This is a genomic window from Ferrimonas marina (assembly GCF_900129905.1).
Classification (GTDB): domain Bacteria; phylum Pseudomonadota; class Gammaproteobacteria; order Enterobacterales; family Shewanellaceae; genus Ferrimonas; species Ferrimonas marina.
Genome location: NZ_FQXG01000002.1, coordinates 461374 through 519044 on the forward strand (window position 1 = coordinate 461374; position 57671 = coordinate 519044).

Sequence of the window (57671 nt, forward strand, 5' to 3'; positions counted from 1 at the left end):
ACCCCATTGGGCACCGACTCAATGGTGTTGTCGATCGCCTCCTCCATGTTGGGGAAGCCGGTGGGGATAAAGCTGATGATGTAGGAGCGATCCTCGCCGGCCACCCGCTCCACTCGCTCGTATTTGTCTGGGGCATCCACATCGATGTTCTTGGTGGTGACGTAGGTGAGGTCCGCTACCCGGACTGAACAACCCGTGGCCAGCAGGGCCGCCAACAGGGCGGCAGCAATTGTGCGCATCACAATGTTCCTTGGTTAATGTGCTGATGAACTCCTGGCTTTGGCGCCAGGGCTGACCTTCATGGCCAGATGCTGGTCACTTTATTCATACACCATACGCTTTAAAAGGTTTGCTTAAGCCTGCCTCACCGGCAGTTCAGCTTTTGTTCAACCTATTGGTTAGGGGCAATAAAAACGCCGTGACAAGCACGGCGTTTTGCAGTCGAAAGGGGGGTGGATTGATTCAGTCTTCCCACTCCAGCGACATATCGCCGGTGACCGTGGAGGAGCACGCCAGGAAGTAGCCCTGCTCTATCTCCTCCTCGCTCAGCCCCATGGTGGAGCTGGTCTGCAGCTTGTCCTTCTCACCCTGGCACTTGCAAGAGCCGCACACCCCGGTACGGCAGGCCGCCAGGATCGGGATACCGCCGGCTTCCAGGCTGTCCAGCACCGTCTGACCCGGTAGGATCGGCAACTCGATGCCATCCACTGCCAGGGTGTGACCGCTGCTGGTGTCAGCTGAGTCCAGCGCTGAGGTCTGGGTATGGAACGCCTCGCAGTGCACCCGCTCGGCCCCCAGGGACCGGGTCATCGCCTCAGCATCGCTCATGTAGCCTTCCGGGCCACAGATCATCACACTGCGTGCCGCCACGTCGGTCACCAACTGGGCCAGCTGTTCACCATCCAGACGCCCCTGCTCAGCGCTGAAGCGCCAGTGCAGCTGGAATTTGGGGTAACGCTGGGCCAGGAACTCCAGCTCCCGGGCAAACAATCGATGGCTGGCATCGCGGACGCTGAACAGCAGCACGACGTCCGCCTCCGGCTCCCGCTGCAGCCGATCCCGCAACATCGAGAACAGTGGCGTGATGCCACAGCCGGCGGCCATCAGCAACCAGGGGCCAGAACCAGCCTGAGTGCTGGTAAAGTGGCCCGCCGGCGGCAAAGCCTCCAGTTGATCGCCCTGCTTGAGGTGGTCGAGCAGATGGTTGGAGACCCGACCGCCGGGCACCCGCTTGATCGCCATCTGCAGGCGCGACTCGCCGGGGACCGAGCTGAGGCTGTAGGCCCGCACTGAGGTGCGCCCCCCGATGGGCACCTTCAAGGAGACAAACTGGCCCGGCTCGAACGATACCGGGGTGTCGGCCATAAAGGTAAAGCGGGTCACATCGGCGGTTTCAGCGGCGACCCCTACGCAGGTGAGTTGCATCGACACACTCCTTCCGTCATGTCAGCGGGAAAAAAAGCCCCGCAGTCTCTGCGGGGCAAGGGTGGCGTCCTAGCCGGACTCAAGCGGCGAGCATGTCTGCCAGGTCCTGCTCAACGGTGGTGATCAGGCGCAGACCAAACTGTTCATTCAGAGCAGCTACCAGGTTGTCGGTGAGGAAGGCCGGTGCAGTGGGTCCAACCCGGATGTCCTTGATCCCCAGTGCCAGCAGGGTCAGCAGAATGGCGATCGCCTTCTGCTCAAACCAGGACAGCACCAGCGACAGCGGCAGCTCGTTGACACCGCAGTCAAACGCCTCAGACAGCGCCAGGGCCAGCTGAATGGCGGAGTAGGCGTCGTTGCATTGGCCTACATCGAGGAAGCGCGGCACCCCGTTGATGTCGCCAAACTCCAGGTCGTTGAACTTAAACTTGCCGCAGGCCAGGGTCAGGATCAGGGTGTCCTTCGGCGCCTGGGCAGCGAACTGGGTGTAGTAGTTACGCTCGGCCTTATCGCCGTCGCAGCCGCCCAGCAGGAAGAAGTGCTGGATGTTGCCGGCCTTGACCTGGTCGATCACCGCCGGGGCAGCTTCCATCAGGGCGTTGCGGGCGAAGCCGGTGGTGGTGTAGTGCGGGATCTCGTCGTAGCGGAAGCCCTCGCAGGCCTGGGCGGTGGCGATCACCGCACTGAAGTCGTCGCCTTCCAGGTGGGTGACGCCGGGCCAGCCCACGATGGAGCGGGTGAACAGGCGATCGCCATAGCCTTCAATACCGCGACCCGGGTTGGGATCGATGAGACAGTTGGAGGTCATCACAATGGCACCGGGGAAGGCGGCAAACTCCTTCTGCTGGTTTTGCCAGGCGGTGCCGTAGTTGCCCACCAGGTGGGGGTACTTGTGGCCCAGCTCCGGGTAGGCGTGGGCCGGCAGCATCTCACCATGGGTATAAACGTTGATGCCGGTGCCCTGGGTCTGCTCCAGCAGGTGTTGCAGGTCAATCAGGTCGTGGCCAGACACCAGGATCGCCTTGCCCGCCACCGGCTTCATGTTGACCTTAACCGGCTTGGGATGACCAAAGCGCTGGGTCTCGCCGCTGTCCAGCAGCTCCATCACGCCAAAGTTGAGCATGCCGATATCCATGGAGAGCTTGAGCAGCTCGCCCATATCACTGGGGTCTTCCCCCAGGCGCGCCATGATGCGGTGCAGTTCGCCGTAGAGCTCATCACTTTGCTGACCCAGTACCCGGGCATGCTCCAGGTAGGCTGCCACCCCCTTGAGGCCATACAGGCACAGCAGGCGCAGACCAACGATGTCCTCACCGACTTCGGCCAGGCCACGGTTCACCAGGGTCTCCGGCGCCCGGGCCAGCATCTCGGCCTTATCCACGGTCAGGGCAAACTGGGCGGCACCCACCGGCTCCACCGGGCTCACGCCCTTCTCCTCACAGGCCTGCAGATAGGCGGCCTTGAGACGATTGCGCAGGGCCATGGCCCGCTCGGTGTAAGCCACCAGTCGGTCGGCGTCGAAGTTGACGTTGGTCAGGGTGGAGAAGAAGGCCTGGGGTAGGTAAGTATCCACTTCGCCATCGACGATGCCGTGCTGGCGGGCCAGATGGGCGTAGGCGCTCACCCCCTGCAGCAGGTAGACCAGCACATCTTGCAGATCGGAGATCTCGGCGGTCTTGCCACACATACCGGTGCTGTAGGCACAGCCCTTGGCGACGGGGGTTTGGATGGTTTGCTCACACTGCACACAAAACATGGCTCAATCCTTAAAGTTGCATTTAATGTTCATGTTTTGATGGCAGCATACGATCCTCGCCTGCCCTTTTCATGCATTTATTTTGCAACTTATGATTTCATTGATCCGGATCACAAGATAAGCCGCCAGGGTGACCAGGGATTCGCAAATGGGGTATGGAAACCGTGATGGCGCTTTGCAAACCCAATGGCATGCAGGCACAAAAAAAGCGCCCCGTAGGGCGCTTAATCATTCAGACATCGCTGCTTAGTGGCTCTTTGCCTTCGGCTTGGAGGCGCGATCCAGCAGGGTCAGGATGTTGTTGTAGGGGATACCGGAGTAGGTGGTCAGGCCCACCTCACAGGTCGCAGACACGGAGTAACCGCTGGTGCAACCCTGGTCCTTGGTTTCCTCTTTCAGGTGACGCAGAGCGTGCTCGTTCAGCTCCGGGTGGTTCATGCCCCGGTTACCGGCCATGCCACAGCAGCCAACCTTCTCAGGTACCACGACTTCGTTGGCACACAGCTCGGCGATGCCGACCAGATCACCGACGATACCCAGCTTACGACAGGTACAGGTCGGGTGAACGGCGATCTTGTCTTCGATCTTGCTGATCTCCAGCTTGTCCACCAGGTACTGCATGGCGAACTCTTCCGGACCGAGGATGTTCAGACGCTTATCGCCCTTGCGCTGTACCCGCTCCATACAGGTGGTGGTCTCCACCACGATGGGGTATTCACCGTTATTGGACACCTCCAGCAGCCACGCACACAGCTCGTCGGTCTTGGCGTCAGCCTGGTCGTTGTGACCATTGGACTCCCACGGCTGACCACAGCACAGACCCTTGGGCTTGTGACCGCTCACCATCTCCACCCCGGCTTTCTCAAACAGGGACTTCACTGCGACCGGCGCGGACGGCTGGTCCTTAGCCTTCGGCGAGTTACCGAACATGCTGTGAACACAGGCCGGGAAGTACACCACCTTGGTGTCACCCTCGGTGCGCAGCTCCGGCAGCGCCTTGGCGCGGCTCGGCATGCCTTCGCTCCACTGCGGCACCGGCATACCCAGCGGCAGTTTACGGGCAACCTTGGTCACCGCAGTCAGGCCTTTGTCGCCAATCACCGCACGGGCCACATCGGTCGCGCCCAGGGCAAAGCGTGCCACCGGCTCCAGGGTGCCGAACTTCTCGGCGGTGAACTTGGCCAGCTTCTTCTCGCCGTCGGTGGCGATCTCGGCACGTACCGCTTTCACGTACTTACCGGTGTCGATACCCATCGGACAGCCGCTCTGACACAGGCCATCACCGGCACAGGTCTCCAATGCGAAGTAGGGGTACTGCTTCTTCAGATCCGCCAGTACTTCCGGCTCCTGGCCGGTGGTTTCCAGGGTCTTCATCACCCGGGCAACGGCGGTGCGCTGACGCGGAGACAGGGTCAGACCGTGGGCCACACAGTGCTGCTCACAGAAGCCACACTCGATGCACTTGTCGACGATGTCGTGGATCTTCGGCAGCGGCTTGAAGCCTTCCGCGTGACAGTTCGGGTCGTCGTTGATGATCACGCCCGGGTTGAGGATCCCGGCCGGGTCCATCACCTGCTTGACGCGGTTCATCAGGGCGTAGATCTCGCTGCCCCACTCCTTCTCAACGAAGGAGGCCATACCGAAGCCGGTACCGTGCTCCGCCTTGAGGGAGCCGTCGTACTTCACCGCCACCAGCTCCACCATCTCCTGCATGAAGCGGTCGAAGCGATCGATCTCTTCCTGGGTGCCGAAGTTCTGGGAGAAGATAACGTGGTAGTTGCCTTCCAGCGCGTGGCCGTAGATCACCGCGTCGCTGTAGCCGTGGGCGAAGGAGAGCGCCTGCAGATCCAGGGTCGCCTGGGGCAGTACCTCGATGGGGAAGGCCACGTCCTCGATCACGCAGGAGGTGCCCGCCGGACGCATGGAACCAGCCAGCGGGAAGACCGCCTTACGGATCGCCCACATGTTGGTGATCTCAGCGGTGTCCTGGGTGAACTCCACCTCACGGTAGAGGCCGTGCTTAGCCATGATGCCGCTCATCTTGGCGATGTTGGCCTCAACCTGCTCCTGGCTCATGCCGAAGGTTTCGAACAGTACCGCGGTGACGTCCTTATGGATGTCCGCCAGGAACTCCGGGGTCTGGTACTTGGAAGCCGCAACGGCCTTCAGGGCGAAGTTGTCCAGCAGCTCAGCGGCGTTGGTCTCGTCAAAGGCGTCCTGACGCAGTTCAACGATCGCCTCACAGGCGCCCTTGAGGGAGTCGAAGTACACCATGGCGGAGGCGGAGTGGGTCGGCTTGACCACGCTCTTCATGGTTACCTCGGACAGGAAGCCCAGGGTACCCTCGGAGCCCACCATCAGGCGCAGCAGGATGTCGAACGGATCGCTGTAATCCACAAAGGAGTTCATGCCGAAGCCGGTCACGTTCTTGATGGAGTACTTGCGCTTGATGCGGGCCACCATGGCTTCGTCCGCCATGATGGTGTCACGGATCTCGGCCAGACCTTCCAGCACCTCGGGGCGCTTCATCGCAAACTGCTTACGGCTCTCTTCGCAGCCGGTATCCAGCACGGTGCCGTCGGCCAGGATGATGCGGGCAGAGTCGATCAGGCGGTAGGAGTTGTGGTGGGTACCACAGTTCATGCCGGAGGCGTTGTTAGCCACGATACCGCCGACCATGGCGGAGGTGATGGTGGCCGGGTCCGGGCCGAACTTCCAGCCCAGCGGGGCCAGGATCTGGTTGACCTTGGCGCCGATCACGCCAGGCTGCAGCTTGATGCGGGCACCGTCATCCAGCACTTCGTAGTCGGTCCAGTGCTGGCCGGCTACCATCAAAACGGAGTCGGACAGGGCCTGACCACACAGCGCGGTACCAGCGGCACGGAAGGTCACCGGGGTCTTGGCTTCGTGACACAGGGTCAGGGCGTTGGCCACTTCCGCTTCGTTCTCCGGGTGCAGTACCACCTGGGGGCGCTTCTGGTAGAAGGAGGCGTCGGTACCCCAAGCCACGCGGCGCAGGTTATCGGTGTAGACGCGGTCTTGGTGCAGGGCCAGGGACAGCTTGTCCGCCAGCACGGAAAGGTTTGCTTGCAACATAATTCAGTACTTCCTATGTCAAAACAGCAAAAGCCAGGGGCTCTCGCCCCCAGCTCAAAGTCTTACAAGTGGTGGTTTACAAACCGCCCCAGATAAAGGCGATGGTGCCTGCGACCATGGCGTAACCCAGCGCTACCGGCAGGGTCTTACGGATGATCTCAGACTCGCGGCCGGCCATGCCTACCACGGTGGCAGCCGCCACAACGTTCATCACACACATCATGTTACCGGCGTTAGCACCGATACCCTGCAGAGCCAGCGCCAGGGCGTGGTTCATGCCGATGTTGTCCGCTACGCCGTATTGCAGGCCGGAGAACATCATGTTGGAGAAGGTCGCGGAGCCGGACAGGAAGGCACCGAAGATCCCCACTACCGGCGCCATCCAGGCCCAAACGGCGCCCATGGAGTTGGCCAGCAGTTCCGCCAGCTGAGTCGGCATGGAAGCCAGGCCCAGGCTGTTTTCGCCGGAGTTGAGGAAGATCTTCACCATAGGTACGGACGCACCCAGGGAGATGATGGTCGGTACCATGGACTTGCAGGAGGTGGTGAAGCTGTTCTTAAAGGCTACCGGCTTCATCTTGAAGATGAAGAAACCCAGGATACAGACAGTCACGAAGAAGGCGCCCGGGGCGTACAGGGTTTGGAAACCCCAACCCAGGTTGGTACCCATGATGCCAGAACCGCCGATGTTGAAGCTCAGCAGGAAGGACTTCAGCGGCGCCACGGTACGGGACAGCACCAGCAGAGCGGCCATCACCAGGTAAGGGGCCCAGGCAGCCACTTGGGAGATCTCGTTCTTGGTGGCGGCAGCACCGACGGATTGCGGCTGGCCAGCAACCGGGGCTTCGGTCTTGACGTCGTCGCTCTGGGCGAAGTCATTCCAGGGCTGCGCCGGCAACAGGAAGCCTTTCTTGGCGGCCGGGATAACGATGGCCATGCCGATCAGGGCACCAATCACGGAGGGGAACTCCGGACCGGCGATGTAGTTGATGGCCCAGGCCGGGATGGTAAAGGCCAGACCTGCGAACAGAGCAAACTTCCAGATCGCCAGACCTTCAGCGAAGGACTTGTTGCGGCCGAAGAAGCCGGTCAGTACCGCCACCAGCACCAGCGGGATCAGCGAGCCGGTCACCAGGTCAATGGTGATCATGTGCAGGGCGATAAAGCGGGCGTAGTCAGCGAAGCTGCCACCGTGCTCGGCGATCTGGGCAGCGGCCATGGAGACACCGCCTTCCATCAGGCCTTGCTCCATACCGAACAGCACCGGCAGACCAATAGCACCGAAGGACACGGAGGTGGAGTCGGCGATCAGCGCTACCACAGCGGCGGCGATCGGCGGCACACCCAGCAGCACCAGCAGCGGCGCACCGATGGCGGCCGGAGTACCGAAGCCGGCAGAACCTTCAATGAAGGAGCCGAACAGCCAGCAGATGATGATCACCTGAACCCGGGCATCCGCACTGATGTTGGTGAAGCCGGCACGGATGGTGTCCATGGCGCCGGAGTTCTTCAGGGTATTCAGCAGGAAGATCGCACCAAAGATGATGCTCAGAGGGGTAATGGCAGAGTAGAAGCCTTCCACGATGGAAGCCATCAGGTAGGTGCCATCCATCTCCCAGACGAAGAGAGCGACCAGGCCGGTCAGAACAGCGGAGATGGGCATGGCACGGGAAGCTGGCATGCGCATCAGAACCAGGAACACCAGTACGGAAATAACCGGCGTCAAGGTGGCAAGAGTTTGAATAAATGTCACGGGCAGTACCTCAGGGTCATCCAAGACGTTGTCAAATATCCTAGTATGAATTTCGTTGCGCGCTCTGAATTATAGATTTGATATTAAGGCGCGCAGCCGTGGAATATTCTTTGCGAATAACAGAGACAAAACCGTGATCTACATCAATCGTGCCAACTTGTTATGGACTTTCAGCCGGTCCTGATACGCCTTGTCACACCCGGGGCAAAAGGTGGGACCACCATCACAAAACCCCTCGGTTAGCTGTCAAAGAAAAACAACTCGATCGGTTGAAAAAAGGCTGGCCCCTGAAAGAATAAATCACATAAAATCAATTACTTAAGTGACATTTGGCATACTCACTTCGAGCAATTCTTCGTCATAAATCGCTGTATCTTGCTTTAGTTCCAAAATGTGAAGTTGCGCAGGTAAAAAGCGAGGTCGGACTGAACACCTCAGAATGGCGGGATTTGCCGTAATAAAAGGGTCATTAAATTATCACTGGACCATTTTGTCCCAAGCCACCCTGCCAATTTGTCGCAAAAAGACAGGTAAATCCAGCCACTTGAACTAATTCTCATTTCCATGCGGCAATATTATGTAATTCAATTACAGAACCAGGGTCAATATGAAAGGATTTGATTAATTTAAGACTGAATCATCCACAAATATTTCCGGATATAAGCGGATAAACAATAGCCTATTAATTATCAGGTCATAAAAAAGGCACCCCGAGGGGTGCCTTTTTCAAAATTGCCATTGTTAGCCCAGCAGGAAAACCGTCATGGAGCTGGCACCGTGGGCACCGATCACCAGTGCCTGTTCGATGTCTGCGGTCTTCGACGGACCGGCGATAAACACGCCATGTTCGCCCCGGGCCATGTCGATGGCCGGCACCGCCTGATGCATGGTGGCAAAGATATCCCCCGCCTTGACCACCACCGCCAGGTGCTCGGTAATGTAGGGCGCGGCCCGGTGGCCCATGGCCCCCTGCTCGATAAACACCGCGCCATTTTCCGCTACGGCAAAATCGGCCCGGATCAGGGTGTGATCCACATTGCGCAAGGCATGGGGGCTATCATCCAGCGGGCGATTGCCGTTGAGCCCGTCCACCAGGCTCATCACCTGTTCACCGTTCTCCACCTTGGCGTCCAGGTAGGCCTGGATCGCGTCGGTGCTGGTGACGGGGATCAACTGACCGCCAACCTTCTCAACAGAGGCCGCCAGGAGTTCCGCCAGATCCCCCTCCAGTTCCGGCGCCAGGATCTCCGGCATCGGCTGGTTGGGCAGATTCAGTTCAGCCAGATTGGCCAGGATTGCTGCACGACTGGACATCAGATGTTCCCCCGGTGCTTGTTGAACCATTTTTCAAAGGAGCCGGTCTCCGGCGCCAGCGGCAGTTCCCGGTGTTCGGTCCAGGCACCGCCAAAGGGCTTCATCACCGAGCCCGGCAGGATCCGCAGGGCACCGCGGGCCATGCCCATGGAGCTGTTCAGACAACCTTCGCTGCCCATGAACTTGCCCACCAGCGGCATGTAGCGGCCCTTGCCATAGGGCAACTTGCCCTGCTTCGCATGGATCTTGCGCCAGTGATGGATGATCTGATCCAGCGGCACCTTGGTGGGGCACACCTTGGTGCAGGAGCCACACAGGGTGCAGGCCCAGGCCAGGGAGTTGGTTTCGTCGTCACCGGCGGACACGGCGATGCCGATGGGACCGGGGATCAGCGCGTTGTAGCTGTAGCCACTGGAGCGGCGGTACACCGGACAGGTGTTGAGACAGCCACCACAGCGGATGCACTTGTAGGCTTCCGCCAACAGCGGATCCTTGAACAGCTCGGTACGGCCGTTATCCACCATCACCACGTGCATCTCGCCGCCCTGTTTCGGGCCCTTGTAGATGCTGTTGTAGGTGGTGCTGGGCTGACCGGTGGCGTTACGCGCCAGGGTCCGGGTCAGCACGCCGACCGCATCCAGGTTGGGGACGATCTTATCGATGCCCATGCAGTGGATCTGCAGCTTGGGCAGGTTGGCGCCCATGTCGGCGTTGCCTTCGTTGGTGCACACCACCACCGAGCCTTCGCTGGCCACCGCCATGTTCACCCCGGTCAGGGCCGCGTCGGCGCTGAGGAAGTGATCGCGCAGGTGGTAACGAGCCTGCTTGGTCAGGTAGGTGGGGCAGGAGGCGCCCTTCTCGGAGCCGATCTTCTCGTGGAACAGCTCACCCACTTCCTCTTTCTTGAGGTGGATGGCGGGCACCACGATGTGGCTCGGCGGCTCCTGACGCAGCTGAATGATGCGCTCACCCAGGTCGGTGTCGATCACCTCGATCCCCTGCTTTTCCAGGTAGGGGTTAAGGTGACACTCCTCGGTCAGCATGGATTTGGACTTCACCAGCTTCTTAACCTGGTGCTTCTGCAGCAGGCCCAGCACGATCTCGTTGTGCTCCTTGGCATCCTTGGCCCAGTGCACCACGATGCCGTTCTTCTCACAGTTGGCTTCGAACTCTTCCAGGTACTTACCCAGGTTGGCCAGGGTGTGGTGCTTGATCTCGGAGCCGAGCTGCTTCACCCGCTCCCACTCGTCGCCGCCAATGCTGTCTGCAGCCTGGTCACGCTTGTGGCGCAGGTTCCACAACGCCTTGTCGTGCCAGTTCACCCGGTCTTCATCGCGGTTGAATTTGGCCGCCGCGCTGGCGTGGGTTTCCAGTTCTCCTAACAGTGCCATCGGTGTCTCTCCTTACAGCGCCATGTTGATCACTTCAGCAATGTGCAGGGTTTTCACCGGGTATTGCTGACGACGAATCACACCATCCAGGTGCATCATGCAGGAGGGATCAAAGCCCACCACGTAGTCGGCCCCGGTATCGGCGTGGGCCTGGGCCTTGTCTTTGCCCATCTTGCCGGACACGGCGCCCTCATCCAGGGCGAAGGTGCCGCCGAAACCGCAGCACTCATCACGGCGCGCCGGGTAGGTGATCTCAATGCCTTCGATGTGGGACAGCAGCGCCTCGACCTTGTTGTAGCTGTAGCCTTTGGTCTCTGAGGGGGTCGCCAGATCCAGCATGCGGATACCGTGACAGGACATCTGCAGGCTCACCTTGTGGGGGAACGGCTTGTTGAAGCGCTCCAGCCCCTCGACGTCATGGAGGAACTCGGTGAGCTCTTTGAGCTTGCCGATCACCGCCTGGGCTTCCGGGCTGTCGTCAAACTCATGGAAATTCTCTTTGGCCGCCACCAGGCAGGAAGCGGCGGGGCAGACGATGTAATCGCAATCGACCCCTTTAAAGGCATTGAGCAGCTTCAGGGTGGTTTTTTTGGCGTCTTCGAAGCAACCGGAGTTGGTCATGGGCTGACCACAACAGGTCTGGCCCTTAGGCAGCACTACCCGGTGACCCAGTTTCTCCAGCAACTCCACCGTGGCGATCCCCACATGGGGAACCATGTGGTTGACCAGACACGGTATGAAAAGCGCAACTTTCATATTGTTCATCCCTCTTAGGCGTAGGCCGGCACAGGATGAAGAAAGCCACCCAAGCCAACATTGACCGGGATCACGTTCGCTTCCGCCCAGAAATTGTTGTCACAGCGTTAACTTGACTCGGGTTTAGCTGGCCTTAAAGGGGCAAACCCACAAAAACCAACCAAAACTTAACAGGGGGTTAACCCCAGACTGGATTGGTCTGACCAAGAAATTGGGCTCAGATACAACTGGATACGAAAATTTCACAATATAGTGACATTCAGCAGGGGAGAGATTCGGCCGGATCCGTGACCAAGGTCACAATAGGGCAAAATCCAAAAAGAAAATTCTCCCAAAGAAAGCAAAAGCCGGAGGCCGCGCAGGGACAAAATGTCTAGGCCAGAATGCCAATGAATAACAATACCTATCACTATTGTTTCGTTTCTGTCGGTTTGGCCTTGCCTGGCTGAGGCATTTGCCGCAGGCTGAGATCGAGCAGTTTCACAACCCAGAGACTCAAAGGAAGGATTCGCTATGAAGATCGGGATGATCGCATTGCTGCTGTCACTGCTGGCTGGCTGTGCCCAGTTCAACAACAACCGGGGTGTGGAAGTGGGCTGGCAAGAGAACCTGGCCGATACCCTGGTCAAGGGCGAGAGCCATCGTCGTGATGTGCTGGCTTTGCTGGGTCCGCCGTCGCAGATGGTGGCACTGGGCGACGAGAGCGCCCTGTATTACCTGTTTGAAAAGGAGCGCGGCAACGCCCTGATCCTGGTGGTCTATAACCGGCTCGACCGCAACACCCGCTACGACCGGGCGGTGTTCTTCTTCGATGAGAACGACCTGCTCACCGACTATGCCACCGTGGTGCAGGATGAGAGCTGACCGCGCCGGGCTTCCCCTCCAGGCGGTGACGCCGAGGGTGCGACAGCTGGCCCTGATGTTGCTCGCTCTAACGCTGCTTAGCGGCTGCACTCTTAATCGCTACGAAATGGGCCAGGCATTGCCTGACACCCTGGCGACGGAGTCAGCCCAACCGCTGAGCCTCAGCCAGGTACTGAGCCAACTGGGGCCGCCACTGCGCCTGGCCAGCACTCAAAGCGGCTACGTCATGGCCTGGGAGCACTGGCGTATTCGCGAAGAGGCGGTAGGCCTTAGCCTGCGTGGCACCCCGCTGGACTTCCTTAACCTGGACTGGGGCCAGGCCAAGGTCCAGGGCAGCTTCCTGCTGCTGACCTTTGACCGTCAGCACCAACTCAGTGGCCAAAGCCTGTACCAGTGGGACAACACCGTCGGCGGCGGCCAGGCGGTGCAGCCCTTCTTCAGCTTTGTCCCCGTTGTCGACGTGGACGATCTGCTCTCCAGCCTGCCCCAGCACCAGTGGGGTGCCATGTCACTGGACCCACTGCCCACCACGCTGAACTACTACCAGCGGGTCGAAAACGGCCAGTTGGAACAGCGCGGCACCCCGAAGCGCCAGGGTCAGCGCACCCTGGAGATGCACTGAGTCCTATTCCACCGCCAGCGACGGGGTACTCCCCTCCCCTTGCTCAGCCCATAGGGTGTCGATCTGCACCTCGGCCAAGTTGGCTTCTGCCCGGTCAAAATAGGCCAGATGAAACAGCGCATCGCCTTCGTTCACCAATGGCAGGGTTTGCTGACCAATGACGATCCCCTCCCTGGGGGCCAGGATGTCACACTCCCCCTGACCCAGCGGTGCAGCGATACGGGCTAACACCTCGCCCTGGCTGACCCGCTGTCCAAGCTTGACCTGACTGCGCAGGATGCCGTTTTGCTCTGCCCGAACCCAACTGCTGCTGCGCGCCGTGGCGACCTCAGAGCGCACCCGAGTCGCTCGCCCCCGCAGCATGCCCAGATGACGCATCACCCGCAGGCACCCTCGCACCGCGGTGTTGATCGCCACCGGCTCAAACCGCAGCGCCTCGCCGCCCTCGTAGGTGATCACCGGGATCCCCTCTCCTTGCGCCAGGGCCCGCAGTGAGCCGTCCCGGGATTTGGCGTCGAGCATGACCGGCACACCAAAGGCCTCAGCCATAGCAGCGCTGGCTTCATCGTCCAGGTTGACCCGCAGCTGCGGTAGATTGGTTCGATGCACTGCGCCGGTGTGCAGATCGATGATATGGCTGCTGGTCTGCACCACCTGCTGGTAAAACTGGTGGGCCAGACGCGCGGCGATTGAGCCTTGCTCTGAGCCTGGGAAGCAGCGGTTCAGATCCCGTCGGTCCGGCAGGTAGCGACTCTTCTGGATGAAGCCGAACACGTTGACTACCGGCACCGCAATCAGGGTGCCGCGCAGTCGCGTCGCGTCTACCTGGGTCATCAGCCGACGAACCGCTTCGACCCCATTGAGCTCATCGCCATGAATGGCTGCACACACCAGCAACACCGGCCCGGCCAGGCGGCCATTGACCACCTCCACCGGGATACTCAGCGGCGCATGGGTATACAACTGCGCCACCTCCAGATCGATCAGCTGCCGACTGGCGGGCGCCACGTCGATGCCCGCCAGGGTAAAGGGAGTGTTTCGTTTAACCCTTGCCACGCGTTTTTGTCCTCTGTGGTTTTGCGTTCTTTTCGATGTACTCGATGATCATCCCCGCCACGTCCTTGCCGGTGGCGCGTTCGATCCCCTCCAGCCCCGGTGAGGAGTTCACCTCCATCACCAGCGGGCCACGTTCGGATCGCAGCAGATCCACCCCGGCCACCCGCAGGCCCATCGCCTTGGCGGCCTCCACCGCGGTCTTGCGCTCCTGCGGACTGATCCGCACCAGCGAGGCGCTGCCACCGCGGTGCAGGTTGGAGCGAAACTCCCCCTCGGCACCCTGGCGCTTCATTGCGGCGATCACCTTGTCGCCGATCACGAAGCAGCGGATGTCAGCCCCGCCCGCCTCCTTGATGAACTCCTGCACCATGATGTTGGCCTTGAGGCCAAGAAACGCCTCAATCACGCTCTCCGCCGCCTTGCGGGTCTCCGCCAGCACCACGCCAATGCCCTGGGTGCCCTCCAGCAGCTTGATCACCACCGGGGCGCCCCCAACCATGTCCAGCAAATCCTTGATGTCATCAGGCTTGCTGGCAAAGCCAGTGACCGGCATGCCGATCTGGCGGCGAGAGAGCAGCTGCAACGAACGCAGCTTGTCCCGCGAGCGGGTGATCGCCACCGATTCGTTGACCGGAAACACCCCCATCATCTCGAACTGACGCAGCACGGCGCAGCCGTAGAAGGTCACCGAGGCGCCAATGCGCGGAATGATGGCATCGAACCCCTCCAGGCTCTCCCCCTGGGTATGAATGGTGGGCTGGTCCGAGTTGATGTTCATGTAGCAGCGCAGCGCGTCGATCACCACCGCTTCATGACCCCGGGCTTCCGCCGCCTCGATCAGGCGACGGGTGGAGTAAAGCTTGCGGTTACGCGACAGGATCCCGATCTTCATCTTTCACTCCTTACCCAGTAGAAACGACGCCTCGGCGTCCACCATCAGATGGCCCTGCATCGCGGTACGGCCAATCAACATACGAAACTTCATGGTGTCGCGGTTGGTCACGGTCATCTCAATCGGCCAACGCGCACCGCCCATGGTCAGCTCGGTCAGGATCACCGGGCGCTGTTCAGCATGGCCGCCGGAATCGGTCACCTTGCGGTACTCCACAAGCGGCGCCTCACACACCAACACGGTCTGCTCGTCCCCCTGGTGGGGGTGGACATGCATCCGCAGCCAGGGCTTGTTGTCCCGCTCGAAGGGCTCGGTTTTAAAGGCGTGCAGACAGGAGGTACGTGCCCCGGTGTCCAGCTTTGCCTTGATGCGTTCGATGCCTAACTCAGGCAGCGCCACCCACTCACGCCACCCCACCCGCATACGCTCGGGGGATTGTTGCATTGCTCTGTTCCTCTTAATGACAGGCCAATGATTTGCGCGGGATTATGACAACGCGCACAACATTGCGATAACAATAGTTTTTTACCCTTTGGGTAAAAGTTTCAGATATCTCAGCCGAGCAAAAACCAGGTGCCCAGCCCCAAGAACGAGACAAACCCCACCACGTCGGTCACCGTGGTCAGGATCACCGAACCGGACAGGGCGGGATCGATCCGCACGCGGTCCAGCCAAACCGGGATCAGCACACCCGCCAGCGCCGCCACCGAGATATTGATAACGATCGCCAGGGCCATCACCACCCCGGTCATGCCACTGCCAAACCACAAGGTGGCGACCACCCCTATCACCACCGCCCAGGCCACCCCGTTGATCAACCCCACGCCCAGCTCCTTGCGGATCAGCGGCCAAAGGTTGCCTTGGGTGATCTGACCCATCGCCAATCCGCGGATCACCAGGGTCAGGGTCTGACTGCCGGCGATACCGCCCATGGAGGCAACGATGGGCATCAGCACCGCCAGTGCCACCACCTGCACCAGGGTGGCCTCGAAACGGCCAATCACCCAGGAGGCGAGCAAGGCGGTCATCAGGTTGATGCCCAGCCACACCGCACGACGCTGGGCACTGCGCTTGACCGAGGAGAACAGATCGGTCTCCTCGTCCAGTCCCACGGTGGCCATCAGGCGGGCCTCGTATTGCTCCCGGGTCAGTTCCAGCGCCAGGTTGAGGCTGATCCGTCCCTGCAGGCGCCCCTCAGGATCCACCACGGGCAAGGCGGTGAAACCACTGTGCTCTACCGCTTCGGTGGCATCGTTGATACTGCTGTGACTCAGCAAAGGGTTCACCGACTGCCACTCCTGGCTGTTAAGACGCAGATCGCCCGGGCAGGCAAGCAGTTGGGCCAGCGAAACCGCGCCGCGGTATAGGCCCTGCTTATCCACCAGGTAGGCGTGCTCACTGTAGTTAAATTGGGTGCGACCCAGTGCCCGGATGGCCTCACTGACCCGGGCATTGGCCGGCACCAGCACCAGGTCATGATTGAGATAACGGCCCAGCTCGTCCTCGCCATACTGGTTGGCTTGCTCGTACCAGTCGCGCTGACGAGAGGTCATCTGGGTCAGGGCTTCGTCCAACAGGGACTCAGGCAGATCGTCGGCCAGCTCAACCAGCGACTCCGCATCAACCCCCCGCAACAAGTGCTCCAGCTCGGGCGAAGAGAGCGTACGGAGGATGGCACCCCGGGCCTCCGCCCGCATCGCCACCAACACATCCACCTGCTGGGTGCGCTCAACCTGCTGCCAGCGCTCCAGGCGCTGGGCGATCGGCAGGGACTCCAGCAGCAGGGCCAGCTCGCCGGGCTCGATCTGCTCCTTGGCCTGCTCAAACAGGGCAAACTGGTTGTCTTGCTCGGCCTCGTTCAGCCGCTCCACCAGCTGACTGATCTCCTCCCGTGCCGATTCCAGCTCCGGTTGTTGTGCCATGGGATCGCCTCCTTGCCTGGCCTGTCCGCTCCCGCGCTTGTTTGAAGATAGTCGCCTATCGACAGCAACTTAAAGCAACTGCCCCAACATCCCCCCGGCCGCCACGACAGCAGGCCGGACTTTATCCTGTGGGCGTACGCGTTCTATTATGGAAATCCATCAGTTCGTTCGAGCCAAATCCATGGATGTAAAAGTCTTTCGAACCTTTCTGGCCGTCGCCAAACAGCGTCACTTTGGCCGCGCCGCCACCGATCTCTACATCACCCAGGCGGCGGTCAGTGCCCGCATCAAGCAGCTGGAGGGGTTCTTCGACGCCCCGCTGTTCGTGCGCGACCGCAACGCCATCAAGCTCACCTCCGCCGGCGAGCGGCTGGTGCCCTACGCCGAGGTGATGGTCAACACCTTGGAGCAGGCCAAGCTGGCCCTGGCGCTGGAGGGCAACAAGGCGGTTCAGCTCAGCATCGCCGGCACCCCCAACATCTGGGATGCCTACCTGCAACAGGGGCTGAGTCGCATCATCGAGGCCCTGCCGGAGTATGGCTTTAATGCCCAGGCCATCGGCCGTGAGCAGATCAACAACGCCCTGCTCGACCGTACCCTGGACCTGGGCCTGCTGTTTGACCCGATGAAATCCGACGATCTGGTCAGCCAGGAGGTGGCCACCCTCGACCTGATGCTGGTGGCCACCGCCCCCAGCACGGTGGCGGATGCCCTGGCCTCAGGCTACATCTACGTCGACTGGGGCACCCGCTTTGCCAGCGAGCACGGTCAGCGCCACCCGGGCACACCGGCGCCCTTCCTGCGCACCTCCACCGCCCGTATCGCCCTGGATTTGATCCTGGAGAAGGGCGGCGCCGCCTACCTGCCACTTTCACTGGTACAACCGCTGCTCGACTCGCGCCAGCTGTTCGCCGTCAGTGACGCCCAGCTGTGGCAGCGCCCGGTCTACCTCAGCTACCGCAAGGGCAGCTCCTCGGTGGATGCCATTAGTCGTATCCAAGCGCTGCTGGCCCAGACCGACCCCGCCACCGCCTTCACCCTGCAGCAGCTGGGCGACTGACGGCGCTACAGCTCAGTTGGGGGCTCCGTCAGCCAGCGCTCGGCGCTGTCCTGGGGCTGCAGCATCAGGTACACCCCGGTGACGCCAAACAGCAGGGCGAAGAACACCGGCAGCGCCATCAGCCCATTGGGGCCCCAATCGGACACCAGCGGGCCCACGACCGAGCCCAGGCTAAAGCACAGCAGCATCAACTCAGTGATGGAGACGATGCGAAACGCCGCCTGACCCTGGCAGGCCATCACCACCGTGATGGGATAAAGCGCGAAGGCCGCCATCCCCAGCATCAGCAACGACACCGCCACCCCCACCGTGGTGGTGGCCAGTGACAGCAACAGCGCCGCTACCCCACCGAGCAGGCAAAACAGCGCCAGCAGCAGGGTGTGCCGCCACTGCGCCATCAAGCTGGTGAGCAATGGCTGCACCAGCATGCCACCGAGGATCAGGCTGGCCATCCACAAGCCGGTGTAGCCCGAGCCCCCCGGACGCAGCTCCAGGTACAGGGGCATCAAGCCGTACAGCGGCCCGAGCACCATGCCGGCCACCACGCAGCCCACCACTGCCGGGCGATGCAGTCGCTTAAGCGCCTTGAAGCCCAGTTTGTGGTGCGTCGCCAATCGTGGCACCGGTGGCCGCGTCAGCAGCGGCAGCAACAAGGCTAGCAACAGCAGGGCCATCGCCGCCCCCATAGGCACCAGGCTGGCGCTATCGAGCCACTGCAGCGACGCCTGACCCACGGCGTTACCGCCGTAAAGGGCGGTCATGTACAGTGCCAACCGGCGCGGACGTTGGCGGGCGTTACCGGACAACAGCAGCCAGGACTCCACCACCACGAACACACCGGCACTGGCAAAACCCGCCAGCAGACGAGACAGCAGCCAAACCGGCTCGGATACCATGAGTGGCAACAGGCTGACTGAGGCCAGCAGCAGCGCCAGGAACAGCGCCAGGGCCTGGCGATGGCCCAGGGCCCGTACCACCGGCTCAATGTTCATCGCTCCCAGCAGCAAACCGGCAAAGTAGGCACTGGCCAGCCAGGAGGCCAGGCTGGCCGGCAGCCCCTGGGGCGCCAGTGACAGCGCCAGGGCGCTCATCAACAAGCCCGAAGCCACCGCAAACAGGGTCAGGGCCGCGACGGGCATCATCAGATTGGGTTTCGCCTGCGGCACAGCAGCTGAGTTCACGGCACACTCCAGTTAGAAAACCGCCCCCATGAGGGGGCACGATAACGGCGCGGAGTGTGCCCGCCGTACGCAAGGCCGTACAACGAAAGGTTTTTGTCGTCAGGATAAAGATCCGCCAAGCTTAAATGCAGTGGCGTAGATAAGTCGCTCAAAACTCCGGTAACATCAAATCAAGGCAAAACGCGAACAGGATGTGTGCGATGACCCTCTGGCGCAGCATGGGGCTGACTGCCCTACTCTTTTGGCTGGTCTGCTGGCCGGCGGCGGCCAACATGCCGGTGACCGAACAGCTCAAGCAGCAGCTTGAGGAGGTAAAGGGGGCTGCGGATGCCGATCCCCAGTTGGTGCAAAGCTACGAAACCCTGCTAGCCACCATCGACGCCAACGAAAAGGCCACCCAGGCCAACCAGACCCTGCGCGACTTTATGACCGCCTACAACGGCCAGATGTCGGCGCTGCAGCAGCAGCTGGACCAGGTTCCGGAGGATCCTCTGTTTGGCCCGCCCCCGTCCGAAGAACCGGACGATGTAGAGCTGGCCCTTACCGCGTTGGATTCCGCCGAGGCGGACTGGCGCCGTCAACTGAGTCGCAATAAGCAGGCGATGCAACAGGTCGAGCGGCTGCCGGAGGTGCTGCCCGGCGAGCTCAGCGATCTGTCGCGCCAACTGCGGGAGCTGACCCCTGTAGAGCCCAACGAGGCGACCCCGGTGCCCTACTGGCAGTTTTTGGCCAACACCAAGAAGCTCAACCTGGCGATCGAAGGCCGTCAGCTGCAGCTGCAAAGCTACGACAAGAAAAAGAACGCGCTGGAGCTGGAGCAGCAGCTGCTGCAAAGCCAGCTCAGTGCCGCCCAGACCCAAAGGGAAAGGTTGCAGGGGATGCTCAGCCAGACCAAGCAGACCGTGGCCCAGGACCTGTTGCGGCAAAGCAGCGCGCTGGTGGGACTGGCACCGGAGCAGGATGCCCAGGCCAAGAAGACCGCCGAGCAGCTCAAGCGCCTGGCCCGGGAGCTGTCGGAGCTGGTCAGCAGCAACGATGACCAGGCCCGGCGGCGACAGCAGCTGGAGCAGCAAACCCGGCAGCTGACCAGCGAACGGGAGTTGATCGCCAACAACATCCAGTGGCTGCAAAAAAGCACCGCCTTTGGCGCCACCCTGCGAGCCAAGCTGCGCGCCTTGCCGGAGCAGGCGCCTAACGACGACCTGGTGGGCCAGATAGCCCAGGCCCACGTGCGTCAATTTTCACTGCGCCAGTTGCCCCCCATCGTCGACCCCCGCACCCTGGTCAATGAATCCGAGGTCGAAGCCGACCCCAGTGAGCCAGCTAGCGAGCCCTCCGGCGCAGCAAATCGCATCCAGGGTGAGGCTGATAACGACTCTGTCCTGCCCTGGGACCCGGAACAGAGCGCCGCATTCTGGCAGCAGGCCGAATCGCTGCAGCAGCAGCTGGTTCAACAGCTGGACGAAGAGTACGAGCAGTTCATCATCACCCTGACCCACCTGCAAACCGTGCGCGAGCAGTATCACCTGGAGCTCACTTCCAGCCTCAGTTACCTCAAACAGCAACAGCTCTGGACCCGCAGCCACCCGCCGCTATGGCAATGGCCCGAGGGGTTCAACCGCTTCACCCTGCTGGGTATCGAGCAGCCCCTGCTCGATACCTTGGCACAGCTGCGATTGCAGCAGCCCCGCCAGTTTGCCCTGGCGTTAGTGGCGGTGCTGGCCTTCGGCTTCGCCCTGTCCCGCTCCCGTCAGCATCGCCGCGCCCTGGCGGCCCTGCCCACCATCAAGCAGAGCTTCAAGCCCTTCCGCGCCAAGCTGTTTGCCAGCCTCACCGGCGCGGTGCTGATGGCGCTGATGGTGGTGGCAATGAGCAAGCTGCTGACCGCCTTCTGGCCACAACCGGAGCCCTTAGATATCCAGGCGCTGCTGACCCTGGCGGTGGTGATCACCCTGCTGATGGCAACCCTGTTCACCCTCGGCAGCCCCGGCGGGGTACTGCGTGACCATCTGGACTGGCCCAAGGACTACTGCAACACCCTGCAGCGTCAGGCCATCGCCAGTGGCCTGCCCTCGGTGTTGCTGCTGTTGGCAATGATGCTGGGCACCCTGCTGGCGGGGGCGCATGGCTCGGAGTTGGTGCGCTGGCTGCAGTTGGCGGTTCAGGCCCTGCTGCTGGTGCTGTTTCTGCGTATGGTGGCGCCGCGCAGCCTTGAGCGGGTGCTGCCCACGGTGCTGCGTCGCCCCTGGTTCCTTAAGGGCTTGCAACTGGTGGTGCTCACCACCCAGGCGGTGGCCTTCCTGCTTACCGTACTCGGCTACTACTACGCCGGATTGAGCGTCACCCTCTACCTGAGCACCACCATGATGGTGATCGTGCTGTTCTTTATCGCCGGCCAGCTGGGTCGGGGCTGGCTGCTGGCGGAGCAACACGAGCTGCGCCAACAACGACTGCGGGAGGAGTGGCTGGAGCAGCAGGCTGCTCGCCAGAGTGAGGAGGGCTCGGCCCCGGCGGAGCCGATGCCGGAAATCGACGAGGAGCAGATAGAGCTGGACGAGGTCAACCAGCAATCCTTCGCCCTGCTCAAGGGGGCCCTGCTGATCGGCTTGGGTGCCGCGCTGCTGGGGATCTGGGGCAGCGCGGTAGAGCAGGTCCAGTGGTTCAACGATGTGGTGCTCTGGCAGGTGATAGAGCAGACCGAGAGCGGCGCTACCCTGGTCAACATCAGCCTGCGCTCGGTACTGATCGCCATCGGCTTGCTGTTGCTGACCCTGTTTGCGGTGCAGAACCTGCCGGGGATGCTGGAGCTGCTGGTGCTGCGTCGGTTGGATTTGCAGCCCGGCTCTGGCTACGCCATCACCACCATACTGCGCTACCTAGTGATCCTGACCGGGGTGATGACCGCCTTTGCCATGGTCGGCTTCCAGTGGTCCAAGCTGCAGTGGCTGGTGGCCGCGGTGGGGGTTGGCCTGGGTTTCGGTCTGCAGGAGATCTTTGCCAACTTCGTCTCCGGCCTGATCATCCTGTTCGAGCGCCCCATCCGCATTGGCGACATCGTCACCATCAATAACCTCAGTGGCACCGTCAGTCGCATCAACACCCGGGCCACCACCATCATCGACTGGGACATGAAGGAGATCGTGGTGCCCAACAAGGCCTTCATCACCGACCAGTTGATCAACTGGTCGCTGACCGATCCCATGACCAGGGTGGTGATCTCGGTGGGGGTGGCCTACGGCTCCGACATCGACAAGGCAGAAGAGCTGCTGCACGAGGTGGCCCGCGACCACCCCACGGTGCTGGACGATCCGGCACCCCAGGTGTTCTTCCTCAGCTTCGGCGCCAGCAGCCTGGACTTCGAACTGCGCCTCTACATCCCGGCGATCGAGAGCCGCAACTTCGTCATCCACGCCATCAACAAAGCGATCGACCGACGCTTCCGCGAGGCCAACATCGAGATCGCCTTCCCGCAGCTGGACCTGCACGTGCGCGAGCTGCCCAAGGCACCGCCGGAGGACAAGGGCAACGCGCCGAATGACTGAGGGGCTAGGGGCTAGGGGCTAGGTACTAGGTACTAGGTACTAGGAGCTAAGTACTAGGTACTAGGTACTAGGAGCTAGGTACTAGGAGCTAGGTACTAGGAGCTAGGTACTAGGAGCTAACAGCCAGGAGCTAGGAGCTACGAGCTAGGAGCTAGGAGCTGGGAGCTAGAGGCTAGGCCTCCACTGCCAGGGCGGCCATCGCCTCACCCAGCGCAGTGGCCAGCTCTGGGTCGGTCAACACACCGCGCTCCAGATCAAACACCTCATGGAAGCGCGGCACCGACAGCTGTGCCACCACCTTGCCGCCGAAATAGGGGGCGCTGCCGGTGGCCGCCGCCAGCACGTTGCGTCCACCGCCCTTACCCGGCGAGGTGGCCAGCATCACCATCGGCTTGTTCTGATAAACCGCCATATCGATGCGCGAGGCCCAGTCAAACAGGTTTTTAAAGGCCGCGGTGTAGGAGGCGTTGTGCTCAGCGAAGCTGATCAGCAGCGCATCGGCCTGGCCAATCTTGTCAAAGAAGCGCTGAGCCAGGGCCGGGGGCTGTCCCAGCTGGGCCTCCCGATCCACCGAGAAGATCGGCAGCTCGTAGTCGTTCAGGTCCAGCAGCTCCAGCTCGACCCCCTCCCCCAGCAAAGAGGCAGCGTGGCGCACCAAGGCCTGGTTGATGGAGTGACGGCTATTACTGGCGGCGAAGGCTAGCAGTTTCATGACGGGTTCCTTTGGTAACGGGTTGAGGCCATCTGGCGCAGGGCATCCAGCCCCTGGTAGTCAATAAACTCCACCACATTACCATCGGGATCACGAACAAAGTAGGAGGTGCCGGTGGGGTGCTGCATCGGCCCGCCGCTCAGCGGGATCCCCAGCTCCGTCAAACGCGCCAGCAGGGCTTCGCCACTGGTCACCTCCAGTGCGACATGGGTGTATCCGGTGTGCTTCTCTGCCACGTCCATCAGCAGGTTACCGCTGGGCTGATCGGCGTTGAGGATGAAGTTGATATTGATGCCACTGGGGTGTTCCACCACGGCCACCGGCTCTGGCCCCAGGGGGCCGGCGATGTACTCAAACCCCAGCCCCTGGTAGAACGCCAGGGCGGTATCCAGATCGCGGACACGCAGTCCGATGTGGTTGATGCGAGTGATCATGGGTCTTCCCTCCCGTTGAGTTGATGGCTTCAGTATCAACCGTTCCATTCAGGCCGGGTAGACTGCTATTGTGGAAATCATCGTTCCATATTTGGAACAAAACTATGCCTTCGTGAACCAAGCTGACCCAGGAGCAACAATGGATCTGAACGACGCGCTGCTGTTTGCCAAGGTGGCGGAGCTTAAGGGGATCTCCGCCGCTGCCCGCGCCCTGGGGCTGCCCAAGTCCCGGCTGAGCCGGCGCATCGCCGCTTTGGAGCAGAGCCTGCAGGTACGACTGCTGGAGCGCACCACCCGCTCGGTGGCACTGACCGACGCCGGCCGCCAGTTCTATCAACACTGCCGCCGTATCCAGGAGGAGTCGGAACTGGCCCAGGCTAGCCTGGAGCAACTCAAGGGCGAGCCCCGCGGTCGCCTCACCATCAGCGCGTCGGTGGCGCTGGGCCAGCACCTGCTGGCACCGCACCTGGGGGAGTTCATGGCCCGCTACCCAGCCATCGAGGTGGTATTGAGGTTGGACAACCGACGGGTGGATCTGGTGCAGGAGGGGATCGACCTGGCGGTGCGGGTGGGGGCACTGGAGGACTCCAGCCTGATCTGCCGTCAACTGGCCAGCGCCAAGGCCCGGTTGTACGCGGCGCCAAGTTACCTGGCCCAGCACGGCACGCCGGAGCAGCCCGAAGCGTTATCTGAGCATCGCCAACTGGTGATGACCGACGCCAGCCAGGCGGGGCAGTGGCCATTGCAGCAAGGAGCTCAGCGCCAGGTCATCGAGCTGAACCCGGTGCTGCGCTGCAACGACATCACCAGCCTGGTGACCCTGGCCCAGTCGGGAACCGGGATCGTCGCCTTGCCGGATTACCTGGTCCGCACCCAGCGCGAGGCCGGCACCCTGGTGTCGGTACTGCCCGGCTGGTCGCTGCCCTCGTTCCCGATCCACCTGCTGTTTCCCAGCCACCTGGGGCTGACCCACAAGGCCCGGCTGTGGTGCGATTTCGTCGCCGAGCGCCTGCCGGAGGATCTGAGGGGGAGTTAGAACCGCGCCAGTGCCGCCTCATCCAACTGCACCGGGTCCAGCGGCAGCCCCAGCTCGGTCATCTGCGCCTCCAGCTGGTCACAATCCCGGTTCACCTCTGACAGGGTCAGGGTGTTGTCATCCAGCTGGTACACCTGCTGCTGACTGCGGTAGTAGAACAGCAGGATCGACAACGCCTCCGGCTGCCGCTGCTCGGCCGCGGCTTTCAGCGCCGCCATCTTCGAGTAGATCTTGGCCTGGCGCTGTTTAAGGCCAAACACGTAGAACAGATCCGCCAGCTTGGGGTGGCGACGCAAGCCGTGCAGCACCGCCGAGCACAGTGCCAGGGCCAACAACACGCCAATCAGGTTAAGGTGAAAATTGCCGGTGGACTCCCCCGCTACCGTGCTGGCCTGACCAAACAGGGCGATCAAGCCGCTGCCCAGGGCCACCGACAACAGGGCCAACGCACCAACAAAGCCGACGATCACCCGGTTTACCGTGGCGCGGTAGCTCGCCTTATCCACACGCCTTAGCTGCATGCTCTCTCCTTACTGCCTGTAGTGAATGGCCTGGGTTGGCCCGGGGGCAGTCTACCTGCAACTTGCCTCTTCCCGACAGCCCCGCGCTGCGATAGAGTAGCTTTTAATCAAAAAGCACAATATATCGGTGAGTTAGGCACCGTTTGTTGGCATATAGGGGAGGCATCACACCATGGAATGGTTGGGGATCGCCACCATCCCGGCCCTGGGGCTGGCCTGGTGGGTATTGCGACGGCAGCGCGCCGCTCGCTGGCAATATCGCTCTGTCACCGCCCTGCTCTCCCCGGTTGAACGCCGCTTCGCTCGCCACCTCAAGATCGCCATCGGTCCCCATTACCGCCTCTACTGTAAAGTTCGCGCCGCCGAACTGCTCAAACCCAAAGCCCCCCAGCAAAGTCGCCAGTGGCAAGCCGCCTACCAGGCGATCAGCGAGAAGTCCCTCGATTTTGTGCTGTGCGATCCGGACAGCCTGGCCCCCAAGGCGGTGCTGACCCTGGAAGAGTTTGGCCTGCTGGATGGACCCGGTCGGGTCCGGGACCCGCTGCTGGAGCACGCCTGCCAAAGTGCCGGCATACCGCTGTTGCGCTTCCCCTTAAAAGGCACGGTATCGGTCGCCGCATTGCGCCGCGCCTTGAGCCCCTCGCTGCCCAAGCTGGCCCAGGCCAGTGAGGTGGAGCAGGAGGTGGAACGTTTCCTGGCGGCGCTCAGCCCCGGTGAGGCGAATCGACCGACGGCGGCCTCCCCGACCCGACGTCAGCCCGCGCAGCCCCCGGCACGGGAGCAGCTCTCCACCGAGATGTTGGCCCAACGCCTTGGAATGACCCCGCAACAGCTGGTGCAGCGCTTTGTTCAGCTGGGCTACCTGGTATTTGACAGCCGTGGCCAACTGCAGCTGACCGACAAGGCACAGCGGGCCGGTGCCCGCCAGATCAGCGCCTATCCCGACCCCACCGATTTCCTCTGGCAGGTGGGTCAGCAAGGCGGTGAGCGCCGGGCCCTGCACTGATCCTCGCCATCCCGATCACTTCCTACCCAACCAATTGGGATTTCAGGGAAAAAGCTTCCACAGCCGACTATCTTTAGGGTAACTTTCCCAGCTTGGTGGCCCCGTCACTCCCATGGATGGCGCTTTGTACCTCACCCTCGCACTGGCCTTGGCGCTGGTGTTATGGCTGCTGTGGCGCCGTCGCCGCGGTCGCTCGACCCTGCGCAGCCAAACGGCAGAAGAGCGCGCCTTCGACAGTACCCTCAATGCCGCCCTGGCGGGTCTGCCGGTGCCGATCCGGGCCTTTGCCCGGGTTAAGATCGCCGACGTACTGGCCCCGGGCCGGGGTGACCATCGCAGCGACTGGCTGGCGGAGTTTGCCCAGCTGCGGGATAAGCAGTTCGATTTCGTGCTCTGCGATGCCCACAGCCTGGCGATGCTGGCCGCCATCGAGCTGGTGCGTGGCGGTCGACGTAAGCGCAGCCACGACGTGGTGGTGGAGGCGGCCTGCCAACGAGCCCAGCTGGCGCTGCTGCGCTTCCCCGCCCAGCGACATTACCAACAGGATGAAGTGCGACAAGCGCTGATCGAGGCGCTGCCGCAATTGACCCAACGCAAGGAGACCCCCACCTTGAGCCCCGAACGTCAGGATGAAGCTAAAGCCGAGGCCGCACAGGCCGAAAGCAGCGTGCTGCACCTCTCCACTGAGGAGCTGGCCGCACGACTGGGGATGCGCCCCATGGCCCTGATTGAGCTGTTTGCCAAACAGGGCTACCTGGAGTGGGCCGAAGATGGTCAGATGCAGCTGACCGAGGAGGGCAAGCGCAAGGGCGCGGTGCAGTGGGACGACCCGGATGGCGGCCGTCAGTTCCAGTGGTCGGTGCGTCACCGGGGCCAGGGCTCTGGCCAAGGCTAAGCCCTTGGAAACAAAAAACCGAAGCGTTCTGCTTCGGTTTTTTGTGCTCAATCGCGCTCCACTTCGCCTTTGTAGGGTCCCCAGGCGGCGGGACCCAACTCGGCACTGGTGCGGTTCCACTGCTCGCGCAGCTGCTTAACCCGGGCCGGTTGCTGCTCGCTGCGGTTGTCCTGCTCACCGATGTCGTCCGCCAGGTTGAACAGCATCATCGGGTGACGGCCGGAGCGCATCAGCTTCCAATCCCCATCCCGCAGCGCCCAGTGGTTGTTGTAGCGCCAGAACAGCTGGTCATGGGGACTGACCTGGCTGGCCCCGGTCAGTACCGGCAGGATGTCCTTACCATCCAGGGTCCAATCGGGCAGCAGCTCACCGCCGGCCAGCAGCACCGTGGTGGGGAACAGATCCAGCGCACTGATCATTACGTCGGAGCGCTGCTTGGCGGGGATCACTCCGGGCAGGGCCGCGGCAAAAGGCACCCGCAGCGCCCCCTCGAAGGTGGTGGCCTTCTGATCCCGCAGCGGGCCGTTGTCGGCCTGGTTGCTGAGCTTGCCACCGTTGTCGCTGAACAGCACCACCATGGTCTGGTGGGCGATCCCTTGGGTTTCCAGCTCGTCGAGGATGTCGCCGATGGCGTCGTCCATGCTGGAGATCATCGCCGCCACCACCTGGCGCTCGCCAAGATGCTCAAACTCCGCCAGCTTCTGCTCGGTGGCCTCCATCGGCGCGTGGGGGGCGGTAAAGGCCACTTCCAGAAAGAAGGGGGACTCGGCATTGCGGGCGATGAAGTCCACCGCCTCCTCGCCGAAGGCATCGGTCAGGTATCGGTCCTCCCGCTCTACCAGGGTGTCATTGCGATACAGCAGCTGCTCTTCGTTGTCCCCTACCCAGTAGGTCAGGGCGCCGTTATTGAAGCCGTAGTATTCGTCAAAGCCCCGGTTCCAGGGCTGGTACTGCTCCGCCTTGCCGTCATGAAACTTGCCCACCAGGCCGGTGTGATAGCCCAGGGTCTGCAGGTGCTCCTGGATCATCAACACGTCGGTGGGGGTACCCAGGCCGCTGTTGCCCACCAGCCCCTCGTGACCGAAGCGATGCTGGTACATGCCGGTGTGGTAGCCGGCCCGGGAGGGGCCACACACCGGCGCGGAGACGTAGGCGCTGGACATGGCGATGCCGGCCTCGGCGATGCGGTCCATGTGCGGGGTGGGGATCTGGGTCGAACCGTTAAAGCCGGTGTCGCCGTAGCCCAGGTCATCGGCGACGATCCAGATGAAGTTGAGCGGGGCCGGCTCGGCCAGTGCAGGGGCCAGTACCGGAGCCAGGGTCAGGCCAGCGGCAGTCAGGGCCACGGCGCGGCCAGCGTGTTTGATCATGATGCAAGGTTCAGCGGGAAATCATGGCGCCACGCTAGCACAGGCCCCCTTGGCCGTAATCCAAGTTTGCACAGCCTTGCATTGGCTCGGCCCGTGCTGACAACTGCCTGGCTGAACCGACCCGGCTTGCCCGCTTACTGCATCGAGTGCAGGCCGATGGTGTTGCCGTCCGGATCCATGGCGATGGTGATAAAGCCGTACTCACCGATGGACATCTTCGGCCGCAGCACCTTACCGCCAGCCCCTTCGACCCGGTCCTGCTGCACCTGGCAATCCTCGCAGCCAAAGTACACCAAGGTGCTGTTGCCCCCCGGGGCCACCCCGTCCATCCGGCAGATCGCCCCCGGCGCACCCGGGGCGTTGTCCTCCCAGGGGAAGGACCACATCTCCGGCCCGTCGCCGCCGGCGGGATTCAGCTCGTTCAGGGTCACATCGAACACCGCCTGATAGAACGCCTTGGCCCGGTCCAGATCGGACACGTAGATCTCAAACCACCCCACCGGATTGTGCATGTTGCCTCCTAATGACAAAAAACCTGATGACTGAAGGTGTTGCTCCCTCAGCTTAGTCCAGCGCGCTGGGGAGCCAACGCCTGAACCAGGCTGTCGTGCAGCTGCCGCACCACCGGGGTCAGGCGGTGGCGCCCGGCACAGATAAGATAGAGCGGCGCCGGCTCCCCCTGCCAGCCCAGTTCCAGCCGCTGCAACCGACCTGCCTGCACGTCTGCCCGGATCTCCAGCTCAGACTTGTAGGCGATCCCCGCCCCCATGCAGGCCCAGCGCCGCACCACATCGCCGTCATCAGCGTAGCGATACGGTTGGATCTTCACCGTCCGCTCACTGCCAGCACGGGCAAAGCGCCAACGGTCGTGATGATAATCCCCCAGCATGAAGCAGAGGCAGCGATGGTCACTCAGTGCCTCCAGACTGTCCGGCTGCCCATGGCGTGCCAGGTACTCTGGCGAGGCGCACAGCACCCGTCGATTGTCGGTATTGACCGGCAGCGCGATCAGCTCAGAGTCCGAGGGCTGGCCGTAGCGCAACGCCACGTCCACCGGCTGGGCGTAGAGATCCGACAGCCGGTCGGTGATCTGCAGCCGCAGTGTCATCTGCGGATGGGCCCGCTGCAGAGACTCCAGCAGCGGCAGCACCTGCAAGCGGCCGAGACCGGAGGGCAGCGACAGCTGCAGTACGCCACCAAATTGAGCCTGATCGTTTTGCAGGCCTTGCGCCGCCAGAGTCAGGGTTTCCAGCCCCTGGCGACACTGGGGCAGAAAACGCTCGCCGGCCTCGGTCAGGCGCAGCTGGCGGGTGGAGCGGATCAGCAGCGACGTGCCCAGCTCCGCCTCGAGCCGCTTGAGGCCAGCACTGGCGGCGGCGGGGGTAATGCCCAGCTGACGAGCAGCAGCGGAGAGGCTGCCGAGCTGGGCGGTGAGTGAGAACAGCTGGAGATCCTGGAGTGCCTTCATCTTCAAAATTTCGTTGAAAGAGATACAAGCTGGAGAGGGTTTTTCAAAAATATATCGCAACTAAACTGTCTATCCATAGCGAATCCCGTGATTAACCCGATAGGAGCTCTCCATGAAAGCCTTTGGCCTGACCCAAGCCGGTGACGTAGACACCCTCAAAGCCCTCGACCTGCCCACGCCGCAAGCCAGCGGCACCGATCTGCTGGTGCAGGTCAAGGCGGTCTCGGTTAACCCGGTGGACACCAAGGTGCGCGGTCGTGCCGCCGCCAGCGAAGAGAACCCCTGCATACTGGGCTTTGACGCTGCGGGCGTGGTGGTGGCCGTGGGTGACCGGGTGACTGACTTCGAGGTGGGTGACGAGGTGTGGTACGCCGGCGACCTGACCCGTCCGGGCAGCAACGCCGAGTTCCAGCTGGTGGAGCAGGCCATCGTCGGCCACAAGCCGAAGTCGCTGAGCTTTGCCGAAGCCGCGGCACTGCCGCTGACCACCATCACCGCCTGGGAGCTGCTGTTCGACCGCCTGCGCCTGGACCAGACCAGCGCCTACCAGTCCCGCGACCTGCTGGTGATCGGTGCCGCCGGCGGGGTGGGCTCCATCCTGCTTCAGCTGGCCAAGCGACTGACCTCGGTACGGGTGATCGCCACCGCCTCACGACCGGAGACCCAGGCCTGGGCCCGGGAGCTGGGTGCCGATCTGGTGATCGACCATCGCAATCCGCTGTCCGAGGAGTTGGACAAGCTGGGCATCGACCAGGTCGACGACGTCATCAGCCTGACCCACACCGACAGCCACTTCGACGAGATCGTTAAGGTGATTGCGCCCCAGGGTCAGATCGCCCTGATCGACGACCCGGCTGAGCTCAACGTGATGCCGCTCAAGCGCAAGAGCGTGTCGCTGCACTGGGAGCTGATGTTCACCCGCTCCATGTTCCAGACCGCCGATCGGGTCAAGCAGCAACAGCTGCTCAACCGGGTCAGCACCCTGGTGGACGAAGGCGCGGTCAAGACCACCCTGGATCAGCACTTCGGTGCCATCACCCTGGACAACATCAAGCGTGCCCACACCCTGCTGGAGTCCAACAAGGCCAAGGGCAAGATCGTGCTGGAAGGGTTTGAGTAAGGGATAATCCTCCCTCTTCGCGCCGGGCCCCAGGGTCCGGCTTTTTTGTTGTTTTCACAAAAGGCATTTGCCTTTATTGCTCTAAATCTTGCCCCCCGGCTTGCGTATGCTGCTGGCCATGGTTTCAGGCTGTCCGCCTGCCCCGCATTCCCCTAGGAGGTCCCATGTCCCTGTTCGAGCCGATCACCCTGGCCGGTCACACCCTGACCAACCGCATCGTTATGCCGCCGATGACCCGCTCCCGTGCCAGCCAACCTGGCGACGTCGCCAATCCGCTGATGGCCGAATACTATGGCCAGCGTGCCAGCGCCGGCCTGATCGTCAGCGAGGGCACCCAGATCAGCCCGATGGGCAAAGGCTACGCCTGGACCCCGGGGATCCACAGCGAGGCACAGATCGCCGGCTGGCAGACCGTCACCGAGGCGGTACACGCTCAAGGCGGGGTGATCTTCGCCCAGCTATGGCACGTGGGCCGGGTAACCCACCCGGACAACATCGGTGGCGCCCAGCCGGTCTCCGCCTCGCCGCTCAAGGCCGAGGGGGTCAAGGTGTTTGTCGATAACGGCAGCGACGCCCCGGGCTTTGTCGATGTAGTGACCCCCCGTGCCCTGGGCACCGATGAGATCGCCGAGATCGTCGAGCAGTACGCCCAAGCGGCCCGCAACGCCATCGAGGCCGGCTTCGACGGTATCGAGCTGCATGCGGCCAACGGCTACCTGATCAACCAATTCATCGACTCCCAGGCCAACGCCCGTACCGATGCCTACGGTGGCTCACTGCAGAACCGTCTGCGCTTCCTCGATGAGGTGGTCCGTGCCATGAGTGAGGCGATCGGCGCCCACCGGGTCGGTGTGCGTCTGGCACCGCTGACCACCCTCAACGGCACCGTGGATGATCACCCGCAGCAGACCTACACCGCCGCCGCCGAGCTGCTCAACCGCATCGGCATCGCCTACCTGCACATCGCCGAGGCGGACTGGGACGATGCACCGCTGATGCCGATGGGCTTCAAGCAGGCGCTGCGGGCGGCCTTTGATGGCGTGCTGATCTACGCCGGCAAGTACGACAAGGCCCGGGCCGAGCAGGCCCTGAGCGAAGGCTGGGCCGACATGATCGGCTTTGGTCGTCCGTTCGTGGCCAACCCGGACCTGCCCCGTCGCCTGCAGCAGGGTCTGACCCTGGCTCAGCACGACCCGGAAACCCTGTTTGGTGGCGGCGCCCGAGGCCTCACCGATTACCCCAATGCCGACGCCTAAGCTGGAGAACATCATGATCTTTACCCCCTTTCAGATGGGTGCCACCGCCCTGGAAAACCGTTTCGCCATGGCGCCGATGACCCGCTCACGCACCGACCAGCCCGGCGATCGCCCCAATGCCATGATGGCCGAGTACTACGCCCAGCGGGCCAGTGCGGGCCTGATCATCACCGAGGGTGCCCCCATCTCGCCGGTGGGCCGCGGCTACTCCCTGACCCCGGGGATCTACACCCAGGCGCAGATCGACGGCTGGCGTGAGGTGACCGACGCGGTCCACGCCAAGGGCGGCAAGATTGCTATCCAGCTGTGGCACGTGGGCCGTCGCTCCCACGCCAGCATCGCCGGTGAGACCCCGGTCTCCGCCTCCGCCTGCAAACACCCGGACCAGGTGTTCGGGCCGCTGCCGGAAGGAGGCTTTGGCATGATCGAAACCGGTACGCCGCGGGCCATGACCCAGGCGGACATCGACGCCACCATCGCCGACTTTGTCCAGGCCGCTAAGAACGCCATGGCCGCCGGCTTTGATGCGGTGGAGCTGCACGGTGCCCACGGCTACCTGATCGACCAGTTCATGCGTCTGGCCAGCAACAAGCGTGACGACCGCTACGGCGGCAGCCAGGAAAACCGGATGCGCTTTATGCTGGAGGTGACTGAAGCTGTGGCCAACGCCATCGGCGCCGATCGCACCGCCATCCGCCTCTCCCCCTTCGTCACTGAGGGCTACCCGGAAGCGGATCCGGAGATCACCGAGCTGACCCTCAAGGCGATCGAGAAGCTGGCACCGCTGGGCCTGGCCTACCTGCACTTCTCCGAGAACATCTCCAACTACACCGAGATGCCGGAGAGTTACCGTGCCCAGGTCCGCGCCATCTACCCTCACCCCATCATGGTGGCGGGCAAGTACACCCTGGCCAGCGGCCAGCAGATGCTGGAGAAGGGCTACGCGGATCTGATCGCCTTTGGTCAGCCCTTTATCACCAACCCGGACTTCGTCCGTCGCTGTCGTGAGGGCCTGGCACTGACGCCGGTGGATTACGCCGCCCACGCCACCTTCTACGGTGGCGGCGCTGAGGGCTACACCGACTACCCGGAAGCGGTCTAAGTAAAACGGAGAAAGCCCGAGCAGATGCTCGGGTTTTTGGTTTTTGGTTTTTTGTTTGTGTTAACTGTCGTTCCAGCTAACTACTAAATTTCCCTTATCGTTCTTTGCTAATAGCTTTGCCGGATTGCCGGCAGCAACCAAAGGGGCGTTCCGCCCCCTTGGAACCCCCGTTGCCTCCGTTCGGTGCTTATCCTCGCTCTCACCCCTACAGGCTGCGGTCTCGGCCAGAGTCGGCATCCATGCCTCCGCTGGCCTTTCGGGCCTTCCTGGCCCTCTACCTTCCCTATCGGGGCTTCTCTCGGGCACCTCAAAGTCGGCTCAAAGCGGGTGGGCCACGATGCACAGAAGTTAAGGTCTATGACATGACTTTTGATACGACGCCCTCTCTAAACTGACAGCCCATCTAACCAAAGCTCTTGATGAATATTTGTTGCTCGTGTTTGGTTTAACGCATTGTCAGTGGCAACCGCCTGACCATACACTGGTTAACATTCAACCGACTCCATCGAGCGACCATGAGCTATCAGCACACCCAGCCTGGCCTGGCCATCCGCATGGCAATCCTCGGCGCCTTTGCCCTGGTGTTTGGCTTGAGCCTGGTCAGTACCCCCACAGTGCTGACTCTGGGCGTGCTGATCCTGCTGGCGGTGTTGCTGGTGCTGTTTCAAAGCCTGACGGTCACCATCCACCACAACCAGCTGCAGTGGCACTTTGGCCCGGGCTTCTGGCGCAAATCGCTGCCGCTGAGGGAGATAGAGCAGGTGGAAGCGATCCGTACCCGCTGGTATTGGGGATTGGGGGTGAAACGCACGCCCCATGGCTGGTATTACGGGGTATCGGGCCTGAATGCGGTGAAGGTGATCACCCAGGACGGTAAGAGTCGCCTCATCGGTACCGACCAACCCGATGCGCTGTGTGAGGCACTGGCAAAGGCACTGCCCCAGCGCGAAATCCAGCCGGAACAAGAGCAATCAGAGTAGAGGGCTGCCTCAAGATGCAAGCAAAGGAAAAATCGGAGCCTGTGATCATCTCCCCGCTGCGACGCTGGCTCCACCGGGGCTGGCGCATCCCCCTGGTGGCTGGATTGCTGGTGGCCCTGCTCACCAGCACCGGGGTCACCATCATGGAGTGGCTGGAGAACCCCGGCGGGATCTTCCACGATGCCAGCGGCACACGCTGGCGCTTTGTTTACGAGACCTATATCAGCTGGTTTATCCCCACTTGGATCACCACCAGCGGGATATGCCTGCTGCTGAGCTTAGGCCTCACCCTGCTCCATCACTACCACCTCAATAAGCCCGATCGGGACTGAGCCTGAGATAAAGGCTTAGTCGAGCACCGGGGTAAAGGGCCGGTCCAGCCCCAGATAGCTCGGGCCAAAGGCCGCCAGGCCTCGCTCGGTCACAAAGGCCGCCGGAGCGGGGAGGATCACCACCGCCACGTTCATGCCCACCCGGTGGTTGGGGTTGAGTACCGGCTCTCCCTTATCCAAGTCAATCAGACAGAGCAGCTCCGGAATGGTGGCGTGCAGCTGGCCATCGAGCCAACCGGCCAGGTTCTCGTTCTTGATGTCGATGCGGTAATCATGGCTCTGAAACTCACCGCTGCCGTCGATGCTGACCTCGCCGAGGGTGAAGCCCCCCTCGGTACGCCAGTCAAACTCCGACACCTGACCGCGAAACACCACCCGGCCCTGACCATGCTCGGCAATGGCCACGGCCACGTCCGAGCCCTCCTCTTTGGCCAGGCGCAGCGCCTTGCCCAGCGCCAGCGCCTTGGAGATGGTGCCGGGGATCAGCGCCGAGCGCAGCTGCGAGACCGGCAGGGCATGGTCGATGGCGGCGATGTCGTTGCGACTGACCATCGACAGTGCCCGCACCAGGGTCTCGGCACGCTGATCGTCCACTACCTGCTCCAGCACGAAGCACTCGCCAAACTCGTTGGCGGCGACGATGGGGGCGGCGGGCAGATCATTGAGATAGTAGGTGGAGTGGGTGATCTCCGGTACCGCCCGGCCAGCGGGATCGGCATCGATGATCATGCCGTCGTTCATCGCCGCCACGTAGAAAGAGATGGCGGTGTTGGAGCCCCCCAGTTCGCAGCAAACGGTACCGTAGAAGGGCTGGCCCAGGTACTGGCTCAAGCGGCGATAGGCGGTGTCGATGGGCGGCTCGCCACTTTGCGGCAGGCGGCGATACTGGGCTTCCTGCTCCGGCGGCATCGGCGAGATCGCGCCCAGCATATAAGGGGTGCAGATCAGCGCCTCATCCGGTGCCTCGTCCAGGCTGACCAGACGAAAGGGTTTGTTGGCGGCAAAGGCCCGGTCCAGGTACTCAAACCCCTCATCCAGTTCACCGCCACCGCCGGTGCCGAGCACGGCACAGCCGTGGAGGATGTCGATGAGATCTTGTTTATCGAGGTGTTTCATAACCCTTTACCGCCAATAGAGAAATCAACAAGGGGCCAACGCCCAGACCGCGCAACAGGGTAGCCGCACGGCCGCAAAACAAATCAGCTGTCAGTGCCCGGTTGCGCTGGCCAGACCTTGGCCAGAACCCAGTAGCACAGCACGGTAACCGCCAGCGCATCCAGCACCTCCTGACCCGAAAGCCGGGCCCAGCCCTGGTTTACCGCAACGGCCATGGCAACGCCGGCGGCCCAGGCCAGCAGTGCCGGCCCGTTCCAGCGCTTAGGCAGAGCGGCTTGGTCGTACGCCTGGCCGCCGCGCCGCCCCCAGAAATCCACTACCACGATGGCGGCCACCGGGGTAAACAGCACCGACAGGCCAAACAGGAAATCGGTAAAGCTGTCGAGTAGGTTGAGCCAGGCTGCCAGGGTACCCAGCACCCCGGCCAGGGCGGCGATACGCCACATCTTCTGCCCGGTGAATACCGCGTTGAGCCCCAGGGCACTGCTGTAGAGATTGACCGCGGTGGAGAGCCAGCTGGAGAGCACCAGGGCGATAAAGGCCAGCTTGCCCATACCCAGCAGCAGCATCACCTGCAGCACGTCGTCGCTGCCGGTACGGGCGCCGGCGTAGGCGGCGATGACGTAGACCAGGGTGCACAGGCCAAGGAAAGGCCAGAAGCTGGCCACCACGGCATCACTCCGGTCTCGGGCGAAGCGGCTGAAGTCCGGCATCAGCACCACGCTGACGATAAAGCTGCCCACCACGATGGAGATCGCCTCCGCCAGCCCCATCTCACCGCTGGGCGCAGGCAGAGCAGAGCCGCCCTGCCCCAGGCTCAGCCAGGCCATCGCCAGGGTGACCAGGATCAGCACCGGCACAAAGGCGGTGGAGAGGCGCTCAATCAAGCGGAATCCGTACAGCGCAGTGAGGGTGAACACCACGCCACCGAGTAGCTCAAACACCCAGGGGTTGGGGCTGCTGCCAAACAACGCCAGCGACCACTCGCCAGCGACATAGCTGAACAGGTTCATATTGACCCCGTACCAGCCCAGCAAGGCAGCGGCAAAAGCCAGGTTGAGCAGCACCGAGCCGTAGCGGCCAAATACACTGCGGTTGATCATGCAGGCGGTGAGTCGGTTGTCTCGCCCCACCACGCCCATCACGGCACCGAGCAGCGACAGCAGCAGGCCGCCGAGGACAAAGGCCCATAGCGCCTGGTAAAAGCCCAGCGCCCGGCCCAGTTCCAGCCCGGTGATCAAGCCCGGAACGGTGAAGGCCAGCCCGCCGTTGACCATCCCCACCCGCCAGCCATTGAGGGTGCGCGACTCCGGCACCCGAGTGGTGGCGAAATCTTCCAGCGGGCTGGGGTCATGGGGCTGCACGGCGGCGTTACAGGGTTGGCTCTTCATCATTCAAACGGGCTCAGAAGCGGTAGTTCATCTCAACGCCAAAGGTACGCGGTTGGTTGGGCAGACGCACCAGCTCGGTGACGCCATCGTCCAGCAGGAACAGATCCTCCGCGGTACGCTCGTCGGTCAGGTTGTCGACGTAGGCGGTCAGACGCCACTGGTCGGCCACCAGGCCGATATTGGCGTTAAGGAAGGTGGTGGTGTTGGAGCGGATCTCCGGGAGGAAGATATCAAAGCTGCGCGGCCCGTTGACCTGCAGATCCACCCGTGACTCCAGTTGCCAGCCGTTGTTTAGCGGCAGGCTGTGGTTTAACGCGGCGTTGAAATTGAAGTCCGACACCCACAGCTGCGGCTCCCCCACCAGTTCTGGCATCCGCTCAAACTCGTTGATCTCGGAGTCGATGATGCCACCGGTAAGCTGCAGGTTAAGCTGACGGGTCAGGTCAATGGCCAGCTCCGCTTCCAGCCCCTGCAGGGTCACGTCGTCCACCGACAGGTTCTCCAGGGTGAAGGTGTCGACGTTGAACTGGGTGATCTGGGCATTCTCCTGCTCGATGTAGAAGGCGGCGCCGTTCAAGGTCACCCGGCCATCCCAGAAATCGGTCTTGAAGCCGGCCTCGAAGCTGTCGGACACCTCCTTGTCGTAGATGCGCGACACATCCGGATGGGGCTCGTTAAAGCCGCCGGAGCGGAAGCCCTTGGAGTAACCGGTGTAGAGCAGGGTCCGGTCGGTGATCTGGTAGGCCAGGGAGACCTTGGGCTGCCACTGGCTGAAGGTATCCTCGGCGTAGGTGCCGGCCACATCCTGCGGGTCCACCGAGCTGCGCTTGTCCTCGTCATAGCGCAGCGCGCCGGTCAGTTCGAGGCGGTCGGTCAGGTCGTAGTTGAGCTGGCCGGCCAGGCCCCAGGCCTGGCTGCGGTTGTCATCGAGGATGCTGAACAGCAGCAGGTCATCGCCGAAATCGCTGCGGGTCAGGCGCTGATCGCCGATGGGGTCGTCGTAGCTGTGGGTAGCGGTGTAGCGGGTCCGGTCCTGGTAGAAGGCGGACACCGCCCAGCGCAGCGGCTGGTCGTCGTGAGAGGTGAAACGGCTCTCGAAGGTCCAGGCATCCACGTTGGCAATCCCCTCGATGGCTCCGGCGTAGTGGAAGATGAAATCCGAGGGCACGGCGGAGTAATCGGAGTCGTAGAAGCTGTCCTGCTTGGACTCGCTATAGCCGGCGATCAGTTCAAACTGGCCCAGCTCCAGGTACTGGTTGAGGCGGGCGGAGAACTCCATCACATCGCGGTTGTCCTCGTTGACCACGTTCTGCGACATCTGCAGAGAGAAGTCGTCCCAGCTGTCGGCGGTGACCCCCTGGTAGTAGGCCAGGCCACCCTCGCTGCTGCCATAGCGGCCACGCAGGTTCAGCTCGGTGTCGTCGCCCAATTCAAAGCGCAGCTGACCAAACAGGCCGTGCTCCTTGAAGTGATCGGCCATCTCGCCGGTGAAGGTGTTCTCAATCTGGCCATCGGTGCCGCGGGTGTAGCCACCGAGGCGGAAGAAGGCGTTGTCGCTGATGGCGCCGGAGGTCACACCGGTAAGGCGATAGCTGTTGGCGTGGCCGTAGCTGGCCGACAGCTGGGTTTCCGGCACGTCACTGGGCGGCTTGGTGTTGAGGATCATCGCCCCACCGATGGCGCCACGACCGTACAGCGCGCCCTGGGCACCGCGCATCACCTCGATGCGCTCGATGTCCACCAGATCCTGGTTGATGAACTCCAGGTCCGGTGCAGTCACCCCGTCGACCACCACCGCCAGCGGGGCTTCGCCCACCTGGGGGGTGATCATGCCGCGGATCTGGATCCGCGCCAGGCCCGGACGGAAGTTATCGAGCTGGCTGAAGTTGGGGGTCAGATCTGCCACGTCCCGGACATTACGGATCCGCGCCTTCTCAATCATCGCTTCGTCATACACAGAGACACTGTCCGGGATGGATTGCAGGGTCTCGACCCGGCCCCGGGCGACCACGGTGATCTTCTCAATCTCCGCCTGCTCCAGAACCTCTTCCGCCAGCACCTGGCTTGGCAGGGCGACGCCCATCAGTGATGCGGCGATGGCACAGGACAGCAGGGTGGGACGAAACAGGGCAGATTCCATGGCAAGCCTCGATTGTTGTTGGTTTTTTCAGCAGGCTCATCCGCGAGCCCCAAGTGACTAAGACCTCATTGTCGGACTTTGCAGAAAAATGATATTTTGTAGATTGCCAATTTGAAAAAAGGATATTGAAAAGAGCTAGGCATTTTGAGAAACAATTTTTTGAAGAATGCCGTACGTGATCGCGATCGCCCAATATCCAGTCATTTCGGGTGAATAAAGCAGCAACCACTGTCTGCCGCGAAAAGCTCCAGCTTTCGCATAAGCACTGCCAGAGACGCGCCGACGGATACGTACCGCCGCTAAGGCATTTTCTGGCCAACAGACCATCCATACAGAGGCCCCCTATGGCAAGCAAACCGGTCAAGGTCGACCGCATCAATCGCAAGATCCTGGCAACCCTCCACCTGGAGGCGGACCTCACCAACGTGGAACTGGCGGAGCGGGTCAATCTCTCCCCCAGTGCCTGCTTCCAGCGGGTCAAAGCGCTGAAGGAAGCCGGCTACTTTAAGCACTTTCACGCCGAGGTGGATCTGGACCAGTTGTGCGAACATATGCTGGCTTACGTGGAGTTCACCCTGGCGGACAACGGGGCCCCGGCCCGGCGCCGGTTCGAGGCCGCCATCGCAGAGATCCCGGAGATCATGGACTGCCTGCGGGTGGCCGGTGACATCGACTACATATCCTTCACCTGTTTTCCCAACGTGGACGCGCTCAATGCCTGCTGCGACCGACTGACCGACGATCCCAAGCTGGCCATCCGCTCGATCCGTACCCGTATCGTGGTGGAGCGGGCCAAGTGGTTCTTTGGCTACCCGCTGGACCAGCTCACCTGGCACGCCGACCGCACCGGCTGAGCCCATCGGCCCTCTTCGCCCACAAAAAAGCCCGCTCAAGGCGGGCTTTTTGTTTCGGCAGCTAAGTTCTTACCAGGCCCGGCTGGGCGGTGTAGCGCCCCGGCCGGTGGTTGACCCCCAGCACCCCGTTCATCAGCACGATACAGAGGGTGGAGGCCAGCAATGTCTCGGCACTGAACAGCAAGAAGGTGGCTACCAGGATAACCAGGTCCAGCCCCATCTGCAGGTAGCCAGCGCGCAGGTTAAATCGCTCCTGGCAGTACATCACCAGCACGTTGAAGCCGCCGGCGCTGGCGTTGTGGCGAAACAGCGCCAGCAACCCCAGGCCACAGAGCACGCCGCCCACCACCGCCGCCATCATCGGACTTAAGCCATCAATGGCAATACGCTGACCCAGCAGCTCAGACAGCCAGGCGATGAGGCCAACGCAGCCGAGGCTCTTCAGGGTAAAGACCCGGTTCATGCGGAACCAGGCCATCAGGTAGAAGGGGGCGCTGAGGGCAAAGAACAGCGGGCCAAACTCCAGCTCGAACACCCGACCAATCAGCAGGGCCAAACCGGCAACGCCGCCCACCAGGACACCGGCCTGCTTGAGCACCACGATGGCCACCGACACCACCAGAACACCAATGGCCAGGGAGAACAGATCCTCCAGCCAGGAATGAGAGGGACTCACACACCACCTCGCACGTCGAGTGAGTTGAAAATTCGCGCCGATTCTAGCGAGCAGCAAGGCGATCACAAGGGCGTGCAACGGTAGGATCCACCGAACCTGCCAGCCCGATCAGAAGCTGGCGCCAAAAGCCCTGCTCCGATCCAATCATCAGGCCAAAAACATCCCAGCCAACAACAGATGGCTCCGTTCTGCCCAGAGGAGTAAAAGCTCAGGCTATCAATGGATAAACGAGCGCAATGCCAGACGGCAGAGACAAAAACGCCCAGGGCAGCCAAGCCGCCCTGGGCGTGATTTATCAGCAGGAATTGCAGCTGTGGCTTACAACAGCACCAGGCTCATCAGGTAGATCAGGGTGATAGCGGTCAGACCCTGCACCAGGGTGGCCATGGTCTGGGCCTTGTAGGCCTGCTTCACGCTCATGCGGCTGAACTGGGTCACAACCCAGAAGAAGCTGTCATTGGCGTGGGACACGGTCATGGCACCGGCACCGATGGCCATCACGGTCAGCACGCGGCCCATCTCACTGGCCAGGCCGATGTCACCCAGCATGGGGGCCACCAGCGCAGAGGTTGCTACCAGCGCCACGGTGGAGGAGCCCTGGGCGGATTTCAGCGCCGCAGCCACCACGAAGGGCATCAGGATACCGATGCCCAAGGCGGACAGGGACTCACCCAGCACGGTACCGATGTCCGCCGCCTTGAGCACCGCACCGAAAGCACCACCGGCACCGGTGATCAGCAGGATCGGGGCAGCAATCACGATGCCCTGGCTGATGCGCTCACTGAACTCTTGCACCTTGTCGTCACTCTTGAGCAGACGCAGGGCCAGGAACAGGCCCACCAGCAGTGCGTTCACCGGCTGGCCCAGGAAGGCCAGTACGTCAAACAGCAGGCCGTCACCTAGCGGGGCGGAGGGGAAGTTGGCGATGGAGCCCAGGCAGATCAGCAGGATCGGCACAAAGATCGGGGCAAAGGCACTGCCAGCGCTGGGCAGCACACCGTACTCGGCCTTGAGCTTGTCAAAATCTTCCACCTGCTGCTTGAGCTGCTCGGCACCCTCACCGTCCGGCTCAACGTTGGTGAAGCGGTTGGCCCACAGCACCCCGGCCAGGGCCGCGATGGCAGCAACAAACACACCCACGAAGATCACCAGGCCCAAGGAGGACTCCAGCCCCAGGTTACCGGCAGCGGCAATGGGGCCCGGCGTCGGCGGCACAAAGGTGTGGGTGGCGTACAGGCCGGTGGCCAGGGCCACGCTCATGGCCACGCTGGAGACGCGCATGCGGTTGGCCATGGACTGCTTCAGCGAGTTGAGGATGACGTAGCCGGAATCACAGAACACCGGAATGGAGACGATGTAGCCGATGATGGACATGGTCAGGGTGGGGAAGCGTTTGCCCAGCACCCGGATTACGGTATCCGCCATGGTGATGGCAGCGCCACTCTTCTCCAGGATCACACCGATGATGGTACCCAGCACGATCACCAGCCCGATATAACCGAGGATGCCGCCAAAGCCCGAGGCGATGGTCTTGGCAATGTCGGCACTGGGCAGGCCATAGGCGAAGGCCGCGATAAAGGAGGCCAGCAACAGAGTGAGGAAGGGGTGTAGCTTGAACTTGGAGGTGGCCACCACGATAAAGGCGATCACCAGCAGTAGGATGAGTGCGAGGCTCATATCGGATCCTTGTTATCTTTTTTTGTCATTGCCTCGCTTTGGGAACGACAGCGAGGCAGCGCTGCCCTCGCCGCGCGAACTGCCACATCCGCCGGGGTCAGGCCCCCGCATTATGCGTATCCTGCTGATGAATTGTTGCGCACCAGATCACTATTCAATGACCCAGTGTGATGGCTCAGGGTATTGATTTATTGAGCCAAACTTTGGCAGGTAGCCTCACTCGACCGGCCGGATCACCCGTGCTGGGTTGCCCGCACACACCGTATTGGCCGGCAGATCCCGGGTCACCACGCTGCCCGCCCCCACCACCACGTTATCGCCGATGGTCACACCGGGGCAGACGGAGACGTTGGCACCGAGCCAGACCCGATTGCCGATGGTGATCGCCTGGGCAGACTCCTCGCCGGCAGCCCGACGCTCAGGATCTATGGGATGGGTGGCGGTGGCGATCACCACGCCGGGGGCCAGCAGCACGTCATCGCCGATGACGATGGCAGCGGGATCGAGCAAGGTGCAGCCGTGGTTGGCATAGAAGCGCTTGCCCAGCTTGAGGTTGCTGCCATAGTCACAATGAAATGGCGCCTCGATGTGGGCGTCACTTTCCTGCCCCAGCAGCTGCGCCAGCAAGGCACGGCGCTGCGACTCCTCACTGGGGCAGGTTTGATTGAAGCGATGACAGATCACCTTGGCCTGCTGGCGCTTGGCCGTCAGCTCCGCATCCCAAGGCTGGTAGTTCTGCCCGCTCACCATCTTTTGCCACTGCTCTGACATACCGACTCCTTAACCCCCGTGACGACAAGCCGCCATTATGGCGCCCAGCAGCAACAGATTGCCAAGCGACAGCTCACATCGCCAGGTATCGGCCGTCTAGCGAGCACTGCGTGAGAAAAAGTATGCAGACCAACCCCTTGGCGGCAGGCTTTAGGCCATGAGCTGGAGCCGAGTCAGGTGGTTTGAAACGGTGAGCGAAATTCATTCTTGACCCTTTGTTGAATTCCTGCCCCACCAAACATGGGCTACAGTAGGGCTATGCCAACCCCACCAAAGGAGTTGTGATGCGGCATTTTTTAAGACCCTCGCTGCTGGTTTGCCTGCTGCTTGCCCTGCCCCAAAACACCCTCGCCGATAGCTACCCCACCCCGGCTGCCATCAAAGCCGCCCGAGCCGCCGATGCCCTTGGCGAGCAACTCGAGGAGATGGGCTATGCGGTGGCGCCATTAACGCGGATGCGTTCGGGCCACCTGGTGGCAGAGGTGAAGATCAACGGCAGCGAGCCGATGCGTTTTGTCTGCGACTCCGGCTCCGGCGCCACCCTGATCACCCCACAAACCAGCCAGCGCTTGCAGTTGCAATCAGAAGACACCGGCAGCACCGCCGCCGGCGTCGGAGGCCAGGGCCTGCAGGTGGACAGCGCCGAGATCAGCAGCTTCCAGATTGGCGGTAAGGCGCTGCCGATGGAGGTGATCCTGGTGGTGGATATCTCACATGTGAACGCCCAGTTCGTGGTAGCCGGCGAACAGCCTATTGAGGGGATCATCGGCAGCGACTGGATGAAAGCACACCAGGTGCTGCTGGACGTGGCCCACGGCCGGATGTTCTTTAAACCCATCTAACCCCCCGCCCGGCACCCTGGCGTGCCGGGTCTGTCCATCTCAAGGAGCCGCCTGGCCCAGCACCTCCAATCCCTCGAACTGATCTAACTGCTGGCTATAGCTCTCCAGCTTGCGCAGGCTGGGGGGTACCGTCTCCCACACCGCGCCTTTACGGAACTTGTCCTGACCATAGGCAAACAACGCCTGCATGTAGTCCAGGCTCATGGGCGGGTGCGGCACCTGGAAATCGGTGTCGATGTGCGCCACCCGAAACTCGAACTCATTGGCCAGGGCATAGTGGTAGATAAACTCCACGTCACCGTTGCCCTGACTCATGAACAGCGACTCCATGGAGCGGGCGGCGATCTGGGTCATGGTGATGGTGGTGGCCTGATAGCTTGGCAGCATCGGACCGTTGCGGATGACGTAAACCCGGTTAGGGTTGTCCGGTGCCAACTCATGCAGATTCAACCACTGGGGCATCAGGAACACCTGGCGCAATACGCCGCCATCCACGTGCATCTCGTCGAACTGCTCGCCGCCGGAAGAGACCGACAACAACTTGGCCGGGAAGGCGCCGGGGACTGAGCTGCTGGCGATCACCAGGTCCTGTAGCAGGGTCAGTGCTTGTGGGGTGCCCACCTGGGCGATGCGGCCCAGATCCCAGATGGCCAGCCTCTGGTTGTCCAGGTTGGCGGTGCCGATCAGCAGCAATCGACCACTGGCTCGCACCGCCGCCATCCGGGTCATCACCTCCCAGTTGACCGTCTCACGCACCTCCTGCTCGAAGCGTTCGGTATCGAAAAACGATTTGGAGGAGAGGATACGGAAGGGATTGCGCAGACTGAACAGATCCTCCATCGAGGTGGTGGTGTAGTAGTCCACCATCGCCTGGTCATAGTCCTGGCCCAAGTAGGCGAAGATCCCGATGATCGCCCCGGTGGAGACCCCGGTGATGATATCAAACTGGGGTCGATCACCGCGCTCACTCCAGGCGGAGAGGATCCCGGCAGCATAGGCTCCGTTGGCGCCGCCACCGGACAGCGCCAGGTGATGCAGCGGGCGGGGCTGGCCCCGGCCATCAACAAAGTAATCCTGGCCCAGCTCGGCCATGCGCTGCTGGAGCCGCGCCTCGAATGCCGGGTCCTCCAGCTCACCATCCCAGATACGGATGTCGGTCATATCCAGTGGAAAGCCTGGCTGACCCGCCGGCAGTGGGGTGCGCTGCGGCGCCGCACAACCGCTCAGCAGCCAGGCCCACAGCAATACCCACAATAAGGGCCAGAGCTCGCCGGCCTTCGTTTTAACCCAATACACCCAATCACCCCGCAGATCGCGGCTTGCTGACACCTTAATCCTTTAACCTGCGGGCCGCAGATGACAGGGGTGTGATAATGCCGGGCGAGGCAACCTTGGGACGGAATTTGCAGCCACAGCAGCACTGAGGCAGACTCGAACAACGCACATCAAGAAGGATTTTGACCATGGCCGAGGTCGCACTCTCCTGCCAATGCGGTACCGTCCAAGGCATTGCCCTGGATATCGAGCCGAGCATTGGTACCCGGGGGCGCTGCTATTGCGCCGATTGCCAGCGCTACGCCGAGCACCTGGGGCAGCCCGAACTGACGCTGGACCCCCAAGGCGGTACTGATGTCTACCAGCTAGCTCCGGCACAGATCCGCTTTACCCAGGGCCAGGAGCAGATCCGCTGTCTACGTTTGAGCGAAAAAGGGCCCTATCGCTGGTACGCCGGCTGCTGCAACACCCCCATCGCCAATACCCTATCGTCCCGCATCCCCTTTGTTGGCCTGATCCATCGCTTCCGCGCCGATCCGCAAGCCGCCGATCAGGCGATGGGGCCAGTGCGAGTGGCGGTCCATCTCAAGGACGCCAAGAGCCGAGTACCCAAAGAGCAACTGGGTGATCTCTCCTCCAAGCGCTACATGATCAAGCTGTTGGCCCGGATGCTGAGCTGGAAGCTCAGCGGCAAGAACCGACCCAGCCCCTTCTTCGACAGCCAGGGCAAGCCACTGGTGACCCCTGAGATGCTCGACAAAGGGTGAGATTAAGCAGTGGCGGCTAACCCCCTGCCCGGTATGGCGTTATTGTCAAAATCACAAAACTGTTTTGCCCTGGCAGCCCTGCCCAACTCAGCGCTTCAAGGCTACCCTGCAGCCATTGTAAAAACGCATCACCGAGGAAGCCGTCATGCACACCGTCTTGATCACCGGGGCCAACCGTGGCCTGGGGCTGGAGTTTGTTCGCCAATACGCAGAGAAGGGCTGGCAGGTGCTGGCCTGCTGTCGTTCGCCCCAATCCGCCGAAGCCCTGAAGGCACTGGCCAACAGCCACTCCAATATTGAGCTGCTGCCGTTGGACGTGACCGATGAGGGTCAGATCCAGGCGCTGGCCGCGCAGCTGCAAGGCCGCGCCATTGACCATCTGCTGCTCAACGCCGGCGTGCTCGGTGAGCAGTGTGCGGATCTGGGCAGCATGACCCAGGCGGAGTGGCTCAAGGTGCTGAACATCAACACCGTGGCGCCGGCCTTGCTGATCCAGGCACTGCGGGACAACGTCGCCGCCAGTGAACTCAAGACTATCGCCGCCCTGTCCACCCGGGTGGCCAGCATCGACGATAACGGCTCCGGCGGCATGTACAGCTACCGCGCTTCCAAGGCAGCCCTGAACCAGATCCTGGTCAGCGCCGCACGTAACCTGGCGGAGCAAGGGGTGAAAACCGTGGCGCTGCACCCGGGCTGGGTACAGACCGACATGGGCGGCAGCAACGCCACCTTCACCCCACAAGAGAGCGTGGCGGGGATGATCTCGGTGATCAGCAACCTAGGCGAGGACGAGTCCGGCAGCTTCCGGGTGTTCGACGGCAGCACCATCCCCTGGTAAGCCGCACCCAACACAATTAAGGCCCGCGAGTGCGGGCCTTTTTGTTGCCGTTTAACTGACCTTCGCGCGATGGGCCTAGGGCTGGCACAGGCTCGGCTTGGCGACCGAGGCCAGGGGCAGCTCGGTCAGGGCGCCGCAGCTGCTGTCACGACAGGCGCGCACACCCATCCGGGCAAAGCCCTGGGTGTCGAGCGCCAGCTTGGGTTCGCTGCTTTGCTTAGCCACCGGGGCCGAGGCCAGGTCGCCATCCGCCAGCACCAGCTCGTAGTGAATCCCTGCGACAGCACCCTCCAGCCAGCCCAGCTCAACATCGATGGTGTCACACAGCCTTGGCAAATGGCTTTGCATCGCCAACAGGTATTGCTGCTGGGCCGGGGTGTCGAAGTCGGCGTGGCGGTGATAAAGCTGACTGCCGGACAGATCAAGCGGGTCGGCCGACTTCAGCGCTGCCAGCGCATTGACCACGCCGTGGCCCGCGCCTAAAGCCGCCGCCCGGGAGGGGATCCCCTGGGTGGTAGTGTCAAAAGGCCGGGCGGTCTGGTACAGCATCGCCTCGCGCTCTTCGGCGCTGAGTTCCGGGTGGACCAGCTTCAGCATCCCCAGCACCGAGGCTACATTAGGGGTCGACATGGAGGTGCCGGTGCTGAAGCCATAGCAACCTTCCGCGCCCTGGCCACAATCCGGGTCTGTGAGCAGGTCCGTGCTGACGTACGCCGTGGTGATCCCCTCCCCGGCCATGGTGACGTCCACCGCGGCGCCGTAGTTGGAGAAGCTGGAGAGATCGCCCCCGATGTGGTTGCTGCCCACCGCCACCACGCCATCGCAGTAGGAGGGGGTAGACCAATCCGCGCTCATCTCCTCGTTGCCCACCGCCGCCACCACTGAGATCCCCTGCTGCTTGGCCGCCTGGATCGCCTCATACAGGTAGCTTTCGGCCTCGCAGGAGAAGAACACGTGCGCCCCCAGGCTCATATTGATCACATCCACCGGCGCAGAGATGGGGGCCAGGTCGCTACCGGCGTATTGACCACTGACCCAGCGAATGCCGTCGGCGATGTCGATGGTGCTGCCTCCGGTAGCACCCAATACCCGCACCGGCACCAGCTCCAGCATCTGGTGGCTGAGGTTGCCCACCATGCCCAGGCCGTTATCGCTGATGGCGCCGATCTGGGAGGCCACCGCCAGGCCATGGCCGTCCACATACGGGGTGTACTTGCCCTCAAAGCTGTCGTACTGCCACTGCTTGTCGATGGCGTCGTTGGAGCGGGTCATCCGCTCCAGGTTGCCAGAGGGGCAATCGATAAGTGCCGAGCTATCCCGGCAGCGGTAGCCGTCCGCCACCATGTTGGCCTGGTCGCTGGACCACTGCATGTCCTCATGGGGCCAGGCACCGGTGTCCAGTATGGCGATCCGCACCTTACGCTCCAGGGTTCGGTGCTGCTCGGCATAGGCCCGGGCCTCGGCCATATTGGACAGGCCCCAGAACCCGGGCAGCTGCTCATCCAGGTAGTATTGCTTTGGGTAGAGCGGGTCGTTAAAGCGCTCGGTGGGCAGGGCGAAGGTACCAATGGGCGGCGTATCCCCCTTCACCTGTGGGATCGGTTCACTCACCACCGGCTTAGGTGGAGCGATGGTGCGCACCGGCTCCACATGGCGGAACTGACCGCTGTCGCTGAGCAAGGCGATCGCGCTGTCGCTCTCCCCTTCCACGCTGACCAGGGTAAAGGCGCTGTGCAGAGCACGACGATGCTCCAGCTCTAACCCCAGCTGATTGGAGAGGGTTTGCAGCTGGGCCGACTCATCCTCCGGTGCAGCGTCCCAATGGAGGATCAGCTCGGCCGCACTGACCGGCAACAGACAGGATCCCAGCATCAATGAACCCGCCAGCAGCGTCTGAATGCTCGAGCGACGACCCCGATCAGGGGACGGACAAGGATTAAAACGTTCCATGGTAGCCCTCGTTCACCAGATCCGTGATCACCTCAAGCAGCGCCCATTCGGCGTGGTATTGCCACTGGCCGTCCACCTGTTCACCGTAAAGGGCATTGCCAGCAAAGCGGCTCCTGCGGCCATCGCTTAAGGTATTGAGTTGATAGTGTGTGCCCAAAGGGGCGATGGCCAGTTCGGGCACGTGCGCCTTGGCCAGGGCGATCAGCTCGTTGGTGAGGTCCGCCGTGTCCTTGCCCTCCATCTGACCGAGATCGAGATAGGCCTGGGCGATCTGCTCCAGCCCCGCTTGGGCCTGGGCCAGGTTATGGCTGTCGGCGTAGTGGTTGCTCATCTGCCCGGTCGACTCATCGGCGGTGCTGCGCTCGCCGGCAAAGCAGGTCTGGGCGCCCCACTGTCGGGTGTAGGGCGGCAGGCCCTGCTCCAGCGCCTGCTGCACACAGGCCAGTGCTTCGGCGTGGTAGCTGTAGACCACAAAATGGGTGTCCTTAATCCGGTTGCGATGGCTGCGGGCCTCATCGCGGCTGAACTCGCCGCGCAGCTCCAGCAGGTCTATCAACCAGAACGCCAGCCGGTCGTACTCCATCCCCTGGGCCAGGCTCAGCCAGGTTTGATGCAACTGCTCCTCCAGCGCTGACTCCTGGGCCGATTGCGCCGCCTTGATCACCACCTGGTAGAAGCCGGTATACACAACGCTGGAGAGGTCCTCGGATTGGATCGCCAACTGCAACATCTCCGGCTGAGCATCGGCACTGGCGCTAAAGCGCAGCTGTCGGGCGTCATTATCAAAGGAGACCATCAAGCCGGCATCGCTGCCGATCCGCGTCTCCACCGACACCACCTTGAGCGCCGCCTCGTTAGCCGACAAGCCACTGGCGTAATCGAACACCTTCTCCTGTCCCGGGGAGAGGAAGGTGATCAGGGGCAGATCCAGGATAGGGGCGCTGCCAGTGGAAACCACGGCATGGAAGCTGAAGGGCAACTCAACCCGGCTCACCCCATCGCTGATGCCCAGGATGGCGGTGTGCTGGTCATTGATGCTGAAATCCGGCCGGATGGTGATGGTCTGGTTGGTGAGATCGAGCTCATAGGGCACCGAGGAAGGGGCACCATAGGTCTCAAAGGTCAGATCAAACTGAAGCTGTTCCTTGGGTACAGTGCCCGCCTCCAGTTCGAACTGGAACACGCCCTGGCTGCCACGGAAGATCTGAAGATGGGTCTCCCCCACCATGCGCGCTGAGAGCGTCTGGAACGGCAATACCGTCACCGCCAGCTGAGCCTGGGCCTGCAGCGCTCCGTCTGAGACGGTCACCGTGACGATCGCCTCCAGTTGCTCCGCCACCGCCTTGGCACTGATGATCAGCTCGCCCTCCTGGTGCAGCGCACTGACCACCGGGTCAGAAGAGGCCAGCGAGACGGTTAATGCATCGCCGTCTTCGTCCTCCAGGGTGATGGCCACCCGGGTGCTGTCGCCAGCCAACAGCTCGATGGCATCGGTCGCCAAGCTAACGGTTGGGGCATTGTTGCTGCCGCCAGTGGTGCCGCTGCCGTTATTGTCACCATTGCCGCCGGTTGAAGATGAGCCCCCACTGCCGCCGCAGGCACTGACACAAAGCACCAGCATCAGGGTGCTAAACCACTTCTTCATGTTCAATTCCCTGAACTGCGCTGCCGCCATGCCTGGCCGCAGCCGACTCCCTAACGGCCTGATCCGGACGTTAGAACCCTGCTGTCACCTTACCCAATCGTGCTGGCAGTTGCATTACAAGTGGTTGATAAGAATCAAGCTTACTTCGAGGAAACCCCGGTCTGTCGGGCCCAAGCAACAAAAACGGGAAGCCCAGGCTTCCCGTTTTGTCTTGAGTCAGCGAGGTTAGGTGCCCGGCATCTCGCTCCAACCGCTGTCGATGATCATGCCATCCATCTTGCGCAGCACATGGCCGCAGCTTTGACAGCGATATTCATGCTCGGAGAAGCCGCCATCCACGGTACTGGCTTCGTGATGGGCAAACTCGGTGAGGTTGTGGTGTGGCTTATCGGTCTGTTGTTTCAACTGCGCCTGACAGTCATGGCACAAGGGCGTTGTCATCATAATGTCCCCCATGGTTACCTAGTGTTGAGTATAGGGGGCAAAGGCAGACCGGGCCGGCGACAACAACCAGGGGCTTGCGCGGGATCAACCGGGTTGCACACAAGGAGCAGAAAACCGACGATGCCAACATCGATGCTGACAAATCGCCAACACCCGAACCGAGTCATCGCCCAAGCTCTGTTGCTGTGCCTGGCTCTGGCTCTGAGTCTGGATTCGGTCATTTCAGTTCAAGCTCAGAGCAACCCGCTGCGCCAGACTGACACGCCGCTGAACATCGCCCATCGCGGTGCCTCCGCCTATGCCCCGGAGCACACCGCAGCCGCCTACCGAATGGCCATTGAGATGGGCGCGCCTTTTATCGAGCCGGATCTGCAGATGACCCGGGATGGCGTTTTGATTGCGCTGCATGACCCCACGCTGGAGCGCACCACCAATGTGGCGACCCTGTTTCCCCAGCGCTACCGACGGGTGCAACGGGGCGCTAAGGCGGTTCGGCAATGGTTTGCCTACGACTTCAGCTTGGCGGAGATCAAACAGCTGGATGCGGGCAGCTGGCTGTCTGAGGCCTATGCCGGCGAGCGCATCCTCACCCTGGACGAGGTGATCGCCCTGGCTCAAGGTAAGGCGGACATCATGCCGGAGCTTAAGTATCCCGACCGTTACCTGGCGCAGGGGCTGGATATGGCCCAGGCCTTTTGGCATGTGCTGGAACGACACCGGCTAACCCGGGGTGAGCACGGCCCCCAGGTGGTGGTGCAGTCGTTTCATTTCGACACCCTGGTGCGGCTTCGCCAGCAGTTCCAGTCGTCGTTGCCGCAGGTGTTCCTGGTGTATGGCGACAGCGCCGCGCCCTGGCTCAGCGATGAAGGGCTGGCCCGGGTCGCAACCATCGCCGACGCACTGGGTCCGAGCAAGCTACTGATTGAAGCCGACCCCACCCTGGTGTCTCGCAGTCATCAGCAGGGCCTGGCGGTGATCCCCTATACCTTCGCCTCACCCCACCGTGCCACCGACGCCGCGCTCATCAGGGAGATGCAAACCGCTCTTTGCCTCTGGCAGGTGGACGGCCTGTTCACCAACAACCCGGATCTGTTCGGCCAGGTTGGCCCCTGTCGAGATGAGAGCAATGCCCCGGTGGCCACCCCATGACAAAGCGATGACAGCGCCACGGCGAGAAATGCGATTCATGACCCCAGTTCAATCCTGAGACATGGAATCAGCAAAACTGTCGCCTGGATTACAATTGCGAGCATCATGGGTTTGGTTTTCCCGATGTATGGCATAGGGTTACGCCGAGTTTGGCGCCCAGTCGTCATCTCATCTCCTCAACACGAACAATGGAAATAACAATGAAGCTGAGCGCACGCAATCAACTCAAGGGCACCATCAAGAGCATCACCCCCGGTGCCATCAACAGTGAAGTCGTGATCGAACTGGCCGAAGGCGTTGAGATCGCCTCTGTGATCACCAACGAGTCTGTTACCAACCTAGAGCTGGCCGTAGGTAAAGAAGCGTTCGCCGTGCTGAAGGCCTCCAACGTGATGGTGGGTGTGGCATAACGCCCCTCCTCTGAATCAAAAAATCCCGCGACAAGGTCGCGGGATTTTTTTGTGTCCGGTCAGCGCATTCAGTAGCGATACTGGAAGCCAAAGGAGGCAGCGGCCAAGTCGTAGCGGTCACCATCCAGGTAGGAGACGTACTCCAGCGCGATGCTAAAGCGCTCGCTGGAGGCCAGGCTGATACCACCGCCATAAGACAAACTGGTGGCGCTTTTCGAGCCGGACGGCGACGGACTTACCCGGCCACGGGTTACGCCGAACAGGGCATAGGGAGTGAACGGCGTGCGATTGGCCAGCCCGCCTTTAAGGTAGCCGCCGAAGAAGTAATCCACCTTGGCGCTTTGGCCGTCGCTGATGTCGTCCTTGATGATGGTGGTGCCCACCCGCCCTTCCAGGGCAAAGTAGTCATCGAACTGATAGCCGGAAACCAGGGTCAGGGCCTGCGGCTTGGCTGACGCCAACTCATCGTGGTCGTAGCGCATCAGGCTGTACTGGATGCCGCTGTAGCTGCGAGGTACCTCAGCTTCCACCGGTGGGCAGGGGTAGTGACCCGCGCCATACACCGGGGCCTGCACATCACCGTGAGTGGGCGCGTTAACGTGGATATGCACCTCGGCGGATGCGTGGGCGCTGACCAGCAGCAACAGGGGAAGGCAAGATTTCATCGACGATACCGGCAGGATTCAGAAGTGGCGGGATCCTACCCATCCACCGGCCCGGGTTCTGTGACTCCGCTGGCACATCAACAAGACAAAAACATCATCAAAACCGTTATTTACCATGGTTCGTCGCCCACAAAACGACGTTCCCGCCGATTCCCAATCCGCCCTCCCCGGGTTAGAGTGAAGCGATCAGGCTCGCGACCATGCAGCTGACTGAATCCCCCACGCCAACAAGGAAGGCCATGACCATCATTACTGAGACTCCCCGCCTGCTCATCCGCCGCTTCACCCTGGATGACGCCGCGGCTGTCTACCACTTCAATTCCCCGGAAGAGGTGAATCGCTATACCGGTGACGCCGGCATGTGCACCACCGTTGACCAGGCCCGTGGCATCATCACCGACATCTGGCTCAAGGAGTATCAGCAGTATGGCTACGCTCGCTGGGCGGTGGTTCTGAAGGAGACCGGCCAGATCATCGGTTTTTGCGGCTTCAAGTACGAGCCACACCTCAACGGCACCGACATCGGTTACCGCCTGCACCCGGACTTCTGGGGTAAAGGCTACGCCACCGAGGCCAACCAGGCCTGCCTGGAATACGCCCGCCGCAACATGGACTTCAAGGAGGTGTTTGGCGAGGTAGTGGCAGAGAACCACGCGTCGGCCCGGGTGCTGACCAAGTTAGGCCTCACCTATCAGCTGCAATACCAGGAGGATGGCTTCACCATCCACCGCTACGGGTTAAGTCTCAAGGACTGATGCCGTCGCGTTGCTGTTGGCACTGAACGGTGTCGACAGCAACACAGCCACAGGGCATTTGCACCGCACAGCCAGGGTCTTAACGCCCTGGCAGCATGCTGAGTGGCTTGGCTGCTCAAGTCGTGCGCAAACTCTCAACCTTGAACGCCGCTCAAGCAATCCGTGCGCTGCGCAATTATTCTACGCGCCTTCGCCTGAATGAGAGACTCGCCCGTGCACAAACCTCTGGCCCTGTTGTTGTCCCTGTCGCTGCTGGCCGCCTGCAGCTCCGAATCCGATAGCCCCGACAATCCGGATATCCCCGATGAGAAGCCTGAGCTGGAACGCACCTATGGTCCGGCAGCGAGCGCCTACTTCGACGTACTGGACCGCCAGCTCTCCTTTGCTGAGCTGTTGCACGACACCCACCTGCAACTGGCGCAGATCGGCCATATCGAGGAATCGATCTGCAGCAATGGCGGCCTCCTCTCAGCCCAATGGCACGACAACGATGGCAGTGAGGCGGTCAGCGCCGGCGACCAGTACCAGCTGCACCTGCGGGACTGCCAACTGCCCTGGTTTGCCGAGGTACTGGACGGTTCATTGCTGTTCGAGATCACTGAGGTTGAATCCCAGCAACAGGACCAGACCCTGTCGGTGCAGTTGGGACTGTCCGATATCGTGCTCAAGGACGGCGGTGAGTACCAACTGGACAACCACCTGGAACTGACCATGCGTTTGACCCCGAACCGCTACGCGCTCGAGGTGCACAACCCAGAGGCCATCACCCTGTATCACCGCTTTGAGGAGGAACAGATCCTGCAGCCCTCCACCTTCGGCAAGACCGTCGACTCAGAGCGGGCGTTCTACCAGGTCCAGGGCAGCGGTGAAGTTCAGGATCTGCTCAAGCAACAGACAGTACAGTTCCAGCAAAGTACCCCCTGGCAGGGCTACCTGATGGAGTACCCGCACCAGGGTGCGGCTGAGCTGACACCGCAAGGGCTGCCACCGGTTACCCTGGCCAGCAACTTTGTGGTGGATTCCCGCATGATCAATTTCCAGCAGGGACAGTGGGTGGAGAAAAGCCAGTGGCTCAACCGGAGTCAGGGGGTGCTGTGGCGCGTCCCCGGCGTGACCAGCCCAAACAATCCGCGGGAGTACAAGGCCAGCAACCTGCAATTCGTCGCCCAACTAAACGCCTACCTCAATGGCGCCTACCCGATCCAGGGCACCATGCAGGTACAGCTTTCTCGCCCGATCGAGCGGATCGCCACCAGTGTTAGCTTTCGGACAACCCAGAGTCCCTTTGACTACATCGATGCCCACAGCATTATAGAGGGCGGCCTGCTCTCCATTACCCCCACCCGGCCGCTGGAGCCGGGCCGGACGTACCAGTTGGAGTCCTTTGTTGCCTATGGCGAGAACGGGACGTCGCTGAGTGTCAGCACCCGCTCCAACTTTACTGTCAGCGACCAGGTGGTGCCGGTGCTCACGGCGCAAAGCGGTTTGTTCCGGGTTGACGACACCCCCTGGCTCAGCGCCAAAGGCAGCCATGCTAAGGAGGGCGAAGCGATCGACATCGAATGGTTCGAGATCAGCGATACCGGCCTGGTGTTTGAGACCCCAACGGAGCTGCACACCGGTTTCACCCCGGGACGGCCTGGCGACATCGAAATTGGCCTGAGAGTCACCAATGAGCTGGGCCAAAGCGATACCGTCACTCAAACCCTGCGGGATGCGGCCGACGACCAGCGCTTTATCTATTTCGACAGCCCGGCTGGCGAGTACATCGGCCAGGGTAAGCGCCGTTACCTCAGCAGCCGCGACGGCTACTTCACCAACAACAGCAATAGCGAGCAGTTGGATACCATCAGACTGCGCTACGACAACGACCGCAACTGGAGCCTGGATCTGCAATCCGGCGACGGCACCCCGTTGCGCGAGGGTCGCTACGAAGGGGCAACCCGTTACCCGTTTAACCGCGATGGCGAGCCGGGGGTGAACTTCAGCGGCGAGGGGCGTGGTTGCAACACCATCAACGGTGAGTTTGAGATCCACCAGTTGCAACGGGACGCGCACGGCAACCTGTTGGCACTGGCCGTGGACTACACCCAGTACTGCAGCAACGGCACCGAGCCGCTGCGAGGCAAGCTGCGATACAACACCGATTACCCCATCAACCTTAATCATCGCTAAGGGAAGCTACCCTCCCCTGCGCACAACGCCCTGACTCTGTCGGGGCGTTCTGCTATCTTTGCGCCACTTTCTTTTCCCTGGGCGGGCTCTCACCCGCCCCGGCCAGCAATCAAGGCAATCCCATGATCATCTTCACCACCAACCTGGGCGACATCACCATCGAACTGGACAGCGAGCGCGCTCCGGTCACCGCCCGCAACTTCCGCAAATACTGCGAGGATGGCTTCTTCGAAGGCACCATCTTCCACCGGGTGATCAAGGGCTTCATGATCCAAGGCGGTGGATTGACCGCCAAGATGCGGGAGAAGCCCACCCGCGCGCCCATCGCCAACGAGGCCAACAAGGGGCTGAAAAACCTCACCGGCACCATCGCCATGGCCCGCACCGACGCGCCCCACTCCGCCACCGCCCAGTTCTTTATCAACGTGGCGGACAACAACTTCCTCGACCACATCGCCACCACCAATGCCGGCTGGGGCTACGCGGTGTTTGGCAAGGTGACCGCCGGCATGGACGTGGTGAAGCAGATTGAAGGGGTGAAAACCGACACCATCGCCGGCCACGAGGATGTACCGGTGGAGCCCATCATCATCGAGAAGGTGACCATCCAGGACTGAGCCCTGACTTTGCTATGACCCGCTGGCGCGACCGGCCAGCCGGGTCATTCTGTCCTTGCGGCCACAGACCCTGAGCGACTTATTCGGCAAGGGCAAAAAAACACAGAAAACCCATCACATTTCCGCAGTTTGCGTTCGCAACGACATTTCGGCCCTGGCCATACTCCAGCACGAGAAAGGACATCCACTGGAGAAATGAAATGCGACACGCAACCAGCTTGCTGATACTGGCGATGGCCACCGCCCCGGCCCTGGCCGCCCCTCAATGCACCGAAAACTACGGCACCGGTGCCACCACGGTGACCCTGGCCACCGGCAGCCCCGGTGAACTAGGCCTGCTCAAGGCCCTGGCCGATGCCTTTAACGCGCAGCACGACACCCGCCTGTGCTGGGTCAAGGCCGGCTCCGGCAAGTCTCTGCAACTGCTTAAGGACAAGCAGGTCGATCTGGTGCTGGTGCACGCTCCAGACGCAGAGAAACGCGCCGTGGCCGAAGGCTGGGCCATCAACCGCACCCTGATTGGCTCCAACGAGTTCTATCTGGTCGGCCCAAGTACCGACCCTGCCGGCATTCGCAACGCCAAGAACGCCGCCGATGCCTACCACCTGATTGCCCAATCCGCCTCACCCTTCCTGTCTCGGGGCGACAACTC

Annotated in this window: 52 protein-coding genes (2 of these 52 only partly in view); 22 read left to right on the forward strand and 30 right to left on the reverse strand. The window is 62.0% G+C overall.

What is annotated here, in order from left to right:
• The 8 genes from BUC04_RS05740 to BUC04_RS05775 all read right to left on the reverse strand — a co-directional run.
• A protein-coding gene (locus BUC04_RS05740) for a hypothetical protein (RefSeq protein ID WP_067659147.1) crosses the window boundary here: on the reverse strand, positions 1-239 show its 5' portion. The gene continues 109 nt to the left of window position 1, outside the view; 239 of the gene's 348 nt are visible here — the first part of the coding sequence; it begins with the start codon at positions 237-239; the stop codon falls past the left edge of the window.
• A 223-nt stretch (positions 240-462) separates the two neighbouring features.
• A complete protein-coding gene (locus BUC04_RS05745; RefSeq protein WP_067659150.1) occupies positions 463-1425 on the reverse strand; it encodes a flavin reductase family protein in 963 nt (320 codons plus the stop codon).
• Positions 1426-1504: 79 nt separating this feature from the next.
• On the reverse strand, positions 1505-3181 hold the full coding sequence (hcp, locus tag BUC04_RS05750) for a hydroxylamine reductase (protein ID WP_067659153.1): 1677 nt from the start codon (positions 3179-3181) through the stop codon (positions 1505-1507).
• A gap of 246 nt (positions 3182-3427) precedes the next feature.
• Complete coding sequence (locus tag BUC04_RS05755) at positions 3428-6277, reverse strand: FAD-binding and (Fe-S)-binding domain-containing protein (protein WP_067659155.1); 2850 nt, start codon at positions 6275-6277, stop codon at positions 3428-3430.
• A gap of 76 nt (positions 6278-6353) precedes the next feature.
• A complete protein-coding gene (locus BUC04_RS05760; protein WP_073325695.1) occupies positions 6354-8030 on the reverse strand; it encodes an L-lactate permease in 1677 nt (558 codons plus the stop codon).
• A 741-nt stretch (positions 8031-8771) separates the two neighbouring features.
• The gene (locus BUC04_RS05765) at positions 8772-9344 is read right to left on the reverse strand and encodes a LutC/YkgG family protein (protein ID WP_067659161.1); all 573 of its coding nucleotides are present in this window, start codon (positions 9342-9344) and stop codon (positions 8772-8774) included.
• Entirely contained in the window at positions 9344-10735 is a 1392-nt protein-coding gene (locus BUC04_RS05770; protein WP_067659164.1) for a lactate utilization protein B, read from the reverse strand. The genes BUC04_RS05765 and BUC04_RS05770 overlap by 1 nt, the downstream gene beginning before the upstream one ends.
• Positions 10736-10747: 12 nt before the next feature.
• Positions 10748-11491: a (Fe-S)-binding protein gene (locus tag BUC04_RS05775; RefSeq protein ID WP_067659167.1), complete on the reverse strand. Its 744-nt coding sequence runs from the start codon at positions 11489-11491 to the stop codon at positions 10748-10750.
• 513 nt (positions 11492-12004) lie between these two features.
• On the opposite strand from BUC04_RS05775, the gene BUC04_RS05780 reads away from it, so the two are divergent.
• A complete protein-coding gene (locus BUC04_RS05780; RefSeq protein ID WP_067659170.1) occupies positions 12005-12355 on the forward strand; it encodes a hypothetical protein in 351 nt (116 codons plus the stop codon).
• A gap of 55 nt (positions 12356-12410) precedes the next feature.
• Positions 12411-12977, forward strand: coding sequence for a hypothetical protein (locus tag BUC04_RS05785; protein ID WP_067659391.1), 567 nt, complete (start codon positions 12411-12413; stop codon positions 12975-12977).
• A 3-nt stretch (positions 12978-12980) separates the two neighbouring features.
• Here the strand turns inward: BUC04_RS05785 and BUC04_RS05790 are convergent, their stop codons facing one another.
• The 4 genes from BUC04_RS05790 to BUC04_RS05805 all read right to left on the reverse strand — a co-directional run bounded on the left by BUC04_RS05790 (position 12981) and on the right by BUC04_RS05805 (position 16847).
• Positions 12981-14033, reverse strand: coding sequence for a succinylglutamate desuccinylase/aspartoacylase family protein (locus tag BUC04_RS05790; protein ID WP_067659173.1), 1053 nt, complete (start codon positions 14031-14033; stop codon positions 12981-12983).
• Entirely contained in the window at positions 14020-14925 is a 906-nt protein-coding gene (gene rimK, locus BUC04_RS05795; protein WP_067659176.1) for a 30S ribosomal protein S6--L-glutamate ligase, read from the reverse strand. The genes BUC04_RS05790 and rimK overlap by 14 nt, the downstream gene beginning before the upstream one ends.
• 3 nt (positions 14926-14928) lie before the next feature.
• Positions 14929-15369, reverse strand: a complete 441-nt coding sequence (locus tag BUC04_RS05800) for an ATP-dependent zinc protease family protein (protein WP_067659179.1) — start codon at positions 15367-15369, stop codon at positions 14929-14931.
• Between the two features lie 110 nt (positions 15370-15479).
• Positions 15480-16847: a magnesium transporter gene (locus BUC04_RS05805; RefSeq protein ID WP_067659182.1), complete on the reverse strand. Its 1368-nt coding sequence runs from the start codon at positions 16845-16847 to the stop codon at positions 15480-15482.
• A 181-nt stretch (positions 16848-17028) separates the two neighbouring features.
• On the opposite strand from BUC04_RS05805, the gene BUC04_RS05810 reads away from it, so the two are divergent.
• Positions 17029-17907, forward strand: coding sequence for a LysR family transcriptional regulator (locus BUC04_RS05810; protein ID WP_067659185.1), 879 nt, complete (start codon positions 17029-17031; stop codon positions 17905-17907).
• A gap of 5 nt (positions 17908-17912) precedes the next feature.
• On the opposite strand, the gene BUC04_RS05815 is transcribed toward BUC04_RS05810, so the two are convergent.
• Positions 17913-19088 (reverse strand): MFS transporter, encoded by a 1176-nt coding sequence (locus tag BUC04_RS05815; protein WP_067659188.1) that lies wholly within the window; start codon positions 19086-19088, stop codon positions 17913-17915.
• A gap of 200 nt (positions 19089-19288) precedes the next feature.
• Between BUC04_RS05815 and BUC04_RS05820 the strand changes: the two genes are divergently transcribed.
• On the forward strand, positions 19289-22630 hold the full coding sequence (locus BUC04_RS05820) for a mechanosensitive ion channel domain-containing protein (RefSeq protein WP_067659191.1): 3342 nt from the start codon (positions 19289-19291) through the stop codon (positions 22628-22630).
• Positions 22631-22802: 172 nt separating this feature from the next.
• Here BUC04_RS05820 and BUC04_RS05825 read toward each other — a convergent pair whose 3' ends face one another.
• Positions 22803-23342, reverse strand: coding sequence for an NADPH-dependent FMN reductase (locus BUC04_RS05825; protein ID WP_067659194.1), 540 nt, complete (start codon positions 23340-23342; stop codon positions 22803-22805).
• Positions 23339-23776 carry a VOC family protein gene (locus BUC04_RS05830; RefSeq protein ID WP_067659197.1) on the reverse strand — a complete coding sequence of 146 codons (438 nt, stop codon included), beginning with the start codon at positions 23774-23776 and terminating at the stop codon, positions 23339-23341. Before BUC04_RS05830 ends, BUC04_RS05825 begins: the two co-directional genes overlap by 4 nt.
• A gap of 139 nt (positions 23777-23915) precedes the next feature.
• Here BUC04_RS05830 and BUC04_RS05835 point away from each other — a divergent pair, with 139 nt between their 5' ends.
• Positions 23916-24812 (forward strand): LysR family transcriptional regulator, encoded by an 897-nt coding sequence (locus BUC04_RS05835; protein WP_067659200.1) that lies wholly within the window; start codon positions 23916-23918, stop codon positions 24810-24812.
• Here BUC04_RS05835 and BUC04_RS05840 read toward each other — a convergent pair.
• A complete protein-coding gene (locus BUC04_RS05840; RefSeq protein ID WP_067659206.1) occupies positions 24809-25333 on the reverse strand; it encodes a DUF3087 family protein in 525 nt (174 codons plus the stop codon). The two genes, BUC04_RS05835 and BUC04_RS05840, sit on opposite strands and share 4 nt — an antisense overlap.
• Before the next feature lie 172 nt (positions 25334-25505).
• On the opposite strand from BUC04_RS05840, the gene BUC04_RS05845 reads away from it, so the two are divergent.
• Positions 25506-26339, forward strand: a complete 834-nt coding sequence (locus tag BUC04_RS05845; protein WP_082766645.1) for a DUF2726 domain-containing protein — start codon at positions 25506-25508, stop codon at positions 26337-26339.
• 124 nt (positions 26340-26463) lie between these two features.
• A complete protein-coding gene (locus BUC04_RS05850; RefSeq protein ID WP_067659212.1) occupies positions 26464-27234 on the forward strand; it encodes a DUF2726 domain-containing protein in 771 nt (256 codons plus the stop codon).
• 47 nt (positions 27235-27281) lie between these two features.
• Here the strand turns inward: BUC04_RS05850 and BUC04_RS05855 are convergent, their stop codons facing one another.
• From BUC04_RS05855 to BUC04_RS05865, 3 genes are all read right to left on the reverse strand, one after another.
• Entirely contained in the window at positions 27282-28604 is a 1323-nt protein-coding gene (locus tag BUC04_RS05855) for a sulfatase-like hydrolase/transferase (protein WP_067659215.1), read from the reverse strand.
• Positions 28605-28738: 134 nt separating this feature from the next.
• Positions 28739-29116 (reverse strand): VOC family protein, encoded by a 378-nt coding sequence (locus BUC04_RS05860; protein WP_067659217.1) that lies wholly within the window; start codon positions 29114-29116, stop codon positions 28739-28741.
• Between the two features lie 47 nt (positions 29117-29163).
• Entirely contained in the window at positions 29164-30072 is a 909-nt protein-coding gene (locus BUC04_RS05865) for a LysR family transcriptional regulator (protein ID WP_067659220.1), read from the reverse strand.
• A gap of 112 nt (positions 30073-30184) precedes the next feature.
• Between BUC04_RS05865 and BUC04_RS05870 the strand changes: the two genes are divergently transcribed.
• From BUC04_RS05870 to BUC04_RS05890, 5 genes are all read left to right on the forward strand, one after another.
• On the forward strand, positions 30185-31192 hold the full coding sequence (locus BUC04_RS05870; RefSeq protein ID WP_067659223.1) for a zinc-binding alcohol dehydrogenase family protein: 1008 nt from the start codon (positions 30185-30187) through the stop codon (positions 31190-31192).
• Positions 31193-31356: 164 nt separating this feature from the next.
• The gene (locus BUC04_RS05875; protein ID WP_067659226.1) at positions 31357-32448 is read left to right on the forward strand and encodes an alkene reductase; all 1092 of its coding nucleotides are present in this window, start codon (positions 31357-31359) and stop codon (positions 32446-32448) included.
• A 13-nt stretch (positions 32449-32461) separates the two neighbouring features.
• Positions 32462-33550 carry an alkene reductase gene (locus BUC04_RS05880; RefSeq protein ID WP_067659229.1) on the forward strand — a complete coding sequence of 363 codons (1089 nt, stop codon included), beginning with the start codon at positions 32462-32464 and terminating at the stop codon, positions 33548-33550.
• Positions 33551-34065: 515 nt separating this feature from the next.
• A complete protein-coding gene (locus BUC04_RS05885) occupies positions 34066-34530 on the forward strand; it encodes a hypothetical protein (RefSeq protein ID WP_067659232.1) in 465 nt (154 codons plus the stop codon).
• A gap of 14 nt (positions 34531-34544) precedes the next feature.
• Complete coding sequence (locus tag BUC04_RS05890) at positions 34545-34862, forward strand: hypothetical protein (protein WP_143165550.1); 318 nt, start codon at positions 34545-34547, stop codon at positions 34860-34862.
• A 15-nt stretch (positions 34863-34877) separates the two neighbouring features.
• Here BUC04_RS05890 and BUC04_RS05895 read toward each other — a convergent pair whose 3' ends face one another.
• The 3 genes from BUC04_RS05895 to BUC04_RS05905 all read right to left on the reverse strand — a co-directional run bounded on the left by BUC04_RS05895 (position 34878) and on the right by BUC04_RS05905 (position 39509).
• Positions 34878-35978, reverse strand: coding sequence for a DUF917 domain-containing protein (locus BUC04_RS05895; RefSeq protein ID WP_067659238.1), 1101 nt, complete (start codon positions 35976-35978; stop codon positions 34878-34880).
• Positions 35979-36061: 83 nt separating this feature from the next.
• Complete coding sequence (locus tag BUC04_RS05900; RefSeq protein ID WP_067659241.1) at positions 36062-37372, reverse strand: cytosine permease; 1311 nt, start codon at positions 37370-37372, stop codon at positions 36062-36064.
• Positions 37373-37382: 10 nt separating this feature from the next.
• Complete coding sequence (locus BUC04_RS05905) at positions 37383-39509, reverse strand: TonB-dependent receptor (protein ID WP_067659244.1); 2127 nt, start codon at positions 39507-39509, stop codon at positions 37383-37385.
• 344 nt (positions 39510-39853) lie between these two features.
• On the opposite strand from BUC04_RS05905, the gene BUC04_RS05910 reads away from it, so the two are divergent.
• Positions 39854-40363: an Lrp/AsnC family transcriptional regulator gene (locus tag BUC04_RS05910; RefSeq protein WP_067659247.1), complete on the forward strand. Its 510-nt coding sequence runs from the start codon at positions 39854-39856 to the stop codon at positions 40361-40363.
• Positions 40364-40424: 61 nt separating this feature from the next.
• Here BUC04_RS05910 and BUC04_RS05915 read toward each other — a convergent pair whose 3' ends face one another.
• The 3 genes from BUC04_RS05915 to BUC04_RS05925 all read right to left on the reverse strand — a co-directional run bounded on the left by BUC04_RS05915 (position 40425) and on the right by BUC04_RS05925 (position 43487).
• Complete coding sequence (locus BUC04_RS05915; protein WP_067659250.1) at positions 40425-41039, reverse strand: YitT family protein; 615 nt, start codon at positions 41037-41039, stop codon at positions 40425-40427.
• A 318-nt stretch (positions 41040-41357) separates the two neighbouring features.
• A complete protein-coding gene (locus BUC04_RS05920) occupies positions 41358-42716 on the reverse strand; it encodes a GntP family permease (protein ID WP_067659253.1) in 1359 nt (452 codons plus the stop codon).
• Between the two features lie 216 nt (positions 42717-42932).
• Positions 42933-43487: a sugar O-acetyltransferase gene (locus BUC04_RS05925; RefSeq protein WP_067659256.1), complete on the reverse strand. Its 555-nt coding sequence runs from the start codon at positions 43485-43487 to the stop codon at positions 42933-42935.
• Positions 43488-43771: 284 nt separating this feature from the next.
• On the opposite strand from BUC04_RS05925, the gene BUC04_RS05930 reads away from it, so the two are divergent.
• Positions 43772-44329 carry a retropepsin-like aspartic protease gene (locus tag BUC04_RS05930; RefSeq protein WP_067659259.1) on the forward strand — a complete coding sequence of 186 codons (558 nt, stop codon included), beginning with the start codon at positions 43772-43774 and terminating at the stop codon, positions 44327-44329.
• Positions 44330-44368: 39 nt separating this feature from the next.
• Here the strand turns inward: BUC04_RS05930 and BUC04_RS05935 are convergent, their stop codons facing one another.
• Entirely contained in the window at positions 44369-45658 is a 1290-nt protein-coding gene (locus BUC04_RS05935) for a patatin-like phospholipase family protein (RefSeq protein ID WP_067659262.1), read from the reverse strand.
• 134 nt (positions 45659-45792) lie between these two features.
• Between BUC04_RS05935 and BUC04_RS05940 the strand changes: the two genes are divergently transcribed.
• A complete protein-coding gene (locus tag BUC04_RS05940) occupies positions 45793-46371 on the forward strand; it encodes a DUF6151 family protein (RefSeq protein ID WP_067659265.1) in 579 nt (192 codons plus the stop codon).
• Positions 46372-46516: 145 nt separating this feature from the next.
• Entirely contained in the window at positions 46517-47209 is a 693-nt protein-coding gene (locus BUC04_RS05945) for an SDR family oxidoreductase (RefSeq protein ID WP_067659268.1), read from the forward strand.
• 75 nt (positions 47210-47284) lie between these two features.
• Here BUC04_RS05945 and BUC04_RS05950 read toward each other — a convergent pair whose 3' ends face one another.
• The 3 genes from BUC04_RS05950 to BUC04_RS23865 all read right to left on the reverse strand — a co-directional run bounded on the left by BUC04_RS05950 (position 47285) and on the right by BUC04_RS23865 (position 51248).
• Positions 47285-49159 carry a S8 family serine peptidase gene (locus BUC04_RS05950; RefSeq protein WP_082766647.1) on the reverse strand — a complete coding sequence of 625 codons (1875 nt, stop codon included), beginning with the start codon at positions 49157-49159 and terminating at the stop codon, positions 47285-47287.
• Complete coding sequence (locus BUC04_RS05955; protein ID WP_067659275.1) at positions 49146-50804, reverse strand: Ig-like domain-containing protein; 1659 nt, start codon at positions 50802-50804, stop codon at positions 49146-49148. Before BUC04_RS05955 ends, BUC04_RS05950 begins: the two co-directional genes overlap by 14 nt.
• A 225-nt stretch (positions 50805-51029) precedes the next feature.
• Complete coding sequence (locus BUC04_RS23865) at positions 51030-51248, reverse strand: hypothetical protein (protein ID WP_159437657.1); 219 nt, start codon at positions 51246-51248, stop codon at positions 51030-51032.
• Between the two features lie 132 nt (positions 51249-51380).
• Here BUC04_RS23865 and BUC04_RS05965 point away from each other — a divergent pair, with 132 nt between their 5' ends.
• Both BUC04_RS05965 and BUC04_RS05970 read left to right on the forward strand, forming a co-directional pair.
• Positions 51381-52397, forward strand: a complete 1017-nt coding sequence (locus BUC04_RS05965; protein WP_067659281.1) for a glycerophosphodiester phosphodiesterase family protein — start codon at positions 51381-51383, stop codon at positions 52395-52397.
• A gap of 200 nt (positions 52398-52597) precedes the next feature.
• Complete coding sequence (locus tag BUC04_RS05970) at positions 52598-52807, forward strand: TOBE domain-containing protein (RefSeq protein WP_067659284.1); 210 nt, start codon at positions 52598-52600, stop codon at positions 52805-52807.
• Positions 52808-52875: 68 nt separating this feature from the next.
• Here the strand turns inward: BUC04_RS05970 and BUC04_RS05975 are convergent, their stop codons facing one another.
• Complete coding sequence (locus BUC04_RS05975) at positions 52876-53472, reverse strand: outer membrane beta-barrel protein (RefSeq protein WP_067659287.1); 597 nt, start codon at positions 53470-53472, stop codon at positions 52876-52878.
• Positions 53473-53711: 239 nt separating this feature from the next.
• On the opposite strand from BUC04_RS05975, the gene BUC04_RS05980 reads away from it, so the two are divergent.
• The 4 genes from BUC04_RS05980 to BUC04_RS05995 form a co-directional block, all read left to right on the forward strand.
• Positions 53712-54227, forward strand: coding sequence for a GNAT family N-acetyltransferase (locus BUC04_RS05980; protein WP_067659289.1), 516 nt, complete (start codon positions 53712-53714; stop codon positions 54225-54227).
• A gap of 213 nt (positions 54228-54440) precedes the next feature.
• Complete coding sequence (locus tag BUC04_RS05985; RefSeq protein WP_067659291.1) at positions 54441-56402, forward strand: hypothetical protein; 1962 nt, start codon at positions 54441-54443, stop codon at positions 56400-56402.
• A 122-nt stretch (positions 56403-56524) separates the two neighbouring features.
• Positions 56525-57019 (forward strand): peptidylprolyl isomerase, encoded by a 495-nt coding sequence (locus tag BUC04_RS05990; protein ID WP_067659294.1) that lies wholly within the window; start codon positions 56525-56527, stop codon positions 57017-57019.
• A gap of 200 nt (positions 57020-57219) precedes the next feature.
• Positions 57220-57671, forward strand: the 5' portion of a protein-coding gene (locus tag BUC04_RS05995) for an ABC transporter substrate-binding protein (RefSeq protein ID WP_067659297.1). It continues 394 nt past the right edge of the window; only the first 452 of its 846 coding nucleotides appear in the window; its start codon is at positions 57220-57222; its stop codon lies off the right edge, out of view.

Bases quoted from the DNA above. Each gene is read 5' to 3' on its own strand.
- BUC04_RS05745 (WP_067659150.1), bottom strand. From the start codon at position 1,425: ATGCAACTCACCTGCGTAGGGGTCGCCGCTGAAACCGCCGATGTGACC.
- hcp (WP_067659153.1), bottom strand. From the start codon at position 3,181: ATGTTTTGTGTGCAGTGTGAGCAAACCATCCAAACCCCCGTCGCCAAG.
- BUC04_RS05755 (WP_067659155.1), bottom strand. From the start codon at position 6,277: ATGTTGCAAGCAAACCTTTCCGTGCTGGCGGACAAGCTGTCCCTGGCC.
- BUC04_RS05765 (WP_067659161.1), bottom strand. From the start codon at position 9,344: ATGTCCAGTCGTGCAGCAATCCTGGCCAATCTGGCTGAACTGAATCTG.
- BUC04_RS05770 (WP_067659164.1), bottom strand. From the start codon at position 10,735: ATGGCACTGTTAGGAGAACTGGAAACCCACGCCAGCGCGGCGGCCAAA.
- BUC04_RS05775 (WP_067659167.1), bottom strand. From the start codon at position 11,491: ATGAAAGTTGCGCTTTTCATACCGTGTCTGGTCAACCACATGGTTCCC.
- BUC04_RS05780 (WP_067659170.1), top strand. From the start codon at position 12,005: ATGAAGATCGGGATGATCGCATTGCTGCTGTCACTGCTGGCTGGCTGT.
- BUC04_RS05785 (WP_067659391.1), top strand. From the start codon at position 12,411: ATGTTGCTCGCTCTAACGCTGCTTAGCGGCTGCACTCTTAATCGCTAC.
- rimK (WP_067659176.1), bottom strand. From the start codon at position 14,925: ATGAAGATCGGGATCCTGTCGCGTAACCGCAAGCTTTACTCCACCCGT.
- BUC04_RS05800 (WP_067659179.1), bottom strand. From the start codon at position 15,369: ATGCAACAATCCCCCGAGCGTATGCGGGTGGGGTGGCGTGAGTGGGTG.
- BUC04_RS05805 (WP_067659182.1), bottom strand. From the start codon at position 16,847: ATGGCACAACAACCGGAGCTGGAATCGGCACGGGAGGAGATCAGTCAG.
- BUC04_RS05810 (WP_067659185.1), top strand. From the start codon at position 17,029: ATGGATGTAAAAGTCTTTCGAACCTTTCTGGCCGTCGCCAAACAGCGT.
- BUC04_RS05820 (WP_067659191.1), top strand. From the start codon at position 19,289: ATGACCCTCTGGCGCAGCATGGGGCTGACTGCCCTACTCTTTTGGCTG.
- BUC04_RS05825 (WP_067659194.1), bottom strand. From the start codon at position 23,342: ATGAAACTGCTAGCCTTCGCCGCCAGTAATAGCCGTCACTCCATCAAC.
- BUC04_RS05830 (WP_067659197.1), bottom strand. From the start codon at position 23,776: ATGATCACTCGCATCAACCACATCGGACTGCGTGTCCGCGATCTGGAT.
- BUC04_RS05835 (WP_067659200.1), top strand. From the start codon at position 23,916: ATGGATCTGAACGACGCGCTGCTGTTTGCCAAGGTGGCGGAGCTTAAG.
- BUC04_RS05840 (WP_067659206.1), bottom strand. From the start codon at position 25,333: ATGCAGCTAAGGCGTGTGGATAAGGCGAGCTACCGCGCCACGGTAAAC.
- BUC04_RS05845 (WP_082766645.1), top strand. From the start codon at position 25,506: ATGGAATGGTTGGGGATCGCCACCATCCCGGCCCTGGGGCTGGCCTGG.
- BUC04_RS05855 (WP_067659215.1), bottom strand. From the start codon at position 28,604: ATGATCAAACACGCTGGCCGCGCCGTGGCCCTGACTGCCGCTGGCCTG.
- BUC04_RS05860 (WP_067659217.1), bottom strand. From the start codon at position 29,116: ATGCACAATCCGGTGGGGTGGTTTGAGATCTACGTGTCCGATCTGGAC.
- BUC04_RS05865 (WP_067659220.1), bottom strand. From the start codon at position 30,072: ATGAAGGCACTCCAGGATCTCCAGCTGTTCTCACTCACCGCCCAGCTC.
- BUC04_RS05870 (WP_067659223.1), top strand. From the start codon at position 30,185: ATGAAAGCCTTTGGCCTGACCCAAGCCGGTGACGTAGACACCCTCAAA.
- BUC04_RS05875 (WP_067659226.1), top strand. From the start codon at position 31,357: ATGTCCCTGTTCGAGCCGATCACCCTGGCCGGTCACACCCTGACCAAC.
- BUC04_RS05880 (WP_067659229.1), top strand. From the start codon at position 32,462: ATGATCTTTACCCCCTTTCAGATGGGTGCCACCGCCCTGGAAAACCGT.
- BUC04_RS05885 (WP_067659232.1), top strand. From the start codon at position 34,066: ATGAGCTATCAGCACACCCAGCCTGGCCTGGCCATCCGCATGGCAATC.
- BUC04_RS05890 (WP_143165550.1), top strand. From the start codon at position 34,545: ATGCAAGCAAAGGAAAAATCGGAGCCTGTGATCATCTCCCCGCTGCGA.
- BUC04_RS05895 (WP_067659238.1), bottom strand. From the start codon at position 35,978: ATGAAACACCTCGATAAACAAGATCTCATCGACATCCTCCACGGCTGT.
- BUC04_RS05900 (WP_067659241.1), bottom strand. From the start codon at position 37,372: ATGATGAAGAGCCAACCCTGTAACGCCGCCGTGCAGCCCCATGACCCC.
- BUC04_RS05905 (WP_067659244.1), bottom strand. From the start codon at position 39,509: ATGGAATCTGCCCTGTTTCGTCCCACCCTGCTGTCCTGTGCCATCGCC.
- BUC04_RS05910 (WP_067659247.1), top strand. From the start codon at position 39,854: ATGGCAAGCAAACCGGTCAAGGTCGACCGCATCAATCGCAAGATCCTG.
- BUC04_RS05920 (WP_067659253.1), bottom strand. From the start codon at position 42,716: ATGAGCCTCGCACTCATCCTACTGCTGGTGATCGCCTTTATCGTGGTG.
- BUC04_RS05925 (WP_067659256.1), bottom strand. From the start codon at position 43,487: ATGTCAGAGCAGTGGCAAAAGATGGTGAGCGGGCAGAACTACCAGCCT.
- BUC04_RS05930 (WP_067659259.1), top strand. From the start codon at position 43,772: ATGCGGCATTTTTTAAGACCCTCGCTGCTGGTTTGCCTGCTGCTTGCC.
- BUC04_RS05940 (WP_067659265.1), top strand. From the start codon at position 45,793: ATGGCCGAGGTCGCACTCTCCTGCCAATGCGGTACCGTCCAAGGCATT.
- BUC04_RS05945 (WP_067659268.1), top strand. From the start codon at position 46,517: ATGCACACCGTCTTGATCACCGGGGCCAACCGTGGCCTGGGGCTGGAG.
- BUC04_RS05950 (WP_082766647.1), bottom strand. From the start codon at position 49,159: ATGGAACGTTTTAATCCTTGTCCGTCCCCTGATCGGGGTCGTCGCTCG.
- BUC04_RS05955 (WP_067659275.1), bottom strand. From the start codon at position 50,804: ATGAAGAAGTGGTTTAGCACCCTGATGCTGGTGCTTTGTGTCAGTGCC.
- BUC04_RS23865 (WP_159437657.1), bottom strand. From the start codon at position 51,248: ATGATGACAACGCCCTTGTGCCATGACTGTCAGGCGCAGTTGAAACAA.
- BUC04_RS05965 (WP_067659281.1), top strand. From the start codon at position 51,381: ATGCTGACAAATCGCCAACACCCGAACCGAGTCATCGCCCAAGCTCTG.
- BUC04_RS05970 (WP_067659284.1), top strand. From the start codon at position 52,598: ATGAAGCTGAGCGCACGCAATCAACTCAAGGGCACCATCAAGAGCATC.
- BUC04_RS05975 (WP_067659287.1), bottom strand. From the start codon at position 53,472: ATGAAATCTTGCCTTCCCCTGTTGCTGCTGGTCAGCGCCCACGCATCC.
- BUC04_RS05980 (WP_067659289.1), top strand. From the start codon at position 53,712: ATGACCATCATTACTGAGACTCCCCGCCTGCTCATCCGCCGCTTCACC.
- BUC04_RS05990 (WP_067659294.1), top strand. From the start codon at position 56,525: ATGATCATCTTCACCACCAACCTGGGCGACATCACCATCGAACTGGAC.